The following is a 56,065-nucleotide window of genomic DNA, read 5'->3' as shown; positions in this document are numbered from 1 at the left end:
CGCCACCGGCGGCTCGGGCCGGATGTACAAGACCACCTCGAACGCGCACACGCTGACCGGCGACGGCATGGCGATCGTGTTCCGCAAGGGTCTGCCGCTGGAGGACATGGAGTTCCACCAGTTCCACCCGACAGGTCTTGCCGGGCTCGGCATCCTGATCTCCGAGGCGGTCCGCGGCGAGGGCGGCATCCTGCGCAACGCCGACGGTGAGCGCTTCATGGAGCGCTACGCCCCCACCATCAAGGACCTCGCGCCGCGCGACATCGTTGCCCGGTCGATGGTGCTCGAGGTGCTGGAAGGCCGCGGCGCGGGGCCGAACAAGGACTACGTCTACATCGACGTGACCCACCTCGGCGAAGACGTGCTCGAGGAGAAGCTGCCCGACATCACCGAGTTCTCCCGCACCTACCTCGGTGTCGACCCGGTGAAGGAATTGGTGCCGGTGTTCCCGACCTGTCACTACGTGATGGGCGGCATCCCGACCCGGATCCGCGGCGAGGTGCTGCGCAACAACTCCGACATCGTGCCCGGCCTGTACGCGGCGGGCGAGTGCGCCTGCGTCTCGGTGCACGGCGCCAACCGGCTCGGCACCAACTCGCTGCTGGACATCAATGTATTCGGTCGCCGGGCGGGCATCGCCGCCGCGGAGTACGCGCAGCGCAGCGACTTCGTGGATCTGCCGGAACAGCCGGCGCAGATGGTGCAGGACTGGCTGGCCATGCTGCTGAGCGAGCACGGGAACGAGCGGGTGGCCGACATCCGCACCGAGCTGCAGCGCTCGATGGACAACAACGCCTCGGTTTTCCGCACCGAGGACACGCTCAAGCAGGCCCTCACCGACATCCACGCGCTCAAGGAGCGCTACGCGCGGATCACAGTGCAGGACAAGGGGAAGCGGTACAACAGCGATTTGCTCGAGGCCGTCGAACTCGGCTTCTTGCTGGAGCTGGCCGAGGTCACCGTGGTCGGTGCGCTCAACCGCAAGGAATCGCGCGGCGGCCACGCCCGCGAGGACTACCCGGACCGCGACGACGTGAACTTCATGCGGCACACGATGGCCTACAAGGAAGTCGAGCCGGGATCTCCTCCGGAGCTTGTTTCCGAGATCCGTCTCGACTTCAAGCCGGTGGTGCAGACCCGTTACGAGCCGATGGAGCGTAAGTACTGATGACTGCTGTAGCCGAAGCACCCGCGACACAGGCTCCCGCACCGGTCCCCGAGGGCTCGGTGATGATCACCGTCAAGGTGGCCCGGTTCAACCCGGAGGACGACAAGGGCGCGCACTGGGAGTCCTTCCAAGTACCGGTCCTGACGACCGACCGCTTCCTGAACGTGCTGATCTACATCAAGTCCTACCTGGACGGCACGCTCACCTTCCGCCGCTCCTGTGCGCACGGTGTCTGCGGTTCCGATGCGATGCGTATCAACGGCGTCAACCGGCTGGCGTGCAAGGTGCTGATGAAGGACATGCTGCCCAAGGGCGGCAAGTCGATCACGGTCACCGTCGAGCCGATCCGCGGACTGCCCGTGGAAAAGGACCTCGTGGTGAACATGGAGCCGTTCTTCGACGCGTTCCGCGCCGTCAAGCCCTACCTGATCACCACGGGTAACGAGCCCACGCGCGAACGCATCCAGAGCCAGGCCGACCGCGCCCGGTTCGACGACACCACCAAGTGCATCCTCTGCGCCTGCTGCACCACCTCCTGCCCCGTGTACTGGAGCGACGGCAGCTACTTCGGCCCGGCCGCGATCGTGAACGCGCACCGCTTCATCTTCGACAGCCGGGACGAAGCCGCCCGCGAACGCCTCGACATCCTCAACGATGTCGAAGGCGTCTGGCGCTGCCGCACCACCTTCAACTGCACCGACGCCTGTCCCCGCGGTATCGAAGTCACCAAGGCCATCCAGGAAGTCAAGCGCGCACTGCTGTTCACCCGCTGACCTCCCTGATCTCGACAACGAAGGCCGCCTCCCTCTTTCGATGGTGGCGGCCTTCGCTCTCGCGCCAGGGTTGCTCAGTCCACGGTGAACCTACCCGTCAGCACCCTGCCAACCCGGACGCGCTGGCCCATTCCTCTCCCGCGATCACCACATGGTCGAGGAATCGCAGACCCACCGTGTGGGCGGCGTCGGCGAGAAAGGTCGTGGCGCGTCGGTCGTCCACGCTGGGGGTCGGGTCGCCCGAGGGGTGGTTGTGCACCACGGCGAAGGCGCGGCCGTCGTGCCGCAGGACGGTGTTCATGATCTCCCGCACCGGGACGGCGACCTGGTCGACGGCGCCTTCCGCGACGAACACCTTGCGCCGCAACCGGTTCTGCGCATCGCACACCAAGACGAGTAGCCGCTCCACCCGCGCGCCGGCGAACAGCGGCCGGGCGGCCGAGGCGACGTCGGCGGGAGTGGCCAGCCGGATCGGCGGATCCCCTCCGGCCCGCGCCCGCGCGCCCAGGTGAAACGCGGCGATGATTGCGGACGCCTTCGCCACGCCGACCCCGGCTCCGCGTGACAACTCTTCCGGACGCGCCGCCGCCAACCCCGCGAGCCCCCCGTGCTCGACCAGCAATTCCACTGCCAGATCCAATGCACTCGCGCCACGCCTGCCGTGCCGCAGCAACAGCGCCAGCAACTCCACATCGGTGAGCGCTTGCGGCCCGAGCGCCACCAACCGCTCCCGCGGCCGCTGCGCGGCAGGCACATCGACAAGAGAGACCGCCATAATTCCACCCCTCGACCGCATCAACAGTCCCTCGGATTCTGCCAGCCCCCACCGACACATCACGCGCACACGATCTGCGGTGCCGTGGGTTCCTCCCACCGCCCGGCAGTAGGCTGCGTGGCCCGCGGCGGCTATCGGTCGACTATTACCGCCTCCGGCTCGGGTAGGTCGAAGAAAGCGTTGGCAGCCAGCTTTTCGAGGTGGTGCAGCTGGCGCTCGTGCACGACGATTCGGCGCAGAGCCTCGTTGACGGTGGCGTGACTCGTCGACGTGCCCATGATGGCGGCCGCGTCGTCGAGTAACTTCTGGTCGAGATCGATCCGCACGGATTTCATGCGCCCTCCTTCATCCTTTCGTTATCTTGCGGCACGAGGCCCGCTCATGTCTGGCAAATCGCGAACTCCATCTTCCGCACTCATACCTTACAGGGGTATAGTACTTCGCATGGAGCACAGGTACGAGGGGTCCAGAGAAGACGTTTCCCACTCCGCGCAGGCAACGCACACTGCCGAAGACCATGCTGGACGGTACGCTCCGGCTACCTGGCGGATGGCGGCCGCGGCGACACTGCACTGCCTGACCGGCTGTGCCATCGGCGAGATTCTGGGCATGGTGATCGGCACCGCGCTGGGCTGGAACAACGCCTCGACGATGGCCCTGGCCATCGTGCTGGCGTTCCTGTTCGGCTACGCGTTCACCATGCGCGGCGTGCTGCGGGCGGGGCTGCCGTTAGCCGCCGCCGTCACCACCGCGCTCGCGGCCGACACCGTGTCGATCACGGTCATGGAGATCGTGGACAACGCCGTGATCCTCGCCGTCCCCGGTGCCATGGACGCCCATCTGGACAGCGCGCTGTTCTGGGCCACCCTCGTGTTCTCCCTCGCGGTGGCGTTCGTACTGACCACCCCGGTGAACAAGTGGATGATCGGGCGCGGCAAGGGACACGCGGTGGTGCACTCGCTGCACGCCCACCACTGATCAGAGCCCGTCGAGCTACGACGTCCGCCGGAATCTCATGGAAATGCCCGTTCAGCTAGGCAATGTGCCCAGTTGAACGGGCTTTTGTTGTCGGAAGCGCCGAGCGGTGCTTGCATCGAGGGATGTTCAGTGAGGCTCAGTTGTACTCGCCGGTGACCCGCACCGGCGAGGGTGATGTGAAGGTGCACCTGAGCGACGAACATCCCGGCGTGCACGACTCGGACTATCAGGCACGGCGCAACGCTATCGCTGCACTGGCGCTGAACTACACACCAGGCTCACCGCTTCCTCACATCACCTACACCGATGAGGAACAGCAGGTATGGCGCATCGTGTCCGCCGAACTCGCCCGCAAGCACCGCACATACGCCAGCGCGGAGGTGCTCGCGGCCGCCGAAGCGCTCGCTCTGCCGAACGATCACATTCCGCAGTTGGACGAGGTGTCCGCAGCGCTCGCGCCGCTCAGCGGGTTCCGCTATGTCCCGGCCGCGGGCCTGGTACCGCTGCGGGAGTTCTTCGGCTCATTCGCTGATCGGATCTTCCACTCCACGCAGTACATCCGGCACCACTCGGCACCGCTGTACACCCCGGAGCCAGATGCCATCCACGAGATCATCGGGCACGCCAACCAGATCGCCAGCCCCCGGTTCGCCGCCGTCTATGCCGAGGTCGGCGCCGCCGTGGGGCGACTGAGCAGCGAAAGCGCGCTGAAGTTCCTCGCCAACGTGTTCTGGTTCTCGATGGAATTCGGCGTTGTCCGCGAAGGCGACGAGATCCGTTGCTACGGGGCAGGTTTGCTGTCCTCCTACGGCGAGATCGAGGAGTTCCGGCACGCCGAGCTGCGCCCCCTCGACGTCGCCGAAATGGGCAGCGCGGTCTACGACATCACCCACTACCAGCCGACCCTCTACTGTGCGGAGTCGATCGCTGAGATCGAGGACGTGATCGGCGGCTTCTTCGCGACGGTGACCGACGAGACCCCCGAACGCCTGAGGCACGCGAGCACCGCCGAGGCGCAGTAGGCTCGCGGGCGGATTCCCCGCGTTCGGTCTGCGGGACCGGCGACGACTGCTCCCGGCGACGTACTCCGACCAGTCGAATCCTCAGTCCCGCCCCGCCTCGGGACCCGGGCCGAGCGGGAGCCCCGCGGCAAGGAAATCCAATGTGTGCGTGATGTTCTCGACATTCATCGGCGTCATCCGCGAGATGGCCAAGGCGGCGCCCGCCATCGCGCCCGCCGCCACCCGCACCTCGAAGTCATCGGGCGATCGGCCGACGTGTTCGGCCATCAGACCCGCAATGAGATCGATGCTGCGCACGATCTCCAAACCGATAGCCGACCGCAGCTCCGGCACGTGGTACAGCAGCGCCTGCCGCTCCTGCTCGAAGGCCAGCTCGGCGGCAGGCAGCGTCCCGAAGACCTCGACCACCGCGTTGCGGAAAGCGGCCATCGGCGAGATGTCGCGCGGCTGGCGCCGCAGCGCCTCGAACAACAGCGGATCGAGATCGTCGGCGAGTACCAACTGCTCTTTGGTCGGGAAGTAGCGGAAGAAGGTGCTCGGCGAGACATCGGCGACCGCGGCGATCTGCTCGATGGTCGTCTCGTTGTACCCCTGCTCGCGGAACAGCCGGAATGCCTCCATGCGAATCGTGCGGCGAGTCCGTTCCTTCTTCCGCTCGCGCAGACCCTGCGCCGTCCCGTTCGCGGGTATCTCAACCGACATGCATCGATTCTGCCGTACCAGGCTCCCGCGCCTCCGCAGGTCGCTTCGAGCGGATGAACACCACCGCGACCGCGGCCGAAAGCAGGCAGAGTGCGGCACAGGCCCACAGCATCGCGCCCATCCCGCCGACGAACGCGCTCTGCACCTGCTGCAGCATCGACGGATCCCCGAGCTTGTGCGCGGTCGCTACTCCCGCGTTGACGCCGTCGGCGATCGGATCGCGGTTCAGTTCACCCAATTCCGAGCGGTACCGGGTGGACAGGACGCTGCCGAGCACCGCGACGCCGATGGTGCCGCCGGCCTGGCGCAGCGCCTGCAGCAGCGCGGACCCGGACCCGGACCGCTCCGCGGTCAGCTCGCCCATCGCCAGGCCCATGGCCGCGGGCATCACCAGACCCATCCCCGCGCCGAGCAGCGTTATCCACAGCGCGGTGCGCCCGTATCCACTGTCCACAGTGGTCAGCGCGCCCAGTGTGAGCGAGCCCGCGAGCAGTGCGAATCCGATTGTGAGCACCACACGGATACCTAGTTTCGGCAGCGCCCGGTCCACGAGCCTGCTGCCGACCAGCAATCCGCCGATCAGCGGAAGCAGCCGCAGCCCGCTGCCGAGTGCGTCCACGCCGAGCACCGCCTGGAAGTATTGCGGAACGGTGAAGAACATACCGAACATGGCGAAGTTCACCATGATGGAAAAAGCAGTACCCCACCGGAATCCATCGGTAGCGAAGAGCGCGAGGTCGACCAGCGGCTGCGCGGTCCTGCGCTGCCACGCTGCGAACGCGCCGAGCAATAGCGCTCCGGCCAGGACAATGATCCAGGCAGGGCCGTCGCCCCATCCTTCCTCGCCGATCCGGATGAAGCCATACGTGAGTCCGAGCATGCCTGCTGCCGACAGCACGACGCCGGGCAGATCGATACGGAAGCGGTGGGCGCTGCGCGATTCCGGCACCAGCACGGCGACGGCGACCGCGCCGATCACCACCATGGGCACGTTGATCAAGAACACCGAGCCCCACCAGAAGTTGCGCAGCAGCCAACCGCCCACGATCGGGCCGAGCGGCAGTCCGATCGCGATCGAGGTGATCCAGATGGTGAGCGCGCGCTGCCGTTGGGCTGGCTCGGGGAACATCGCGGGCAGCACCGACATCGACAGCGGCATCATGGCCGCCGCCGCGATCCCGAGCACGACACGCGCTGCGATGAGCTGACCAGCCGAGGTGGACACGGTGCAGGCGATCGACGCGGCTCCGAACAGCAGTAGCGCGGCAAGCAGGAACTTCTTGCGACCGTAGCGGTCGCCGAGCGCGCCGGCGGGCAGCATCACGGCGGCCAGCGCCAGCGTGTACGCACTGCTGAACCACTGCAGCGCGGAGGTATTCGCGTTCAGGTCGACGGCGAGCGTGGGCAGCGCCACGGTCAGCACCGTGACATCGAGCCCAATCGTGAGCATCGCCACCGCCAGCGCGCCGAGGGCAAGCCAGCGACGGGTCGAGTCGGTCTTCATGAAGGCCTCCATAAATGAAAGTTACTAGTTTTTGATAGTAGCTGCCATTTAGTATTAACTGTCAATGTGTTGGCAGTAATCTGACTCGCGTTCGGCCGCCGGGCCGATCGCTCGCTAGGCTCACTGCCGATGAAGATCAGGGAGTTCCGTCGCCGCGCCACGCTCTGCGTCGGCGCCGTGCTGGCCGTCGCCGCGATCGGGGCGGCGGCCACGCCCTCGCTCGCCGCGCCGAGTACGACAACGCCGTTCGCCACCCCGAACACCGACGGCTGCCCGCAGAAGACGCAGCCGCCCGCGCCGATCGACGAATCCGAGGTACCCGCCCCCGGACAGCCGACACCGACACCGCTGCCGGTCCCCACACCCGCGGTCGGCGGCGCCCGACTCGGCGACTGCGGTGTGGTGCTGCCACCAGGCGCGGCGGCGGTGCCCCAGGACATTTCGGCGACGGCCTGGGTCGTGTCCGACCTGGACACCGGCGAGGTGCTGGCGGCGAAGGACCCGCACGGACGCTACCGGCCTGCCAGCACGATCAAGGTGCTGCTCGCCACGGTGGCACTGCGGACGCTGGATCTGAACAAGGTGGTGGTCGGCACGCAAGCGGACGCCGATGTCGACGGCACCAAGGTCGGTATCGGTTCCGGCGGGGTCTACACCAATCGACAGCTGCTGCAGGCGCTGATCATGGCCTCCGGCAACGACGCGGCGCACGCCATCGCCGCCCAGCTCGGCGGCGACGCTGCCACCGTCGCGAAGATGAACGAAGTGGCGAAGTCGCTGCGCGCCTGGGATACTCGCGCGGCCAGTCCCTCCGGCCTGGATGGCCCCGGCATGAGTACCTCAGCCTACGACCTGGCCCTGCTGTTCCGGGAGGCCATGACAATTCCGCTGTTCGCCGAGCTGATCCACACCGAGCAGGTCGACTTCCCCGGCTATCCGGCGGACCCGAGGATCCCCGGAGATACCGACCACCCCGGCTTCCTCATAGGCAACGACAACCACCTGCTCTACAACTATGAGGGCGCCCTCGGCGGCAAGACCGGGTTCACCGACGACGCCCGGCAGACGTTCGTCGCCGCCGCCCAGCGTGACGGCCGTAGGCTCGCCGTCACTTTGCTGAAGGCCGATGTGCTCCCGCTGCGCCCGTGGGAACAGGCGGCCCGTCTGCTCGACTACGGCTTCGCGCTCCCCCGCGGCACATCGATCGGCGACATGCACGAGACCACCGTCCAGTCCACGGAGACCGACGTGGCTCTCGCCGCACCACCCGCGAGTGGGAGTGGATATTCCGCCGCGCCCCCTGCGGAAGACCGGCGTGTCAGTACCAGAACCCTGCTGATCGTCGGCGGCATCGTCGTAATTCTTGCCCTGCTGGTCGGCGCGCGACAGGCCAAACGGCGGCGGTAGTCCGAGCATGCGGACGGTGTCCACCCGGCCCTGAAAGGGGCCGAAAGGCCGATATCGGAATCCCGCGCCGATCACGGGATGCGTTGGTCAGCGGCGACCAGGCGGTCGACGCAGTCCCGAAAGCGCCAGGGCCGCAAGTGCACCCGCGCCGAAGAAGGCGGCGCCTACTCCCACGGACACGTCGCGGGCGCTGACCCGCGGCGCGATGACGGCGGGACCGGGCGCGGGGACGTCGGCCTCGGGTTCGTTCTCGGCGGCGGTGGCGGCCCAGGCGGTGGCGAACAGGATGATGCGGTAGGTGATGTAACTGAACACCATCAGACCGATGATCGAGCCGAACGTGGCGCCCGCGGGACTGCTCAGCACGGAGTGCAGATAGATCGAGGCGACGATCTTGAACACCTCGAACACCGCCGCGGCCAGTGCCGCCGCCTTGGCCGCACTGGCCAGCGTGACCGGCTCGCGCGGCAGCCGTGCGATGATCCAGGCGAAAACCGCCCAAGAGGCCAGGAACCCGAGCAGGATCGACGCCAGCGCCAGCAGCAGCCGGGCGCCGGGCAGATTGCCGAGACCCAGGGTGCTGAGCAGCTGCGCCCCAAGGGTGCTCGACGCCAACGCCGACAGACCCAGCGAGACGACGAACGCGAGGCCGAGGCCGATCAGCGCGCCCAGATCCGAGAATTTGGTCATCAACCAGTTACCGTCCGGGCTCTTCTGCTCCCATTGCTCGGTGAGCGCGGCCCGCAGGTGGGTCATCCAGCCGAGACCGGTATAGAGGCCGGTGAGCAAGCCGAGGGTGCCGACTGTCCGCCGCGATTCGACCGCCCGATCGACCAGGTCGTTCAGCTGAGTGCCGAATGAGCCCGGGATGTTGTCGACGATCTTGGCCCGTAGCTCGCCGAGCAGTTCCGGATCGCTGTACAGCACGACGCCTGCGATCGAGAAAGCGACCATCAACAGCGGAAACAACGACAGGACAGTAAAATACGTGATTCCTGCCGCGTAGTAGTCACCGCGCTGTCGCTGATATCGTCCGCCAGCCCGCACCAAGTGATCCAGCCACGGCAGCACTTGCACCCGGCGTTCGATCCCGGCCTTGATGTTGTCGATCACCTGCACCATTCGCCCCTTCGAACAAGAGACCTCGCAGGCGCCGCCCTAGCGACCCAGTAGGCCGACCCGGTCGTAGACCTGTGCGAGGGTGTTGCCGGCGATCTCGCGCGCCCGCTCCGCCCCGGCGGCGAGGATGCGGTCGAGTTCGCCTTGATCCGACAAGTACTCTTGCACTTTCGCGCGCAACGGCGTGACGAATTCGGCCAACGCGTCGGCGACGTCGGCTTTCAAATCGCCGTAGCCCTTGCCCTCGAAATCCTTTTCCAGCGTGACAATCGGCGCGCCGGTCAGGGAACTCAGGATCACCAGCAGGTTACTGACGCCCGGCTTGCGCTCCAGGTCGTAGCGGATCTCGCGTCCGGTGTCGGTGACCGCCGATTTCACCTTCTTGGCGGTGACCTTCGGATCGTCGAGCAGGTTGATCAGGCCCGCGTCGGAGGCGGCCGACTTGCTCATCTTCGCGGTCGGGTCCTGCAAGTCGTAGATCTTCGCCGTGCCCTTGACGATGTGCGCCTCCGGCACCACGAACGTCTTCTTGAATCGAGTATTGAAACGTTGGGCCAGGTTTCGGGTCAGCTCCAGGTGCTGGCGCTGGTCTTCGCCGACCGGGACCTGGTGGGCGCGGTAGAGCAGGATGTCCGCGGCCATCAACACCGGGTAGGTGAACAGGCCTACGGTCGCGTTCTCCGCGCCCTGCTTCACCGACTTGTCCTTGAACTGGGTCATCCGACTGGCTTCGCCGAAACCGGTGACGCAGCTGAGCACCCAGGTCAGCTCGGCGTGCTCGGGTACCTGGCTTTGCACGAACAGGGTGGACTTCTTCGGGTCGATGCCGAGCGCGAGCAGCTGTGCGGCGGCGGCCCTGGTGCGCGCCTTCAGCTCCTTGGGATCCTGCGGCACCGTGATCGCGTGCAGGTTCGGGATGAAGTACAGCGCGTCGTAGTCGTCCTGCATGGTCACCCAGTACTGCAGCGCGCCAAGGTAGTTGCCGAGATGGAAGGAGGAGCTGGTCGGCTGGATCCCGGACAGGACCCGCTGCTTGCGTTCAGCGGCCGGGGTTTGCGCAGGACTGGACATACCCCGATCTTCGCATGGGGCTCAAGCCGAATTTCGCTGCACCCAGTTGCGCGGATCGATACCTGGCATGCTCGGCCGCCCGGTGCCGGCCAGTTCGTGTTCGCGCTTGGAGAGCAGTTTGTAGACCGGCGCGCTCGGCCCGGCGAGCGCGCCGCGCAGCACCGGGGGCACCAGCGGGAACGACACGTGCGCGGTGCGGACCGCCCGCGACAGCGCCCGGTAGGCGACCTCGTCGGCAACACCCCAGCGCATCCCGTACATCCGGCGAATCCGTGGCGGCAGGCTGCCCTGTACCAGCAGGTAGAACGCGGAGGTAACGTGTTGCAGCGGCACACCCTGCGCGTAGGGCACACGCTGTCCGGCCAGGTAGGAGCCGACCAGCCGCGCCTCGTCGGTGAGGAACAGCTCATCGGAGGCGAGGTAGCCGTCGAAGAACGCGCGGAACTCACGGTAGCTGCCCGGCGCGGCGTCCGCGGGCATGCCGAACAGCTCGCCCCAGCGCAGGTAATCCTGGTAGAGGCCCTCGCGTTCGCCATCGGTCATGGTGCGCACCAGCAGCTCGTAAGTCACCTCGGCGGAGTCGAAGGTGAAGGCCATCGTCATGAACATCAGATGTGGATCGAGCGCGGAGTAACCGGTGCCCGCCGGATGGCGTGGGCCCGCGTCCTCCGGCAGCGCACCGCGCACCCTGGCGTGCTTCTTCGTGGTGAAGGCCAGCGCGCGGTCGGCCTCGGCCTTGCTGCCGAGGAACACGGCCTCGAACAGATGCCCGGTCAGTGCGAGCCTGGTGTAAGGCGTCATCCGATGCTCGGTGTTCTCCGCGGTACCGACGTAGAGCAGTGGATGCACCGCCCCGACGACCAGGGCGCGCAGGCCGTACGTGACACCTACCGCGCGCTTGCTCATGACTCGCCGAATCATGGAGTGGTCACTGAAATAGCCGGGCTCGGACATCGTCGCCTCCTCATCGAGAGCATCTGGCAACAGCATCCACCAGATTTACATTTCTGGCAATACTCCCTACCAGAAATGAGACCGCAACCTGACCTGCCCACGCCACCGGCCATCGCGCCCGTTCGTAGCCGGCCGCCACCGCACAAAAATCACAGTGCGCAGATCAATGCTGCTGCGTTTGCCTCGCATACGACCACCCCGGCCCCACCCCGGCTTCCGAGCGAAGCAAGACCGAGCATTCCCCGTTCGCGGCCCGGCTCGCGTCCGAGCGGCCGCCGCGTCCGCGACGAAGTCGCCAGCGGCGGTCGCTCGGACGCGAGCCAGAAGGGGGCCGCGAACACGCCGCGCCCGCGCGGCCGAAAACACAGCCCGTGAAAACGCCGCGCCGCAGGCGCTGCAGAATGAACACCGTGACCGTGCAGCGGACCTACGGGGGCATCTCGGCGCAGCAGCGCCGGGCGCAGCGGCGCGCGGCGCTGCTGGAGGCCGCGCTGGAGATCGTCGGGACCGAGGGGCTGGCGAAGCTGACCGTCTCCGGGCTGTGTGCACAGGCCGGGCTCAACGAGCGGTACTACTACGAGAATTTCGCCGGCCGTGACGCCGTGCTGGCGGCGCTGATCGACGGGATCGCGGAGGAACTCGCGGCCGCGATTGTCTCGGCGGTGCGCACCGCACCGCCGGACACCCGCGCGACCGCGCACGCCGCCATCACCGCGGGCGTGCATCTGCTCACCGACGACCCACGCAAGGCGAAGGTCGCACTGATCGCGGGCATGGCGACGCCGGAGCTGCGCGTTCGCACCACCGAGACCGTGCGGGTATTCGCGCGGATGGTGGCCGCGGAGGGCATCGACTTCTACCGGATGAGCGACGCTGCCCCCGATCCCGCGATCGATTTCCGCGCCATGTACCTGGTCGGCGGATTGGTGCAGACGCTGACCGCCTGGCTCCATGGCGATCTGGACCTCACCCGCGACGAACTGATCGAACACACCGTCGACGTGTTCGTGCTGCTTGGCGAGGATCTGGCCGACAAGCTGACGTAAGCGCGCACGTCACAGGCGCAGCGTTACGTCCTGAATGTCGGGCGCGTCCCCCTGCAGCACTACACGGAAAGCCACCTCGCGCCGAGACCAGTAGGCCGCGCAGTCGCGCATGGCTTCGGCGAACCAGTCTCGCTCGACCAGCTCGTCGGCGAGCAGCTCGGCCGAGTCGCGGACCGCGGCAATATATCCGGGCGCGTCCCCGATGAAATCGTCCAGGTCACGGAGGCATTCGTCGAAGGCGTCCTTGTTCTCGCCGAAGTAGTACGGGAACTGGAACACGGCGGCGAACTCGTCGAAGACACCCCCGGTGGTGCGCATCTTCGCGCCGCGCAGCTCGCGCACCAGGTAGCCGGAGGGCACCTTGTCTCGCAGCCCACTGAACTCGGCGGCGTCGCCCGCGAAGGCACCGAGCGTGGGTGGCGCGGACCGAGCGGGAGCATGCTCGGCGCCATCGCCGACAGGACGGGCAAGGAACTGCGACAACGTGACCGATTTCGGCATCAGCGCATCCTCGTGAAGCTCTTGTAGTGGTCGCCCGTATACCAGGCCGAGCCGTCACTGCCGGTGACAATGCGTTCGGCGTCCCGGGATCGGCCGGGCTGTTTCGGATTGACGTCCCATTCCTGATAGGTGATGGGTTTACCGGATGCGTCCGAGGCGGGCAGGTCGCCACCGCGGTTCATCCAGCGTTCGCCCCCCTTGGTGCCAGGGGAGTTCGCCGAGTCGGGCCAGCGGCCCGCATCGATCTCACGCAGGGTGGTGTAGGCGCGGTCCGGGACGCCGGGCGCCTGGGTTACCGGCGACACGGACGATCCGCGTGGGCCGGTGGCCCCGGCTGCGGAGGTCTGCACCGTGGTGGCGCGAGCGGTCGCGACGATGATGGCTGCGGTGTTCTCATCGCCGCCGCCGCGCAGCGCGAGCACCACGACGACCACCAGTGCCAGCGCGACCGCGCCGAGCACGGCGAGGGCGCGAAGCACCTTCGGCGAGAGGCTCATCGGTACTGCACCGTGACGGGCGCGTGGTCGGACCAGCGCTGGTCGTAGGTGGCGGCGCGTTCCACCACCGCCTGCTTGGCGCGTGCGGCGAGATCGCCGCGGGCCAACTGGTAGTCGATGCGCCAGCCCGTGTCGTTGTCGAAAGCGCGCCCGCGGTAGGACCACCAGCTGTACGGTCCCTCGACCTCGGGATACAGCCTGCGCACGACGTCGACATAGCCCGCGGCGAGCATCTCGTCGATCCAGGCGCGCTCCTCGGGCAGAAACCCGGCCGACTTCAGGTTGCCTTTCCAGTTCTTCAGATCGAGCTCGGTGTGCGCGATGTTCCAATCCCCGCTTACCACGAAATCGCCGGTACGCGCAGTCATGGAAACACCTAGTTCGCCCAGGAAGCGGTACTTCTCGTCTTGGCGCGCGGTGCCCGCTTCCCCTGTGTGCACATACACGCTGGCTACGGTGACGTGGTCGAAGTCCGCCTCGAGGTAGCGGCCGGATGCTCCGAACTCGCTGCTGCCGAAGCCGATTCGTACCGCATGCGGCGCACGCCGGGACAGGATGCCGACACCGGCGCGCCCTTTGGACTCCGGCTCGGCGTGCGACAGCCACCACCCGGCATCGAGCGCGGGCGCCAGCGCGGCCCTGACCTGTTCGTCAGTGGCGCGTGTTTCCTGCACACAGACGATGTCGGCCTCGGTGGCCGCGAGCCAAGCGAGCATGCCTTTGCCGGTTGCCGCGCGGACACCGTTCACGTTCACTGTTGAGATGATGTACGGCACTACACGACCGTACAATGCTGGTCAGATGAACTCCCCCGGACACCGCCGTCCAGGAAGGGGTGATGACGATGTCGTCTGACACCTCCAAGTCCTCCTCTGCCGCCGATCGCTCCGGCACCGCCCCGCGAAAGACCGTCACGCACGGTTCCGCCGCTGAACCCCGGCCGATCAAAGCGCTGCACCTGGGTTCCGGCGACCCGCTGCTATTGCTACACGGCTTCATGCTGTCGCCGCATTGCTGGGAGCAGACCGCGGCGCGGCTTTCGTCGCAGTGCGAGGTCTTCGCGCCCACGCTCGCGGGTCACTGGGGCGGCGCGCCCGCGGACGACTGGTCGGTCGACGTGCACGCGCTCGCCGACCGGATCGAGGATCAGCTCGACGATCTCGGCTGGCGCACCTGCCATATCGCGGGAAACGCGCTCGGCGGCTGGGTCGGCGTCGAACTGGCCCGCCGCGGCCGGGCCCGCACGCTGACGCTGATCGCGCCCGCCGGTGGTTGGCACACGCCCTCGCTCACCCAGCTGCGGGTCAGCCTGAAGTTCCTCGCGCTGGTTCCGTTCGTCGAAATCGCCAAGCACCTGGGCGGATTCGCGGTGAACAACCCGATCGCCCAACGCATCGCCCTGCTCGCGCTGAGCAAGAACGCCGCAGCGGTATCGCGGCGCGACACCGCGGCCGCCATCGCCGCAGCATTGCACTGCCCTGCCATGATTCCGATGATTCTCGGCAGCATCCGTTCGCCGGAGCAGGAAGATCTATCCACCCTTCAGACGCCGGTCCGGCTGCTCCTGTCGGAATACGACCGGGTCATCCCCAATCGCGTCTACGCCCGCCGCTATCTGAAGGAACTCCCGGAATCCGCCGACCGCATCCTGGTCAACGGAGTCGGCCACGTGCCGATGCTGGAGGCACCGGACCGCATCGCCACCCTCATCGCCGAACACGTCTACGCCAGCCGGAATCGTCTGCGCGCTGTGTAGTCGGCCGCGCGGGCGCGGCGTGTTCGCGGCCCCCTGATGGCTCGCGTCCGGGCAATGCTCGGTCTCGCTTCTCTCGCACGAAAGTTACGGTGGCCAGGGCTGCTGGTGACCACTAGTAATGATGGGTCGCCCGGGCTTTGCCTGGTAGCCCACGGGTGGGACCTGGGTTGTCAGGCGGGTTGGTCGTTTCGGGACAACCAGCACGATACTTCCGGACGCGCCCGGTCCCGGGCACTACTGCGCGAGCAGGCCCTTGGCGATGTGCGTCACCTGGATTTCGTTGCTGCCCGCGTAGATCATCAGCGACTTGGCGTCGCGCGCGAGCTGTTCCACGCGGTAATCGGTCATATAGCCGTTGCCGCCGAACAGCTGGACCGCCTCCATGGCGACCTCGGTGGCAGCCTCGGACGCGTACAGCTTCATCGCGGAGGCCTCGGCGAGCGTCGGCGGCTTGCCTGCCCTCCCTCGTTCGAGGGTGTTGAACACCATGTTCTGCACGTTGATCCGCGCGATCTCCATTCTCGCCAGCTTCAGCTGGACCAGCTGGAATCGTCCGATCTCCTGGCCCCAGAGCTTGCGACTCGCGGCGTATGCCAGGCAGAGCCGGTGGCATTCGTTGATGATGCCCAGCGCCATGAAGGCGACGCCGATGCGCTCGGCGGTGAAGCTGGAACGGGCGCTGTCCCTGCCGTCGCCGCTCGTATGCTCCTCGGTCTCACCGAGTAGCCGGTCCCGACCGACCCGCACGTTGTCGAAGAACAGCTCACCGGTCGGCGAGGAGTGCAGTCCCATCTTCCGGAACGGCTTGCCCTGGCTGAGGCCTTCCATGCCCTTGTCGAGCACGAAGGTGAGCACCTTCCGTTCGCGCTTGTCGCCGCCCGCGCCGTCGTCGAGTTTGGCGTAGACGATCATCACGTCGGCGTAGGGCCCATTGGTGATGAAGGTCTTCCGCCCATTGAGGATGTAGTCCGCACCATCGCGCTTGACGTAGGTCTTCATGCCACCGAACGCGTCCGAACCGGAATCCGGTTCGGTGATCGCCCACGACACGACCTTCGTCATGGTGACGATATCCTTCAGCCAACGCTCTTTTTGCGCAAGCGTGCCACGCGACATGATGGTGGTGGCGGCGAGCCCGATGCTCACGCCCATTGCGGTGACCAAGCCCATGCACACCCCGGACAGTTCGCCGATCAGCACCGCCATCACCGACTCCTGCCCGGCGAATGGACTTGCGCCGAAAGCCTTCTCCTTCTTGTCCGGCTTCGTCTCGCCTGCGGCGGCGGCTGCCTCGCGTGCCCGCTGCTCAGCCAGCATCTTGTCCACGGCCTCGCCGCCCAAGGTGTCGATCCCGAACTGGCTGAACAGTTTTCGGATGATCAGGTACGGCGGCAGTTCGCCGCTGTCCAGCGCGTCCAGATTGGGGCGGATCTCCCTGTCGATGAACGCCCGGACGGCATCGCGGATCAGCACATCGGTCTCGGACCATTCGAACATCGTCGTTGTTCTCCTAACGTTCCCGCGCGCTCAGGGCAGCCGGGCGGCGATGTCGTCGATCATCCATGGCCCCTCGGTCTCGATGGTCTTCACGTCGTGCCAACCGACCAGCTCGGAAATGGCGCCGCCCTGCACCGCGAACACCTTGCCGGTGAGCGAGCACTTGTCGCCGGCCAGGTAGGCCACCAGTGGCGAGATATTGGCGGGGCTGAAGGCGTCGAAACCGCCGTCGTCGACGGCTTCGGCCTCGGCCGCCATGATCTCGCCCATACCCGGCGTGGCCAGGGTGAGGCGGGTGCGCGCGATCGGTGCGATCGCGTTGACGCGCACGCCGTAGCGCGCCAACTCGTCAGCGGCGACCAGGGTCAGCGCGGCGATCCCCGCCTTGGCCGCACCGTAGTTGGCCTGGCCCGCGTTCGGCACGGTGGTGCCGGAGGCCGAGGCCGTGTTGATCACCGCGGCGTTCGGCTGCCTGCCCGCCTTGGATTGTTCCTTCCAGTACGCGGCGGCATGGTGCAGCACTGCGGCATGGCCCTTGAGGTGCACGGCGATCACCGCGTCCCACTGCGCCTCGTTCATGCCCGCGAGGAAGGCGTCACGCAGGATGCCCGCGTTGTTGACCACGATGTCGAGCCGGTGGAACTTCGAAATAGCGTGTGCGACAAGGTTCTTCGCACCTTCCCAGGTGGCGACGTCGACGGTGTCGGCGACCGCCCTCCCGCCCGCGGCGACGATCTCGTTCACGACATCCTGTGCGGGTCCGCTGTCGGTCCCCTCACCCGCATTGCTGCCGCCGCGGTCGTTGACGACCACGGCGGCGCCTTCCTTCGCGAACAGCAGTGCGTGTTCGCGGCCGATGCCGCGGCCTGCACCGGTGATAACGGCGACCCGTCCGGCCAGTGCACCCATATGTTGTCTCCTTCATCCGGCGATGGGGTGTGTGAATACTGCGGCGCTCCGGCGGACACCGAAATGCCGCCGAAATCAGTCGGCGATCTCCGCCAGTCCGTCGCTGAGGACGACGTCCGCGCCGCGCACGGTCTCGAACGCGTAGGTGGTCACGCCGTCGGCCGATCCGACCTTCCAGATGCGGGTCTCCAGATCGTCTCCAGGAAAGACCAGCTTCGCGAATCGCACCGCGAATCGCTTCAGCCGACGCACCTCCGAGCCCCCCACCTCGCTGAGCACCGCCCAGGACGCGAAGGCCATGGTGCACAGCCCGTGCGCGATGATGCCGGGCAGCCCGGCGTCCTTGGCCACCTGCTCGTCCAGGTGCAGCGGCACCGGATCGCCGGACGCCGATGCGTAGCGGAAGGTCTGATTGTCGTCGACGTGCTGCGGCACGACCGCGATCGGCTCCTGCGCGCACAGCCGCTCGTCGAACTTGTGTGTGGGAGCAGCCTCCCCGACAGTCTTTCCCGCGTCGATATTGCGGAAGAAGGCGGTCAGATACTGCTCGTTGACTAATTCGCCTGTCTCGCCGCGGCATTCGATGAGAATGGTGATGGCCGTCCCGTTGGAGCGGCTGGTGTATCCGATCGCCTTGGCGCGTGACACCAGCCGATCGCCGGGCAGGATCGCCCGATGGCAGTGGAAGTCCTGTTCCCCATGCACGACCCGGCCGAAGATGTCCATCGGCGCGACGTCGATCACGGGCATCATCATGGCCTCGAAGACGGGGACGATGGCGAAGACCGGCGGGGCCACCGCCCCCGCCGAGTGCGCGACGATCGGATCGTTGGTCGCGGCGGCGTATTCCGCGATGCGCGCGCCGGTGACCTCGAAACGCTCTTCGTCACACCAGGTTTCCAGGCCCGCGTCGTCGAACTCGACAACGCGGGCAGCCGTGGTCTCGGTGCTCATACCGCGGCAAGCGCGTCGAGCTGCTCGAGCGACCGATCGAGCTGTTTGGTGCCATCCTTCTCGACCGCCTTACCCAGCGCGCCCTTGATCAGCGCCCCCTCGAAATCGCCGGACACCGAGATCGTGCTCCCGTTGCCCTTGGGCTGGATGTCGAAGGTGAATTCGGTCTTCACCCCGGCCATACCCGTGCCGCCGAGGGTGAGTTTGTTCGGCGCGGCGACCGAAACGATGGTCCACTCCAGTTTGTTCGCCATACCGAGCATCACGATCTTGGCGATCAGCTTGTCGCCCTCACTCAGCACGGCAGGCGGCTCCTCCATGAAGCGCTCGTGGATGGTAAACCACTTGTCCCAGGTCTGTGGGTCGGAGACGACCGCCCACAGCGCCTCGGGAGCGGCGTTGACATCCTTGGTGGCTTCGATGTGTCCCATATCTTCTACTCCTCGTCGGGTGCGGCGATAGCCGCATTCAGCGGTCGGCGCGCTGGTAGGCGGTGACGACCGCGGCGCCGCCGAGGCCGATGTTGTGCTGGAGCGCGGCGGTGATGTTGTCCACCTGCCGCTTGTCCGCGGTGCCGCGCAACTGCCAGGTCAGTTCGGAGCACTGCGCCAGACCGGTGGCGCCGAGTGGGTGACCCTTGGAAATCAGGCCGCCGGAGGGGTTCACGACCCACTTGCCGCCGTAGGTGGTCAGGTTGTCGTCTATCAGCTTCCCTGCCTCGCCCGCGCCGCACAGGCCCAGAGCTTCGTACAACAGCAGTTCGTTGGCCGAGAAGCAGTCGTGCAGCTCGATGACCTGGAAGTCCTCGGGGCCGAGCCCGGCCTGCTGATAGACCTTCCGCGCGGCCCGGACGTTCATGTCGTAGCCGATGAGGTTCTTGGCGGTGCCGTCGAAGGTGGAGGCGAAGTCGGTGGTCATCGCCTGGCCGACGATCTCCACCGCCTGCGCGGCGAGATCGTGCTTGTTCACGAAGTCCGCACTCGCCAGGATCACCGCGCCGGACCCGTCGGAGGTTGGCGAGCACTGCAGCTTGGTGAGTGGGTCGTAGATCATCCGCGACCCGAGGATGTCGTCGAGCGTGTACTCGTCCTGGAACTGGGAGTACGGGTTGTGCACCGAGTGCCTGTGGTTCTTGTAGCCGATCTTCGCGAAGTGCTCCGCGGTGGTGCCGTACTGCTTCATGTGCTCGCGGCCCGCGGCGCCGAACATCCACGGTGCCACTGGGAACAGCACTTCGGAGATCTCGGCGAGCGCCATGACGTGCTTGGCCATCGGCTGCTCGCGATCGTCCCAGGTGGAGCCGAGCGAGCCGGGCTGCATCTTCTCGAAGCCCAGCGCCAGCGTGCAGTCGGCCAGCCCACCCCGGATCGCCTGCGCCGCGAGGTAGAGCGCGGTCGAGCCGGTGGAGCAGTTGTTGTTCACGTTGATCACCGGGATGCCGGTGAGGCCGAGTTCGTAGACGGCGCGTTGTCCCGAGGTGGACTCGCCGTAGACGTAGCCGACGTAGGCCTGCTCCACCAGGTCGTAGGCGACGCCGGCGTCCGCGAGCGCCTTGGTCCCCGATTCCTTGGCCATGTGTGGGTAATCCCAGTTGCTGCCGTCGTCGTTCACGCGGCGGCCCGGCTTCTCGAATTTCGTCATGCCGACGCCGACGACGTAGACCCTTTTCGACATCGAACTCCTCAGATAGTGCGCGCTCCGCGGCCCGCACGGCGGATGGTCATAGGCCGATCCGGCCCGATCCAGCTGAAACAAACATACAAATATGTATGTAAGTGCGCAAGGGTGTCGCGCCGAGCGCGCCCAATAGCCAGGGGTTCACAGACTTTTGTGAGTAGCCATGCCGCGCGACAGTTCGGGAACAAGGTCCATATGGCGAGTCGGACATCCCGAAGTCTCGATCCGGGCGTACCGACTATTCGGCGGCGGCGATCTCGCGGAGGTGAGCGCAGGCACGATGCCAGCGGCGGTGGGCACGTTCGACATCCGGGTCGATGAAGTTCGAGATCAGGATGCCGCGCAGCGCGTCCATCGCGGTGTAGATGAAGTCGCGCGCCTCCTTGCGGCGTACATCGTCCGGCACGAAGCGGGCGACCGCCATCAGGACCGCGTTGTTGACGAACGGCTCGACCTTCTGCATCGCCGCGGCGAGCACCGGATCGGTCCGCCCGGCCACCCACAGCTCGACGGTCGCGATGAACAGCGGGCCCTGGTGCAGCTCCCACAGGAAGTCCAGCGCCGCCGGGACCGGATCCGCGCCGTCCTCGACCCGGGACATCTCTCGCATCGCGGTCTCGGCGCGCAGTTGCGCCAAATGGCTGATCGCGGCGACCACCAGATCGGTCTTCGAGCCGAAGTGGTGCACCTGAGCCCCGCGGGTCACTCCCGCCCACTCGGCCACCCGGGGAGTGGTTGTGCCCGCGTATCCGTACTCGACCAGGCAATCCACCGTCGCGTCCAGCAGCCGAGTGCGCATCTCGGTGCTGCGCTGCTCCTGCGTACGCCGCTGCTGCTTCACCGGTACACCCTGACCATCCGCCAATCCTACACTTACATACAGCTCTGTATGTTCTGCCGAGCGGATGGCAAGGGGACCTCTCCTCCGATGCCCCAACCAGGTGCCGCACACGCTGGGATCAGAAGTGCGTGGTGTGGCGGCGGGCGATCCAGGTGGTGAGGCGGAAGAGGAGGATGCCGAGCACAGCGAGACCCGCGCCGACAATGGCGGGGGCGGAATAGCCGAGGCCCGCGGCGATGACGACACCACCTAGCCAGGCACCGACGGCGTTGGCGGTGTTCAGAGCGGCGTGGTTCAGGGCGGCGGCGAGTGTTTGGGCGTCGGCGGCGACGTCCATCAGGCGGGTCTGCAGGCCAGGCGACAACATGGCTCCCGAGGCGCCGACCAGGAATGCTCCGACAGCCGCGGCATACGGGTTGTGCGCGGCGGCGACGAAACCGGCGAGGATGACCGCCATGGCGATCATGGCCGCGTAGATCGTACGGTCGACGCCGCGGTCGGCCAGCACGCCACCGACGATGTTGCCGACCACCATGCCGACGCCGAACAGCATCAGCACCACGGGCACCAGCCCGGCCCGCATTCCCGCGACCTCGGTGAGCGTGGTCGCGATGTAGGTGTAGACGGCGAACATGCCGCCGAAGCCGACGGCACCGACCAGCAGGGTCAACAGCACCTGCGGGCGACGCAGCGCGCCGAGTTCGGTCATCGGGTTGGTCGCTGTGATGCCGGTGAGTTCCGGGACGAAACGGATCAGGGCCGCGACGGTGGCGACGCCGATCATCGCGACCACCACGAACGCGTCGCGCCAGCCGAGATGCTGGCCGAGCCAGGTGGCGGCGGGAACGCCGACGACATTGGCGGCGCTCAACCCCAGCATAACTGCGGCAATCGCCTTGGCGCGCTGCCCCACCGGGGCGAGCGTGGCGGCGGCGAGCGAGGCGACACCGAAGTAGGCGCCGTGCGGCAACCCGGAGACGAACCGCGCGAGCACCAGCGTCTGGAACGAGGGCGCCAGCACTGTAGCCACGTTACCGAGGGTGAACGCGACCATCAGCGCGACGAGCAATCGCTTGCGCGGAACTCGCGCGCACAGTGCGGCGATCACCGGAGCGCCGACAACCACACCGAGCGCGTAGGCCGACACCGCGTGGCCCGCGATCGGTTCGGAGATTCGCATGGCGGAAGCGATGTCTGGCAGCAAACCCATAGTGACGAATTCGGTTGTGCCGATCCCGAATCCGCCGAGCGCCAGCGCCAGCATGGCGGGAATGTGCCAAGTAGTCCGCTCGGCCTTGTCGGGAGGTACGAGCGTACGAATAGCTACTGGGGTCACACGGTCGTGCAACCGCTCGGCAGGCGAATCCGCTTCCTGGAGCAGACGTGAGTTCGACCACCGTGCCATCGAGAAATCATGTAGGCCCGCTCCGGAAGCCACAAAGGGACGAACCTCCCGCACGTGACAAGGACGGCGCCACAGCTGCTGCCCCGACAGCAGTAGACGGTGGCTCCCGCGAGCGCAGGCCCCACGACGGACCCGCGGGAGAATGCCGAGAACCGCGAGGGAGACGCCCACGGTGACGGGGTAGTGCAGCCGAAGCCCGCGGCGATCACAAGGCCGCCGACGCACGCGCCTGCGTGTTTCGCTGCCAGACAAGAGAATTCGCTAATAGGCGAGAGACTGATGCGTGGAGCGCTTCAGTCCGCCGCCGATCCGACCCGGGGCTTCCTACCCGCACCGGAACCGGCCGGCGAGCGCCGCTGGAAAGTGCGGCGGTATTCCGCCGGAGTAACCCCGATGACGCCGGAGAAGTGGCGGCGCAGGTTGGTGGCGGTGCCGAGGCCGGACATGCGGCTGATTCGTTCGATGCCGTAATCGGTCGATTCCAGCAGGGATTGGGCGTGCGCGAGGCGCTGGCCGAGCAGCCACTGCATCGGGGTAACGCCGGTGGACTGCTGCAGGCGGCGGTGGAAGGTGCGTTGGCTCATATTGGCCTTGGCGGCGAGGGTCTCGACGGTGAGCGGCTCGTCGAGGTGCGCGATGGCCCATTGCAGCACAGGGCCGAGATCGTCCTCCGTGCGCGCCGGAATGGTCAGGTCGACGAACTGCGCCTGCCCTCCGGAGCGGTGCGGCGGGATCACCATGCGCCGGGCCAGCCCATTGGCGACAACCGCACCGAGATCCCGCCGGACCAGGTGCAGACAGAGGTCGAGCGCGGCGGTCATGCCCGCGCTGGTGAGGATGTCGTCATCGTCGACATAGAGCACCGAGCCGTCGACCTCGATACTCGGGTAGCGCTTGGCCAGCAGGGGCGCGTGTTCCCAGTGCGCGGTGACCCGGCGCCCGTGCAAGATCCCGGCGGCGGCGAGGGCGAACGTGCCGTCACACAGGGCGACTATGCGCGCGCCGCGGCGATGCGCTTCGACAAGGGCGTCGAGCAGTTCCCGCGGCAATTCACGTTCGGCGGTGACGCAGTCCTGCGCGACCGAAGGGACGATGACCGTGTCGGCCTCCAGCAGTTCCGCCAGCCCGTACTCCGGCCGCAGGAACGCGCCGAAGCCCATCGGCTGCGCGTCCGTCGCCGACGTCACCGAGCAAACGCGAAAGTCGTACCACGGGTCGGCCAGATCGGGCTGCGGCGTGCCGAAGATCGAGGCCACCACGCCCAGCTCGTAGAGATCCCAGGGATGCAGGGCGCCGGGAGCGAGTGCCATCGCGACGGTTCGACCAGTCATACCACCAGCATGGCAGGAAGCGTTCGATTATGGGCAGTTCTGCCACTCACTCCACGCCGCCCGGAGCACCGAGACTGGTCTCCGGGCGCCCCGCACACTCGAACTCACGAACCGACGGAGGAACCAATGAACGACAACCGGACTCCGGTGACCGTCCTCGGCCTGGGGCGCATCGGCGCGACGATCGCCGAGATCTTCCTACGCAACGGCCACCCGACCACCGTGTGGAACCGGTCCGCCGACAAGGGAACCCGGCTCGCGGAGCTGGGCGCGCGAAGGGCGCCGACACCCGCCGAGGCGATCGCCGCGGGCAGGCTGGTCGTGGTCGCGGTGGCCGACACCGGCGGGGCCGCCGCCCTGCTCGGCTCGACACCGGGTGGACTGGACGGGCGCACCATCCTGAACGTTGCCACCGGACGCCCGGACGAGGCGCGCGCACTGGGCGTCGCGCTCAGCGGCCGCGGCGGCTACTTCCTGGACGGCGGCATCCTGGGGGTGCCGCAGACCCTCGGCACGCCCGACACCCTGCTGGTGTACAGCGGCTCCCCCATCGCGCAGGCCGAGCACGCCGACACCATCGTCGAACTCGGGAACGCGAAGTACCTCGGTGCGGACGCCGGCCTGGCAGGACTGCACGACATGGCGGTGCTCGCGGGCATGTACGGCATGTTCGGCGGCTTCTTCCAGGCCGTCGCGATGGTGGGCAGCGAGAATTTCACTGCGGGCGAATTCACCGACAGCTTCCTTGTCCCATGGTTCCGCGCACTGCTGGACATGCTGCCGGTACTCGCCGCGGAAGTCGACTCCGGGAAGTTCCCGGTCAACTACTCCGACCTGGCGGTCAACCAGGCGGGCCTGGCCAATATCCGAACAGTCAGCCGCACCCAGGGCGTGCCTACGGATCTGCTCGACCCGCTGCAGCGACTGTTCGACGCGGAAGTCGAACGCGGCAACGGTTCGGCGAGTTTCACCCGTGCCGTCGCCGGCCTGATCGGCAGCGGTGCGGCGAGCCGGAACTGACCCGGGAAACGGTCCGGGCACCCGTTCCACCACAGGGTCGGGTGCCCGATTCCGTTCAGCGCGGCGCTGGGTACCTACCCAGCGCCGGAGTCGGCCGTGCGTTATGTCTCGGCACGCAGCTCGCCGCCGAGACTCCAGGTCGGCTCAGCGCAGCGCGTGAGCCAGGTTGGCGTCCAGCGCGCCGAGGAACTCCTCGGTGCTCAGGTAGCCCTGGTCCCCGCCGACGAGCAGCGCGAGGTCCTTGGTCATCTGCCCGCCCTCGACGGTCTTGATGACGACGTCCTCCAGGGTCTGCGCGAAGCCGATGACCTCAGGAGTGTTGTCCAGCTTGCCGCGGTGCTCGAGGCCGCGGGTCCAGGCGAAGATCGACGCGATCGGGTTGGTCGAGGTCGGCTTGCCCTGCTGATGCTGGCGGTAGTGCCGGGTGACGGTGCCGTGCGCGGCCTCGGCCTCGCAGGTGCGGCCATCCGGGGTCAGCAGCACGGAGGTCATCAGGCCGAGCGAACCGAAGCCCTGCGCGACGGTGTCGGACTGCACGTCGCCGTCATAGTTCTTGCAGGCCCAGACGTAACCACCCTCCCATTTCATGGACGAGGCGACCATGTCGTCGATCAGGCGGTGTTCGTAGGTGAGGCCCGCCGCGTCGTACTGGGTCTTGAACTCGGCGTCGAAGACGTCCTGGAAGGTGTCCTTGAACATGCCGTCGTAGGCCTTCAGGATGGTGTTCTTCGTGGAGAGGTACACCGGATAGTTCTGCTGCAGGCCGTAGTTGAACGACGCCCGCGCGAAGTCCTCGATGGACTTCTTGAAGTTGTACATGCCGAGCACGACACCGCCGTCCTCGGGCATCTTCACGACCTCGTGCTGAATCGGCTCGCTGCCGTCGTCAGGAGTGAAGGTCACGGTGACCGTGCCCGCCTGATACACCTTGAAGTCGGTGGCGCGGTACTGGTCGCCGAAGGCGTGCCTGCCGATGATGATCGGCTTGGTCCAGCCCGGCACCAGCCGCGGAACGTTGGAAATGATGATCGGGGCACGGAAGATGGTCCCGCCAAGAATGTTGCGGATGGTGCCGTTCGGCGACCGCCACATCTTCTTCAGGCCGAATTCCTTGACGCGCGCCTCGTCCGGTGTGATGGTGGCGCACTTCACGCCGACGCCGTGCTTCTTGATGGCCTCAGCGGCGTCGATCGTGACCTGGTCATCCGTCTTGTCCCGGTACTCGATGCCCAGGTCGTAATACTCCAGGTTCACATCGAGATACGGGTGGATCAGCTTGTCCTTGATGAACTGCCAGATGATCCGGGTCATCTCGTCGCCGTCGAGTTCGACGACGGTGCCTTCAACCTTGATCTTGGACATGGATCTTCGTGTCCTCCTAGGATGGTGCCCTTATTGCACGGCCAGGCGAACACGCTTGTGAGCGGACCCCAGCTGTTCCAACAGACAACGTATATGTCCCGCGTTGTCCGCGAGACTTCTGGTGCAAACAAGACAAGCGTACTGCTTCCGAAGATCTCACCGCGCGGGTAGCCCCCGGGGTGAGCCGGGCCACGAGTTACCGGTTGGTAGGGCGGCATCTTCGCGGCGCGCAACGACCGTTGCCGTCGGCAACCCCTCGATACCGCGACGCACAGGAAAACGACGAGGTCCGCGCATCGCCGGTGCGATACGCGGACCTCGTGCGACCGAATCAGACGGCGACCGGAACCCGGGCGTCCGAGGCGCCTGCAGCGCCTTGTTCGGAGCCTTCGATCAGGCTCTCGGGCCGATCCCGGATCATGAGGGCGATGACCGGGATAGCCGCGAGGAAGAACCCGGCGCCGACATAGAAGGCCACGTCGTAGCTGTGGATCGCGGCACGCGCGGCCAAGTTGTCGATGGCTGGATTGTTCGCCGCGAAGGTCTTGGCGACCTGCACCGAGATGGTGGTCAGCAACGCTGTGCCGACCGCGCCGCCGACCTGCTGCGCCGCGTTCAGCAGCGCGGAGGCCACACCCGAGTCCTCTTCCTCCACTTGATGCAGGGCAACGGTCTGCATGCCGACGAACAGCGGACCCATGCCCAGCGCGATCAACACCTGCGCGGGCAGCACACCCGCGAGGTAACTGTCGCCGAAGCCCAGTTGCGCGAGCAGCACCAGGCCGATGACCCCGAGCACGGCGCCGCCCACCATCAGCGGACGCGGCCCGAGCTTGGGCAGCAACGCACTGGTGACGCCCGCGGAGATCGCGATGCCCGCCGGGAAGGGCAGGAACGCGAAGCCTGCCTTCAGCGCGGAGTAGCCGAGCGTGATCTGGAAGTAGTAGCTCAGGAACAGGAACATCGCGAACATGGCGATCGGGATGAGCAGCGCGGCAAGGAACGCGCCACCCCGGTTGATCTCCCCAGGAATGTGCAGCGGCAACAGCGGGTTCGACGAGCGCCGTTCGATCGCGACGAAGGCGATGAGCAAGCCCAGCCCCACGATGAGCAGCGCGAGGGTGCTGCCCGCCAGCCAGCCGTCGTCGGCGGCGCGGCTGAAGCCGTACACAATGGCGATCAGGCCCGTCGTCACGGTGAGGGCGCCCGGCACGTCGTAACCTCCGCTGCGCGGCGTCGGCACGTCCTTCACCACCCAGGCCAGCGCGCCGAGCAACGCGAGCAACGCGACCGGCGTGTTGACCAGCAGGCACCAGCGCCAGGAGGCGTACTCGGTGAGTGCGCCGCCCGCGATCAATCCGAGCGCCGCGCCGCCGGCGGAGACGCCGGCGAACAGGCCGAAGGCCTTGGCGCGCTCACCGGGTTCGGTGAAGGTCACCGACAGCAGCGAGAGCGCGGCCGGCGCGAGCAGTGCGGCGAACGCACCCTGGAGCGCACGCCCGGCAAACATCTCGGCGCCATTCTGCGCGAGACCGGCCAGAGCGGAGGCCCCTGCGAAGCCGACCAGCCCGATGAGGAAGATCCGGCGCCGCCCCAGGTAATCGGCCAGCCGACCGCCCAGCAGCAGCAGGCCGCCGAAGATCAGCGTGTAGGCCGTGAGCATCCATTGCCGGTTGCCGTCACTGATATCGAGATCGCGCTGGGCGAACGGCAGCGAGATGGTCACGATCGTGGCGTCCAGAACCACCATGAGCTGGGCTAATGCGATCACCCCCAGCGCAAGCCAGCGCGCCGAACTGCCCTGTCTTTCCGGAACGTCTACCGCTTTCGCAGTCTCGGTCACCGTCATCTCCTCGTTGGTCGAAGTAGTGGAGCCATCCTGTCATTTAGCGACATTTGTCGTCAAGAGAAAAATGTCGCAATCCGACATTTGGCCGTTCTAGACATGAAACTGTCAGATCGCGATACGATGTGCACATGCTCGAGTCATCAGCGCCGATCGGCGCGAGCGCAGCGGCGGACACCTCCGCGAGCCCACCAGCGAACCCGGGGCAGCCCGGCCTGCGCGAACGCAAGAAGCAGCAGACCAGGCTGCGCATCATCGAGGCCGGCCTCGACCTGTGTGACACCCAGGGCTTCGACGCGACAACGGTCGAGCAGATCGCCAACGCCGCCGATGTCTCGCCGCGAACGATCAACCGCTACTTCGACAGCAAAGAGGACATCGTCCTCGGCCCGGTGAAGGACTTCGGGCTCGCCGTCGCCGAGACTCTGCGCGACCTTCCGGTCGCAGGCAACGAACTCGAGTCGCTGCGCGAGGCGTTCTTGCACGTGGTGGGCCAGGCTGCCGACGAAGGCAACACGGGACCGATCTCGTTCCGGCAGTTCCAGCAGATGCAGCGGATTCTGCGCAGCAACCCGTCGGTCAGCGCGCGCAGCCTCGAACAGGCCGACGACAAGACCGCCGCGATCGCGGCCGTGGTGGCCGAGCGGCTCGGCACCGAACCCGACTCACCCGCGGTGCGCCTGATCGTCGGAACCTGGCAGCTGATCGGCCACGTCGGCATGGAGTGCTCAGGCGAGGCGTTCGTTCAGGACGACCTTGCGACCGCGGCCGCGGCCGCGGCAGGACGCGCCGCGTTCATCGCCACCTTCGACGAGTTCGTACGCACCTGCTGCGTCGCGCGAACCAGCGATGGCCAGTGAGTTCGCCGGAAGATTTCTAAGGCTGACCGCCTGCCAGCTATGATGCCGAAAAGGTCATGAGTGCCAGCGCCAAGCCCCGGCTCGCTGGCCGGCAACCCTCCAGCTGCGGCGGGGTGCTCCGGGTGATGACCTGGCTCCCGAAAGTCGGGAGCAAGCGCGCACAGGAGGTCGCCGAAATGTGTTGTTGTTCACACATACCGGGATAACCCTTCAGTACCGGCGAACACCTGCTTTGGAGCAAAACCATGAGTGATTTCACCGCGCCCGCGACCGGAAACTACCTGGCGCAGGTGCCGTTCGGCACTGAGCAGATCCAGCTCGGACAGGTTCGTTCCGGCATGACGAGCGCTCGCCCGCACACGCAGCGACTGGTCCCGAATGGCACGGTCGCCGCGTTCGCGCCGCGCGGCGGCGTCGGCGCGGGCAAGAAGTTCGTCGACGGATCGGCCCCGCAGAGCCTTGTGGCTAACATCGGGGATGTGCGTTCTCTCGTGATGGACCCCGCGTCGAGGACGCATTCTCACCTGGCACCCGACGAGAGATCGGCCTCCGGAGCTATCCACCGCCTGGTCCGCCCGACAGTTGGTATCCGAGATTCCGACACCGACCCTCGCGCCGGTTTCGCGGCGGCTGCGGCGTGACCGTGCGTATCGAACCGAATATCGCCTGTTCGTCCGGCGTGGTACAGCCGCCTCCAGACGGGCGGCTCGGCATCATCGCCATCGGGGATGCGCTCCTGGAGAGCGGCGCGGTCGTGCCGGACGTCCACTTGGCGGTGCAGCGCTGGGGTGAGCTCTCCCCCGCGCTGGACAATGTCGTGCTTGTCGAACACGCGCTGACCGGCGACTCGCACGTCGTCGGCAGGGCCGATGACATCCACCCGCTGCCGGGCTGGTGGGACGGGATGGTCGGTCCCGGCGCGCCGCTGGACACCGACGAATGGTGCGTGATCGCGACGAACGTGCTCGGCGGCTGCATGGGCAGCACTGGCCCGTCCACCCGCGATCCGGACGGAAAGCCTTGGGGCGCACGGTTTCCGGAGATCTCCATCCGAGACCAGGTAACCGCGGAGGCGGCATTGATGGACCTGCTCGGCATCCGGCGGCTCGCCGCCGTCGTCGGCGGGTCGATGGGCGGCATGCGGGTGCTGGAGTGGATGGTCGGCGCGCCGGAACGGGTCGCCTCCGCGCTGGTGCTCGCGGTCGGCGCGCGCGCCACCGCCGACCAGATCGGCACTCAGACCACGCAGATCGCGGCGATCAAAGCCGACCCCGACTGGCAGGGTGGCGACTATCACGACACCGGCCGCGCCCCGATGGCCGGCATGGGCATCGCCCGGCGCATCGCGCACCTGACCTACCGCACCGAGTCCGAGCTCGACCACCGGTTCCAGAACAAGCCCCAGGGCGACGAGGATCCGTTGCGCGGCGGCCGCTATGCGGTGCAGAGCTACCTGGACCACCAGGCCGAGAAGCTGTGCAAGCGCTTCGATCCCGCCACGTACGTGCTGCTGACCGAGGCGATGAACCGCCACGACGTCGGGCGCGAGCGCGGCGGTGTCGCGGCGGCGCTCGCGTCCACGCCGGTGCCCTGCGTGGTCGGTGGCGTCGATTCCGATCGGCTCTACCCGCTCTGGACCCAGCAGGAGCTGGCTGATCTGCTACCCGGCTGCGACGGGCTGGAGGTCGTGCACTCGCGCGACGGGCACGACGGTTTCCTCACCGAGGCGGCCGCGGTCTCGAAGCTGCTGACCGAGACCATGCGGTTGGCGCGGATCGGCCTGCGGTCCGGACGCTGAGCCGCGAACCTCCGGGCGGGGCTTGTACGCCTGAATGTCAGCCGCCACCGACACGAAACATCGTGCGCTAGCCGACACCCATCGTGTTGATCGTGACCGCGAGGAACACGATGCTCGAGCCGAGCAGGGTGAGCGCACCCACGTCGAACGGCTTGCTGCGCACCGCGAGCAGACCGACCCGCGCCGTCGGCAGGCACAGGCGGAACGCCGCGGCCAGCAGCGTCGCACCGCCGAAGAACAACGCCCCACGTCGCCACCGGTCGGAGGCGACGAACACCACGGCCACCACAATCACCACTGTGACGACGACCATCGGCAGATGGCAGCGCAGGAACTGCGCACCCAGGCTGCGGCTGCCGGACCGGTGTTCGGCGGTGGGCATGTCAGCGTCGGTCACGCCTCCGATTCTTGCAGACGCACCCACCCCGCTCCGCTGACAGGCATCAGGAACAACGCCACATCCTTCGCCATCCCGAACGGACAGATACACATGCGTTGTGCATGCGCCTAGGAATGCCCCACCGGGAATCACGACTATGCGTCGACGACGAACGTCATCACCGCCGACGTGACCGGCCAGCCCAGCACGGGCAGCTGCGGCTGAGCCGCACACACTATTCCGAGCGGTGCTCGGCAGCTACCACGGCCCGGCGGCAGCTCGAGCCTGCCGCCGGGGCCTCGACTCAGCTGCACCGGCACCTGATTAACTGGCCCTGTGTTCCATCTGATGTTCCATGAGCCGTGCATCCCGCCGAATACCGGGAACGCGATTCGATTGGTCGCGGGGACCGGGTGCCATCTTCATCTGATCGAGCCGCTGGGGTTCGATCTGTCCGAGCCGAAGTTGCGGCGGGCCGGGTTGGATTACCACGATCTGGCGTCGGTGACGGTGCACTCCGATTTGGCGGCGGCGTGGGAAGCGCTGCGCCCGAAGCGGGTTTATGCGTTCACCACGCAGGCCACCACCAGGTTCACCGACGTGACGTACCGCGAGAACGACGTGCTGCTGTTCGGGACCGAACCCACCGGCCTGCCCGAGGCGGTGCTCACCGATCCGCGCGTCACCGATCTGCTGCGCATCCCGATGCTGCCGGGACGCCGCTCGATGAACCTCTCGAACGCGGCGGCGGTGACGGTGTACGAGGCGTGGCGCCAGCTGGGGTTCCCCGGCGGAGTCTAGACGACGGATGGAAAGCATTGTCCGTCAACGACACCGCGGATCAGACGTTGATCTCGAACCGTTTGAAACGCGACGCGGCGCCCGCCGCCAGCCGGACCGCGGACTTGGGCACCCCGTAGTGCTCGGCGATCAGCTCGATCGCGGCCTTGTTGGCCTTGCCTTCGACAGCGGGAGCCCGCACGTACAGTTGCAGGCTCCCGTCGTCGAAGGTTTCCACCAGCGGACCCTTACGACTGTTCGGCTTGATCGTCGCCCTTACTACCGTCGTCACCCTTGTCTCCTGCGCTGGTATCCGCGCCTCGCGAGGGTTCGGCGCTGGTCGAAGGCTCCACGGGAGCCGGTGCCGATTCTCCCCCTCCACGCACGGCTTTCCTACGCCGCGGCACCAGCCGGGCGATGCCCCACACCAGGGCGGCGATCACCAACAGGAAGCCGAGCCACGGTATGGCCTTGCCGGTGAACACGACCGCGTCCTCGAGCCAGTTCACCAGCGAGTTCCAGCCGGAGACGATGCCGTCCCAGAAGTTGTCGGCGTCGTCGTCGGATTTCTTGTCTCCGGTGGTGATATCGATGGTCAGCGTGGACAGGGCGACCTGATCGTCGAGATGCCGCTTCTGCGCCGTGAGGCTGTCGAGCTCACCCTGTCGGCTGGTCATCGCCTGCTCCGCATTGAGCAGGTCGGCGGTGTTGGTGGCGCCCGCGATAAGCGCGCGCAGCCGGTCGACCGAAGCCTGTAGCGCCTTGATCCTGGCGTCCAGGTCCTCCCACTGCATGGTGACGTCGTCCCGATTGGTGCTGACCCGGGTAACGCGCCCGACGCCGCCGAGGGCATCGATGAACGTGTCGGTCTTGTCGGCGGGTACCCGGACGGTGAGCGTGGCGCTCGGCTCGTCGTCGGTGCCGGGCTGCTCGGTGCGGCTGTCGATCCGGCCGCCTACCTCGCGCACCCGATCGGCGATCGTGCCCGCCGCGGCGACGGGCGCGTCAGCAGTGATCTCGACACTGCCGGTGACGACCTCCTTGCGCACGGAAACCGTTTCTCCGCGGGAGTTGTCGTCCCGCTTCGGCGGCGCTTTTTCCCGTAGCCCGGGAGGAACCATCGCGGGAGCCGGCCCGGTGGCCAGCGTCGACGATCGGCCAGGCACAGACTTCTCGTCGTCATCACCGCACCCGGCGAGCACAGTCAAACCCAGCACAGCGACGCAGAGCACAGCAAGCTTCCTCATTTATCGCACAGTAGCCGCTTACCCGGCGCGAACAGCACGAATAAGCCTTCTCCAGAACACTTCCAGCACTTCTCTATTGACGTCCTCCCATGCCGACACCTATCCGACGTCGGATGGATGGCGCTGGTGACGTTGGCCTCGGACTGGCGCTTGCCCTACAGAAGATCCGGGGATCTGCGCGCCCATCTCTCGGATCAGCGGAAGTCGCGCGATCTCGACTCCATCCGCAGATCCAAACGCTGCAGGTGTTCGGCGACAACGCTGACCGCACCCTCGGCATTTTGCACCCGGCCGCGGATGAGCAGGGCGGGAGCGCCCTGGGCGAGACGGCGGTAGCGGCTCCACAGACCCACCGAGCAGACGATGTTCACCATCCCGGTTTCGTCCTCCAGGTTGAGGAAGGTAACCCCCTCGGCGGTGGCGGGGCGCTGCCGGTGCGTCACCGCGCCGCCCACCAGGACGCGCGAGCCGTCGGGGACGTCGAGCAGGCCGGAAGCCGGTGTGACGCCGAGGGCGTCGAGCCGAGGGCGCAGGAACTGGGTCGGATAGCTGTCCGGGGAGACACCCGTGGCCCAGACGTCGGCGGCGGCCATTTCCACATCGCTCATACCGGGCAGAGCGGGCGCGGTGGTGGCCGCACCGGTGCCGGGCAGCCGGTCCGGACGTTCACCGGCGGCGGCGCCCGCCGCCCACAGGGCTTCCCGGCGCGTACTGCCGAGGTTGCCGAGCGCACCGGCCGTAGCGAGGGATTCCGCTTGGGCGACCGTGAGTTCCACCCGTCCGGTCAGGTCGAGGAAGGAGGTGTAGGGCCGCTCGCCCCTGGCAACGACGATGCGTTCGGCGAGGTCGGCGCCGATATGGCGGACGGCAGCGAGGCCGAGGCGCACCTCGGTGCCCTTCGCTTCGAGGGTGGGTTCGGCGCGGCTGGCGTTGATGTCGGGGCCGTGCACCGCGACGCCGTGCCTGCGGGCGTCGGCGACCAGGGACTGTGGCGAGTAGAAGCCCATCGGCTGAGCACGCAGCAGACCCGCGCAGAAGGCGGCGGGGTGATGCAGCTTGAACCAGGCCGAGTAGAACACGATCGAGGCGAAGCTCTGCGAATGACTTTCCGGAAAACCGAAATTCGCGAAAGCGTAGAGCTTCTCGTAGATGCGGTCGGCGACTTCGCCGGTGATGCCGTGCCGCTCGCGCATGCCCTGGTAGAGCCGTTCCTTCAGGCGGTCCATGCGTTCCGGGGACCGCTTCGAGCCCATGGCGCGGCGCAGCTGATCGGCTTCGACGGCGGTGAACCCGGCGGCATCGACGGCCATCTGCATGAGTTGTTCCTGAAACAGCGGAACACCGAGAGTGCGTTCCAGCGAATTCCGCAGCGCGGGATGGTCGTAGACAATCTCCTCCGCCCCGTTGCGACGCCGGATGTAGGGGTGCACCGAACCGCCCTGGATGGGGCCGGGGCGGATCAGCGCCACCTCGACCACCAAGTCGTAGAAGCTCCGTGGTTTCAGCCGGGGCAACGTGGCCATCTGCGCCCGCGACTCGACTTGGAAGACGCCTACCGAGTCCGCGCGCGTCAGCATCTCGTAGACGGCGGGTTCGGCCAGATCCAACGTGTGCAGCTCGACGGTCTCGCCCTTGTGCTCGCGCACCATGTCGATCATGTAGTGCAGCGCGGAAAGCATGCCGAGTCCGAGCAGGTCGAACTTCACCAGATCGATGGCGGCGCAATCGTCCTTGTCCCATTGCAATACGCTGCGGCCGGGCATGCGCGCCCACTCCACCGGGCAGACGTCGGCGATCGGCCGGTCGCAGATCACCATGCCGCCGGAGTGGATGCCCAGATGCCGTGGCAGCCCCTCGATGTCGGCGGCCAGCTCCAGCACCTCGGCGGGAATGTCGGTGTTCGACTCGGCGCCGACGCCGGCGCGAGCGACGGGCTCGGAGGCGGTAGCTTGCGTAACCCCGGAGGGCCCCGGGAGCGCCGCCGATTCAACACTGCTCCAGCGGCTCACCTGCTTGCTCCACGCGTCCTGCTGACCCGGCGAAAAACCCAGTGCCCGTGCGGCATCGCGCACCGCGGACTTGCCGCGATAAGTGATCACGTTGGCCACCTGCGCGGCGTACTCGCGGCCGTACTTGGCGTAGACGTGCTGGATCGCCTCTTCGCGGCGGTCGGATTCGATGTCGACATCGATATCGGGCGGGCCGTCGCGTTCCGGGGAGAGAAACCGCTCGAACAGCAGCTGGTTGCGCACCGGGTCGACATTGGTGATGCCGATCGCGTAGCAGACCGCGGAGTTGGCCGCGGAACCGCGCCCCTGGCAGAGGATGTCGTTGTCCTTGCAGAAGCTGACGATGTCGTGCACCACCAGGAAGTAGCCGGGGAACTCCAGGGCATCGATCACCGCGAGTTCGTGCTCGATCTGCCGGTAGGCCTGCGGGTTCCGCTCCGGATGGCCGTAGCGCCGCGCGGCACCCGCTAAGGCGAGTTCGCGGAGCCAGGACTGCTCGTCGTGTCCGGGGGGCACGTCGAACGGCGGCAGTCTCGGGGCGATCAGCTTCAGGTCGAAAGCGCATTCGCGGGCCAGCTCCGCCGCGTTCGTCACCGCATGGGGACAGTCGGCGAACAGCCGCGCCATCTCCGCCCCGGAACGCAGGTGCGCGCCGCCCGCGGGCGCCAGCCAGCCCGCCACCTCGTCCAGACTCTGCCGCGCCCGGATCGCCGCGAGCGCCATGGCTCGCCTGCGCTGCCCCGGCGCGGCGAAATGCGCTCCGGTACTGGCGAGCACGGGCAGGCCGAGGCGATCAGCGAGGGCGAGGAGGTGGGCGTTGCGCTCGTCGTCCTCCGGGATGCCATGGTGGGTGAGTTCCACACTCACTCGTTCGGCGCCGAAGCGTTCGGCCAGGTCACGCAGCGCGGCCTCCGCGTGCACGAGACGTGTACTCCCGGTGCGCAAGTCGTGCTCCAGCGCCTGGCGGAGGTGCCCCTTTCGACAGCCGGTCAGGATGTGCCAGTGCCCCTCGGCCGCGGCGGTGAGCGCGTCCACGTCGTAGCGCAGGATGCCCTTCTCCCCCGCGGCCAGGTGCGCGGCCGCGATCGCACGGGACAGTCGGCGGTAGCCCTCCCTGCCACGGGCGAGCACCAGCAGGTGCGGCCCGGCCGGATCCGGCGAGCCGGTACGCGCTGCCGAGTCGGCGGCGGCGTGCCCACGTTCCGTCGCGGGACCGCGCGGCTCGGGCTGGACGCCGAGCGACAGCTCGGCGCCGAAGACCGTGGGCATTCTCCACTCCTTGGCCGCCTCGGCGAAGCGGACGGTGCCGTAGAAGCCGTCGTGGTCGGTGAGCGCGATCGCTTCCAGGCCGAGCCGCACCGCCTCCTCCACCAGTTCCTCCGGCTGGCTCGCACCGTCCAGAAAGCTGTAGGCCGAATGCGCGTGCAGCTCCGCGTAGGGCACCGACGGTTCGTCGGCACGCTCAACCGGCTCGGGCCGATACTCGACACGCTTGCGCGACCACGCCGGGCTGTCGCCACCATCGCCGGGGTGCCTGGCGTCCGGGTCGGCTCGTCCGGACCGCCCGGACAGCACCCGCTCCATTTCCGCCCAGCTCGGCGGCCCGTTGGCCCAGCCCATACCACACCTCCTCATGATCGAACGTACATTCGAACAACGCCGCTGTACAGCCCGGTCAGGAGCCCGGGAGTCGCTCCGCGGAACCGACGGCAAGGGCGGCTTCGACGCTACGGAGCCGACTCCGGATCAAAGCGCCGTAAGCGTCGGCGGCGAGGACGTCGAGATGTCCGCGAGCGATGGCCAGCTGCATCCGAGCCACCTCGAACTCCCCGACGCGACGATGACTGTCGGCCAGGTTCAGATACAGCGCGGGAAGAAAACCGCGCAGTCCTTCGTCGAGCGGAATACCGGGCCCGAACACCGCGGCAAGCGCCCGCTGATCCCAGCGGAGCGCATCGGCGGCCTCGTCCTGCAGGTCGGCCAAGTAGTGCGCGATGACGCAACGGTGCAACGCGTCCGCATGTTCACCGAGTTCGTTCCACAGCTTTTCCAGCGCCTGCCGCGCCGCCGTCGAGTCAACGCCACCGAGCCGCACCGCGGCAAAAACCTCCGCCATCCGATCGTCCGCCATGCGCCGAGTATCGCACATATGTTCGATTGATTCGAGAGTGTTCGACCCGACTCGCCGCGCCGGAACTCCCCATGCACGGGGAATCTCGAATGCGCGGATCGTGTCGGTGCGACACCCCATCACGGCGAGAGCGGCCCGATCCGGGACGCGACCAGGACCACTCGGCGAGTAAACTTACTTCAAAGTAAGTTAATGTCGACTCGACCCCGCACAGGAGGTAGCGATGTCCGACGCATCCGCTGAGACCGCCGGCTTACACGGGAAGATCCGGCGCCACCGCCGCGACCGCGACCTAGCCGAACGGCATGTCCTCATCACCGGAGCCTCCTCCGGGATCGGACGAGCCGCGGCACTGGCCGTCGCGGGCAAAGGCGCCACCGTGTTCCTGCTCGCGCGGCGCGGCGACGAACTCACCACCCTGGTCGAAGAGATCAGAGCCGCGGGCGGCTTCGCTTACGCATACCCGTGCGACATCACCGATTCCGACTCCGTCGAGCACACCGTCAAGACCATCCTGAACGAGCACGGCCGCGTCGACATGCTGGTGAACAATGCGGGCCGATCCATCCGCCGCGCCATCCACCGCTCCACCGACCGGCTGCACGACTTCGAACGCACCATGGCGGTCAACTACTTCGGCGCGCTGCGGCTGACGCTGGCCCTGCTGCCACAGATGCGGGAACGTAAGTTCGGGCACATCGTCAACATCAGCAGCGCGGGCGTGCAGGTGGCCACGCCCCGGTTCTCGGCATATCTGGCCAGCAAGGCAGCGCTGGACAAGTTCACCGAGGTGGCCGCGATCGAAACCATGGCCGACGGCGTCACTTTCACCACCATCCACATGCCGCTGGTGCGCACCCCGATGATCACCCCGAGCGGCGATCAGGGCCCACCCGCCGAGTCCCCTGAGTGGGCGGCCGCGACGATCGTGCGCGCACTGACCGAACGCCCGAAGCGCATCGACGTGCCGCTGGGCACCATCGCCGAATACAGCGCCCTGATCATCCCGAATATCCGCGACCGTATCCTGCACCGCTACTACCGTGCCCTGCCGGACTCCCCCGCCGCCAAGGGCGAGCACACCGAACATGCCGACGGCCATGCCGAACCGGCCGCCTCTCGACCGAAGCCACGAAGGCAGTCGATGGCCGGCCGCGTTACCGGCACCGCCCTGCGTCGGGCGGCCCGCTGGGTTCCCGGCACGCACTGGTAATCGCGGCAGCCGCCGCACCGTGCTGCCCGATCGGTTCGGTGTCCCGCACTCCAGAATCCGGACGCCGCACCCTGTGCTCAGCCCACCAGGAATGGGCGGACTACCGCGGCGAACTCCTGGTAACGGTCGCGGTGGATGCTGTGGCCGCAGGTAAACGCCACCACAGTGCAGTCAGGGATACCGGCCTGCAGGGCAGGCAGCTTCTCCGGATCGACCATGCCGCCGGGACCGCCGCGCAGCACCAACGTCGACGCGGTGATGTCGCAGAGCCGGTCCCACCACTCCGGGTTCGGCTTGCGGAACTGCTCCAGCGCGGTCCTCGTCATGGACCGGTCGAACGTGAGCACCGCGCGCGGGTGCCTGGCCAGGCTCGACGTGGCGTGCCACAGTTCGGGCACGGTCGGGAAGCGGCGGGTCAGCCGCATTTCCTCGGCGCCGGAGCGCAGTGGCAGTGGGCACTCCTCGATGACCAGCCTGCGCACCAGCTCCGGCCGCTCCTGCGCGACACAGGACGCCGCGTAGCCGCCGAGTGAATGCCCGACCAGATCGACCGAGGTCAGGTCCAGCCGATCGCAGAGTCGCAGCAGGTCGGTGCCGAAGTCGTCGAAGCGGTAGGAATCGGTGTGCGAGCTACGACCGTGTCCGCGCAGGTCGGGAATGACCACCCGGCGCCCGGACCGCACCAGGACACGGGCGAACCGGTCCCAGGTGTACCCGTCGCCACCCATGCCGTGCACCAGCATCACGGGAACGTCGCTGACCGCGCCCACCCCCGAATCCCGGTAGGCGATCCGCACGTCTCCGAATGCCACCCGGTCCACCGTCAGATCCACGACTTTCGAGAATACTTGCCGTTATTCGCCCGGCGCGAGTTGTAGCGCGGATCACTCGAATGTGCTGCGGTGCCGCCGAATCAGGCGCGCCGAATACCGAGGCGGCCGAAGCCCCAGGTGGGCACGCCGTTTCGGCGGATAGCACACCACGTGCGCAGTCGGTAAATTCCTGGCGTGGAATCGATCTCAGGAGACATACTCGCCCGCATGCCGTCCTTCGCCGATTTCGACCGTCGCCACTACCGCACCGTCGACGTGGCCAGCGGGTACGACGGATGGGCGCCGACCTACGAGCAGACGGTGCTGGACGAGATGGATCTCGCACTGCTGGGGCGACTGCGGCGACTGGACCTCGGCCGGGTGCGGCGGGCGGCCGACCTGGGCTGCGGCACCGGGCGAACCGGAGCCTGGCTGCGGAAACACGGAATCTCACACATCGACGGGGTCGACCTGAGCCCGGGCATGCTGGAGCAGGCCATCCAACGCGGCGCCCACACCACGCTGACCGAAGGTGACGTACGGGCGACAGGGCTGACCGAGGGCGCCTACGACCTGGTGATCGCCTCGCTGATCGACGAACACCTGCCGGAACTGGCGCCGTTCTACGCGGAGGCGTGGCGGCTGGCCGCGCCAGGAGCGCTGTGCGTGCTGGTCAGCTACCATCCGCAATTCATCATGGTGTCCGGCATGCCGACGCACTACACAGGCACCTCCGGTGAGCCGGTGGCGATCAGCACGCATCTGCATCTGTTCAGCGAGCACATGTCGGCCGGGTTGGCCGCCGGGTGGATGCTCACCGAGGTCGCCGAGGCGCTGGTGGACGACGCGTTCCTGACGAAGAAGCCGAAATGGGCTGAGCTGCGCGGACATCCGTTCACCATGGCGACGGTGTGGTCCCGCCCTGGGTTTCAGCCGTAAAGCCCTTCGACGCGCCAGGTTTCGTCATAGTAGACCAGCAGCAGCACCCGGACGTCGGCGGGCGCTCCGTCGAGTTGGACCTGTGCGCGGGCAGCGCATTCCGCAGAGGTGTCGTCCGGATCCGGCGCCCACCAGCGTTCGTCCACCGGCCACGGCCCCGCCCAGCCGGTCAGCCGCCACTGTCTGCTTCCCCAGCGCAGCAGCGCGGGGTCGGCGGCGAACATGGCGCGGTCGGTGACTTCGACGGGTGTGCCGTCGGCGGCTTCCAGACGCACCAGCGGACGGTTCAGCAGGATCACGGCGGGTGCGGGCTCGGGCAGGCGCCCGGGCCAGGGCTGCGTGGGGTCGGCCGCGGGGACGAGTTCGTCACCCAGTGCGACCATGGTGATGCGCTCGGCGGGGCCGCGTCCGCCGCTGAGCACGCCGACCCGCACCGCTTCCCCGCCGAGCAGGCCCTGCACCCGGATCAACGCGCGACGGGCTCGCTCGTCCTCCTCGCCGACCCCGCCCCACAACCCGAGTTGCAGCGCGCCCGCCGCGACCACTTCGACGGGTTCCAGCCGCAGGACGGTGATCGGTGCGGTGGGTCGTCCACCGTCCCGCCGGGTTAGCCAGCCGTCCAACTGCCAGCGCACCCGGTCCGCAGTACTCTCCGGCGTCAATGGCTCGGCACACCGCCAGATACGCGAAAGCTCCTCCCCCGCATCCGTTTCCGCGAACACTGACAGTCTGGTGCAGGCCAGCCCGGCAGCCGCGAGCGCGACGTGCAGGCGGGTGGCAAGCAGGCGACCGGCGAAGGCGGCGGCGTCGACCCGCTCGATCGGCGGATCGCAGCGGTACTCCACCACCAGATCCGGCGATGGCCGCCGCGCGGACGGTGGACGTTCCGGCTCGGCCCGCGCACAGCGATGCGCGCGCACAGCGTCGGCTCCGAACCGGGAGGCGACCTCGATCGTGGACAGCGCGGCGAAATCACCGACTCGGCGTAAACCCAAGCGGTGCAATAGATCGACCAGGTCGGCGCGCGCCGGCGCGGCCAGGCTCGGCTCGACCGCGAGTTCGCCCACCGGCAGCGGCGCGAGAAACCGCGCTCCCGCCCCTGCGGGCACGATCGCGGCACGACGGGCCGCGATCACCGCCGTGGACAGCTCGTCGGCGATCCCGATCTGAGTCTCCACCCCGACCGCGGCCGCCGCGTCGACGAGACGCTCGGCCGCCGCCTCCTCGGACCCGAAGAACCGCGCCGCACCGCGCGCACCGAGCAGGAGCAGCCCGGGGCGCAGCACCTCTACTCCGGGCACCGTCGCGGCCACGGCCGCGACCACTGGCTCGAACAGTCGCGCATCCCGATCCGGATCCGCTTGCGCGAGAAAAAGCTCGGGGCATCGTGCCTGCGCCTCCCTCCGCCGCTGCCCGCGGCGCACGCCCTCCGCCCGCGCTATCGCCGAACACGCCACCACCCGGTTGGCGAACAGCACCGCCACCGGCCGCGTCGTGGGTAGTTCCGCCATCGCCGCGGCGGCGACCGCGGGCCAGTCCGGACACCACAGGGCGAGCACCCGCTTCGAGTTCGGCCGAATCACGGCCCCGCACCACATTCGTCGATCGCCGTACCATTGCCCGCACCACCTGCGCCGCCCATATCTCCGACCGCGCTGGTGACACCATCCACCCCAACGAACACCGGCCGGCCGAGAAGCCGATTGCCACGTAGGGGTCGACTCAGGGAACTCATGACACCGCCTCGCGCGCCACGGCCGTTTCGACTGTTCGAGCGGACTTTTCGTGCAGCACCCATTCCACGCGCCCCGCGTTCGGGCATAACTCGAGCCGCCCGCGCCGCGGCGGCGCGGCCTTGCCGCGCACCTCGACCGCGAGGCCGAGCGACCGCAGCCGCCCGCGACCGCGGCCGAGACCGACGTAGCCCGCGATGCGGGCATCGAGCTGCAGGGACGCTCCGGGCCAGCGGCCATCGACGACTACGAGGGTGGCGCCCTTGTTGCGTGCGCGGGCCGCGATGACCCGGGTGCGGGCAGGCGGGATGGCGGTGCCGCCGAGCCCGAGCACGATCAGGTCGAGCCCGTCGAGCAGCACCGCGGCCACCTCCACCGGGTCCGGGCCGGGGTCGGCGACCACGGCCAGCCGCCGAAGCTGAGCCCCCATCTCCACCGCGGCGAGCAACCCGAGCCGGGGCATCCCGACCACCGCGGCATGACCACCGCCCTCGGTCACGGCGGCAAGCAGACCCGCCAGCAGCGAACTGGCCCCCGTGTATGCCACGACGGAGCCCTTGACCAAGCCACCACCGGGCAACAGCGGAGCGAGCGCAGGCGGCACCGGCAGCACCTCTCTGCGCGTTTCGGCGCCGAGCGGGACCCGCTCCGCCGCCAACTCGCCATGACCGGGTACGGCGGCGATGCTTCTGCGCAGTTCAGCCAGCGAAGGCGGGTCTTCACGCCGATTTCCGCGCGGCATCGCGACCCGGCTCATCCCCTTCTGCGATGTCGCATCCGAACCCATCTCTATCACCCACTTCCCACGAGGGACCCGAGGCGAAGCATGCGGAGTGGCCTGCCCAATCCGAGAGGCCAGCACCGATCCAGCTATCGATCTGTATCGAATATACGTTCGATATCGACCCAGTAGAAACCGACCCCCAGGTTTCGTCAAGCGCCCCGACCGCGACTCTCGATTTCGCGACGAGTCCGTTGTCGTCAGGCGCCGATCGAGGCAGAGGGACCCCCGGCACGCCGCCCCGTGGCCGCGCTGGGCCTCGGACACCAGGGCACATCTCCGCGAGCGTCGGGACCGGCGGGTCCGGCTCAGCCACCAGCTTCGGCGAATCCCGGATGCGTCACACCGCGTCGAACGCACGCACCTGCGCCGAGGTGAGATCGCGAATCGGCTTGTCATGTAGGGATATCCAGGGGCACCCGAGGTATCGCGCACGGTCTCTACCGGTGCCCTGCTCGTGATGGATCACCGGTATGCCGTACCCGGTCCGGCCGGCGAGAAGTGTGCATATCTCTTCGGCGCCGACGACCACGCGATTCGATCGCCGACCGCGTGGGCATTCGCCGCTACCCGATGCGGTGCGAATCCGGCGCGTGCCCGGCTACGACATCCGCCCACCGTTCATCGGTATGGTGAGTGGCACGCATCCGAACCGGTTGCCCCAAAGGCCGGCGTGGCGAGCCCGCAGTGCCCCATGTCTCGTCCCGACGTGGGCACGAATCAGGCCCGCTGGCCTCGTTTTCCGCTACCCTCGCACCCGTGACCGAACGCGCTCGTCCCACTGTCGGCCCCGATTACCTCGTCGCAGGCCGTTATCGTCTGCAGTCGAAGCTGGGCGGCGGCGGCATGGGCGCGGTCTGGCTGGCGCACGACCGCTTGCTCGACCGGGACGTCGCGATCAAGCAGGTCCTCACCACGGCCGGGCTCGACGAGGAAGAAGCCAACGCCGTCCGCAATCAGATCATGCACGAGGGCCGGGTCGCGGCCAAGCTCTCGCATGAGCACGCCATCGCCGTGTACGACGTGGTGCTCGAGGCCGGTGAGCCCTGGCTGGTGATGGAGCACCTGCCCTCGCGCAGCGTCGCGAAAGCGCTGGCACTGGTCGACACGCTGCCGCCGATCGAGGTCGCGCAGATCGGCGCGCAGGTCGCCGACGCATTGGCCGCCGCACACGCGGCAGGCATCGTGCATCGAGATATCAAGCCGGGCAATATCCTTGTGGCCGACCGTGGCCCCGTCGTCGGCATGGCCAAACTCAGCGACTTCGGCATCTCCCGCGGCGCGGGCGATCTGTCCGACGAACCGGACGGCGTGATCACCGGCACCCCCTCCTACCTTCCCCCAGAGGTGGCGCGTGGCGCGCAGCCGATCAAGGCCAGCGACGTGTTCTCGCTCGGCGCAACGCTCTACACCGCGATCGAGGGGCAGCCGCCGTTCGGTTTCGACGAGAACAGCGACGTCATCGTGCAGCGGGCCGCCATGGCGCAGATCATCCCGCCGAGCCGCAGCGGCGTGCTCACCCAGGCACTACTGCACATGATGGAGCCCGCGCCGCAGCGACGTCCCACCATGGCCGAGGCGAGGGATGAAATCCTCACTGCCGTTTTCGGTCCCGGCACCGGACCGTACATCCTCGGTGCTCCGGTACGGACCGAAGACGGGACCATCCCCGCCTGGGCAGCACGCAATTCCGCATCAGGCCTGCGCAGTCCCCACTCCACTCCGCTCCCCCGACCGCACCGCAACCCCGTCGGCGCCACCGCGGCCGCCCCACTCCAACGCGCCAAAACCTCCCAGCCGAGCAATGCTCCGCTCGCCATCGCCGTAGGCCTCCTCATCGGCCTGATCATCATCATCGCCATTATCGTCACCGTCATGTAGCCCGCGGCGGCAGCCACACTGCATGCTTCGAGATGGACTTTTCGCATACCGGGTATGCCCTCCCACACCCTGTGGCATATGCGGGGAGTCGCGCTGGCTTGTGCAGCGGTTCAGTCGATGCGGCGGCGGTGAGCCCATCGGGTCAGGGCGTTGCGATTGGACTGCTGGGTTTTGCGGAGCACGTTAGAGGCGTGGGTCTCCACGGTTTTGACCGATATGAAAAGAGATTCGGCGATTTCACGATAGGTGTAGCCGCGGGCAAGCAAGCGCAGGACTTCCAGTTCACGGGGTGTCAGGGAGTCCAGCTCGGGGTCGAGCGGAGGCTCCGGCACCGGGGACTTTCCGGTGAACGAGTCGAGCACGAAGCCGGCCAGCCGGGGACTGAAGACCGCGTCGCCGCCTGCCACCCGGCGAATACCGTCCGCCAGTTCTGATCCCGAAATCGTCTTGGTCACATACCCTCTGGCTCCGGCTCGGATCACCGCGATCACATCTTCGGCGGCGTCGGACACACTCAGCGCCAGGCACACCGGCCCCGGCTCGATGCCCGACAGCACCGCGACTCCTCCGCCGTCGGGCATGTGCACATCGAGCAGGACGACATCCGGTCGCGCACCGTTGATCCCCGCGATCGCGTCGGCCACCCCACCGGCCTCGCCGACCACCTCCATATCGGTTTCCCGGCTGAGCTCCGCCCGCACACCCGACCGGAACACGGCGTGATCATCAACGAGAAAGACCCGCACGCTCTCCCGCCTCTCCGCGTCTTTTGACCGTACTAGTTGGGTGACGCGAGATTTGCGTTCAGGTCCGGCGTTGGGTACCACCCGTGTTCTGGGTGTACCCGGTGAGTTACCCATGTTCGCGCGAGATCAATTGTCCGGTTTGCTCTGCCACCTTAGCCGGTTCAGTCATCGCCGGAGAATCCTGAGATGCGGCGGTGGGATTCGCTTCATCGCACTGACCGCCGGAATCGCTGCGCGGCATGATGATTCGAACCTCGGTGCCGCGGCCCGGTGTCGACAGGATTTCCACCTGGCCGCCGCGGCGCTCGATTCTGCCCCGGACGGATTTTGCCAGGCCCTGGCGGTCCTGTGGCACGGACGTGAGGTCGAAGCCCGCACCGCGGTCGCGGACGAAAATGCTCACCTGGTGTGGCTCGGTCTCGGCGAACAGGTCGATCTCGGGGACACCCGCGTGCTTCGCCGCGTTGACCAGCGCTTCCCTGCTTGCGCCGAGCAGCGCGGTGAAGTGTTCCCTCGGCAGACCTGCTTCGGAGCCGTCGGTGTCCATCGAGACGTCTCCCACGGTGACTGGCGTCACCTTCACCCCGTGCTGGTCCTCCACCTCGCCCGCGATGGTGCGCAGGGCGGCCGCCAGGCTGGACTGGGCCGGAGCGGAGTCCTCGAACAGCCACTTGCGCAGTTCCCGCTCCTGGCTGCGGGCCAGCCGCACAACCTCCTGCGAGTCGTCGGCCTGCCGCTGGATGAGAGCGAGGGTCTGCAAGACCGAATCATGCAGATGGGAAGCGATCTCCTCACGTTCCTCGTTGCGGATGCGGGCAGCGCGCTCAGCGTTCAGCGCACGCATCATGCGCAGCCACAGCGGCACGGTCAACAGTCCCGCGCCGACCAGCGTGACCGCCACCGCGATCAGCGCGGACCCGAGCGAACTCAGATCGATCCTGGCCAGCACCACCACACCGAGACCGACCACCACCAGTGTCGCGCCGGCGACGATGCGCGACCAGGTCACCACCGAAGGCCGCGCGGGCAGACCGAGCAATGAGCGCGGCCCGTCGACGTCGTACTCCCGCCACACCAGCGCCGCGCCGATCGCGACCACGATCACCGGCGCGATCACCGGCGCCGCCGTCCCGCTGAACACCCAGGACACGGCGACCGCGAGACCGAGCCCGAGCATGGCGAGCCCGATGGCCTGGCGCCGCTCCGTGCCGGAGGGCTTCACCAGGTCGGAGCCACCCGGCGTGAAAATCCACAGCAGCCCATATCCGACGATGCCCGCCCCCGCCAGCGCGGAAAGCAGCACGAACGTCATCCGCACCTTGAACACATCGACACCGAGATGATCAGCGATACCGCCTGCCACCCCACCGACGATCCGGCCACCGGACCGGCGCACCATCCGCACCGGCGGCTCCTGCCCCGGGGCCAGCGCGGGCGCGGGGCCGAGCCCGCGCGCAGCGTCGAACCCCCGAATGTCGAACGCTGGAGCAGACGGGTACATGCCTTCGATACTGGCACGAGCATCCGACCATCGGCATCGGGAATCACCCTGATCCCGCCATATCACCCGCTCCGACCGGGGTCGCGCGGTGTTCGATGCTCCGATCACTTAGTAGCCGAACAGTTGCGTATTCAGTTGATGGTCCAAAGGGATCCAGAGATTTTTCAGGGTTCCCCCCGATGTGCCGGTGCGTGAATCGGGCCCACCATGAGAAACATGACGAAAACGAGCTTCGGCGATCAGCTCCAGCAGATATGGCACACGCGGCCCGTGCGGTTGCCGCGGCAGGGCCCGATCGCGGGCGTCGCGGCGGGGTTCGGTCAGCGCTATGACGTGGACCCGGTGCTGGTCCGGGTGGCTTTCGTGGTGTCGACGATCTTCGGCGGAGCGGGCATCGTGCTCTACCTGCTGGCCTGGCTGCTGCTGAGCGAGTCGGGCTACCAAGCGTCGGCAGCCGAGTCGCTGCTCGGCAAGGGGCAGAGTTCGCAGTCCCAGACCAAGACCATCGTGCTGATCGTGGCGCTGGCCATCGCGGTCAGCACGATGGGCCCGGTCGGAGTGGGTCTCGGCGGATCCGGCCTGATCAGCCTCGCGTTGATGCTGGCAGGCTGGTGGATGCTGCATATGCGCACCCCTGAGCCGCCGCCGGGTACGACCACCATGTTCGGAGAGTTCTCCCCGGACGGCGGGATCACCGCCACCGGCTACCCCGGCGCCGTCTTCCCCCAGGGATCCCCCCGGACCGTCGGTGCCATGTACACACCGCCGACCAGCGTTTACACGCCCTACACGAAGCTGCCGGATTCATACATCCCCGAGGCACCGGTGCACGGAGCACAACCTGCGTACGGCGACGCCGAAACCTCGCTGCTGGACAAGCGCGATACCGAGGACGCGTCCGGCATGCATGAGGAAGCGCGCAGTGAGGCCGAACCCGCGCTGCTCGACAAGTCGGCAGTGCACACGACCTCGATAGATGCCGAAACCGAGCGCCTCAGCCCGACAACGGCATCGTCACCGACGACCGGCTCCCTTTCGCTCGGAAAAGAGTCCGGGGACTCCCCGGCAGCCAGCAACAAACCCACCCCCGTCCGGAGCGCGAACCGCTCCGCGGCGGTCGCAGGCTCCGCATTCACCGGCAGCCCCACCCCACCTTCTTGGGACCCCCTCGGCGTCGCCCCGCTCGCCTGGGACCTCCCGGAGCCCCCACCCGCCCACGCCCTCGTCGCCCCCGCACCGAAGCGTCCCCGCTCCCGGTTGACCCCGGTGGTGATCGGCCTGGCCATCCTCGCGGCTGCCGGCGCGGGCGCGGCGGCGGCCTCGGGCGTGGAATGGATGACACCCGGCCGGATCGCAGCGGCGGCGCTGGCGGTGATCGGTCTCGGCCTGGTGCTCGGCGCGTTCCTGCGTCGCGGCTACGGTCTGCTGGTGCTCACCGCCCCGCTCGCCGGGTTCGTACTGCTCGCCTCCGCGATCGGCCCGGTCGAGTTCGACCGCGGCGCGATGGGCGAGCACACCTGGGCACCGACCTCGGTCACCGACCTGTCATCGAACTACAAGGTGACCATGGGCTCCGGCACGCTCGACCTGCGTGCGCTGAACCTGACCGAGAACCGCACCGTGGACGTCGACGTCCGGATGGGCGACGTCCACGTGCTGGTGCCCTCAGCCATGACGGTGCGCACCAACTGCACGGCGACCATGGGTGAAGCGCGGTGCGTCAACGGCATCAGCGGCCCGAACACCCCTGGTGCGCCGGTGCTCGACCTGAACGTCGATGTCCGTGCCGGAAGCGCGGAGGTGCAGCGTGGTTGAGACCGAGAACACCGAAGCGACCACCGAGCGTCACCGCGGCCCGTCCGCCTCGCTGCTCATCGTCGGGCTGCTGGCCCTCGCGGTGAGCGTGTGGGCATTCGTCGGCCCCGCGTCCTGGCCCGCGGCCAGCATGATCCCGATCGGATGGATCGTGGTGCTCGCCGCGATCATCATCGGCATCGTGCTGGTCATCTCCCCACAAAAACAGCCCTGAGCACACGACGATGCGAACCCGATGGCCCGTCCACACGACGGGCCATCGTCATTGGACGATAGGAAAGCCCGATGGAACACGAAAGTGTCAGAGACCAAGCATCACCCGTTCCCGGACCGGCTCGCATCCGCGCAACCGATGCATCCGCCACGAAGCGCGCCAGCCGCAGTCGCTCCGCATAGAGCCACGCAGGCCGCGAACACCCCGCGCCACGAGCGGACTAATCGATACCGCGTTCACGACCCGACGCAACCACATCGGCCCAACCGCCGCTTCCGAGCGCAGCGAGATCGAGCATTGCCCGTTCGCAGCGCCGCAGGCGCTGCAAATTAGATACGGCTCACTCCCACTCGATGGTGCCCGGCGGCTTGCTGGTCACATCGAGGACCACGCGGTTGATTTCCGGGACCTCGTTGGTGATCCTGGTCGAGATCCGTTCCAGGACGTCGTACGGGAGGCGAGTCCAGTCGGCCGTCATCGCGTCTTCGCTGGAGACCGGGCGCAGCACGATGGGGTGGCCGTAGGTTCGGCCGTCGCCCTGCACGCCGACGCTGCGGACATCCGCGAGCAGCACCACAGGGCACTGCCAGATCTGACGGTCCAGACCGGCTGCGGTCAGTTCCTCTCGGGCGATCGCGTCGGCCTGGCGCAGCGTGTCCAGGCGCTCCGCGGTGACCTCGCCGACGATCCGGATGGCCAGACCGGGACCGGGGAACGGTTGGCGGGCAACGATTTCCTCCGGCAACCCGAGTTCGCGGCCCACCGCACGGACCTCATCCTTGAACAGCAGCCGCAGCGGCTCGACGAGTTCGAACTCCAGATCGTCCGGCAGACCGCCGACATTGTGATGGCTCTTGATATTCGCGGTGCCGCTGCCGCCGCCGGACTCCACGACGTCTGGATACAGCGTGCCCTGCACCAGGAACTCGACCTTCGGCGTCGCATGGTCGGTGCCCTGCTCGAGCACCACATCGCCCACGGCGTCCTCGAAGGAGCGGATGAACTCCCGCCCGATGATCTTGCGCTTCTCCTCGGGATCGGTGACGCCCTTCAGCTCACCGAGGAATTTGTCGACCGCGTCCACGGTCACCAGCTTGGCGCCGGTCGCGGCGACGAAGTCCTGCTGCACCTGCTCGCGCTCGCCCGCCCGCAGCAGGCCGTGGTCGACGAACACACAGGTCAGTCGATCGCCGATGGCACGCTGCACCAGCGCCGCGGCCACCGCGCTGTCCACACCGCCGGACAGGCCACAGATCGCATGCCCGGCACCGACCTGCGCACGCACCGAGGTGACCAGCGCGTCGGCGATATTGGCGGGGGTCCAGGTGGCCGGAATGCCCGCGAGCTCGTGCAGGAAGCGGCTGAGGACCTGCTGTCCGTGTGGCGAGTGCAACACCTCGGGGTGGTACTGCACACCGGCCAGGCGGCGGTCTCGGTTCTCGAACGCGGCGACCGGGGCACCCGCGGTGGTGCCGGTGACCTCGAAGCCCTCGGGCGCGTCGGTGACCGCGTCGCCGTGGCTCATCCACACCGGCTGGATCGTGGGCAGGCCGCCGTGCAGCAAACCGCCGTCGATATTGAGCTCGGTGCGGCCGTACTCCCTGGTGCCGGTGTGCGCGACCGTGCCGCCGAGGGCCTGCGCCATCGCCTGAAAGCCATAGCAGATGCCGAAGACCGGCAGACCGAGATCGAACAGCCGCGCATCCAGCTTCGGCGCGCCCTCGGCGTATACGCTGGCCGGGCCGCCGGACAGGATCACAGCGAGTGGCTGCTTCTCCGCGATCTCCTCCACCGTCGTGGTATGTGGAATCACCTCGGAGAACACGCTCGATTCGCGGACCCGCCGTGCGATCAGCTGGGCGTACTGTGCTCCGAAGTCGACGACGAGGACCGGTCTCTGGGTTTTTGCCACCAGCACAGTTTAGTGAGCGGGCCGTTCGAGCGAATCATCGGCACAGCGGCCGCGTGCACGGCGGATTCGACCGCCCGAATCCCCCCGCGCGCCGCGGCGCCGCTGGTTATCCTCTTGCACGTGCCATTCGCCCGCGCGATCGATGCCGATATCCATTACGAGGACAGCGGCGGCAGCGGTCCGGTGGTGCTGCTAGCGCACGAGTTCTTCATGGACCGCACCATGTTCGCCGCCCAGATGGCCGCGCTGGCACCGGAATTCCGGATCGTCTCCTGGGATGCGCGCGGCCACGGCCGCACCAGGGATGAAGGTTTGCCGTTCACTTACTGGACTGCCGCGCGCGACGCCATGACGGTGCTCGATCACCTCGGCGCCGAACGGGCTGTAGTCGGCGGAACCGCACAGGGTGGCTTCACGGCGTTGCGCACCGCGCTGATCGCGCCCGAACGCGTCTCCGCACTGATCTTGATCAGCACCGACGCACACGGCCCTACCCCCGAACAGTCCGCCGCCACCCAGAAGTTCCTGGCCGAATGGTACGACAACGGCTCCCGCGAACGGGCCGTGCACCAGCTGGCCTCCTGGCTGATCGGCGACGACGAGTGGTACCGCTCGATCTGGACCAAACGCTGGCTGGTGCGCGACCGGCGCGGGATCGAGGTCGCGGCGGGATGTCTGCTCAGCCGGGATTCGGTGCTGGAGCGGCTCGACGAAATCACCTGCCCGGCCTTGGTGATTCACGCCACCGACAGCGGCATTGCGCGCGAGCGCGCCCAGCAGTTGGCCCGCGGGCTCTCCGGCGCCACGTTCGTCGAAATCGCCAACGCGCGACTCGCAGTGACGATGACCCACCCGGAGCCGGTGAACCATGCGATCCGGCAGTTCCTGCGGGCCAGGACGGCACCGACCCGGGCGCGTTCAAGCCCGCCCACACGGGCACCGCGTCCGTAATCGGAAAGCCGTTTCGGGACAAAGCTGGAGGAAGCATGCTCGACGACGGTCGGCGGTGAGCGAACAATGCGGCGCGGCCTTTGCCACCTACCTGCGCTACCTGTCTGCCACTTGGCAGACGTTGAAGGTGCGAGTCGTACGAGCGCCGTTCGCGGCGCCGCAGGCGCTGCGAATCAGATACAGCTCAGGCGCGAACGCTGAGCCCGACCTTCTGGAACTCCTTCAGATCCGAGTACCCGGCCTTGGCCATCGAACGCCGCAGACCGCCCACGAGATTCAGCGACCCGAACGGTTCGTCCGACGGACCGTAGAGCACCCGCTCCAGGCTCGGGCGCACGGAAGCGCCGTCCTCGCCACCGAGATCCCACGGGTCGTCCACGTGCAGCAGCGAACCCCGCGGCACCGACGGGTGCGCGGCGGCCGACGGCCAGTACCAGCCGCGGCCCGGCGCCTCCGCGGCGACAGACAGCGGCACGCCGAGCACAGCGGCGTCGGCTCCGCACGCGATCGCCTTCGCCAGCTGGCCCGAGGTGGCGATGTCACCGTCCGCGATGACGTGCACGTAGCGGCCGCCGGTCTCGTCCAGGTAGTCGCGCCGCGCCGCGGCGGCGTCCGCGATCGCGGTGGCCATCGGCACCCCGATACCGAGCACCTCGCCGGTGGTGGTCGCACCGGGGTAGGAGCCGTAGCCGACGATCACGCCCGCCGCGCCGGTGCGCATCAGGTGCAGCGCGGTACGGTGATCGCTCACACCGCCGGCGACCACCGGCACATCCAGTTCGGCGATGAAGGTCTTGAGATTCAGCGGCTCACCATCGCTGACATGTTCGGCGGAGATGATCGTGCCGTGCACCACGAGCAGGTCGACGCCCGCCTGCAGTAGCGCGGGAGTGAGCGTGCGCGCGTTCTGCGGGCTCACCCGCACCGCGACGGTGACACCGGCCGTACGAACCTGCGCAACCGCGGAGGCGAGCAAATCCGGCTGCATGGGCGCGGCATGCAATTCCTGCAGCAGCGACACGGCCCGTTCATAGCCGCCCTTACCGACGAGCTCGACCAACTGGTCGATCTTCGCGGAGACGTCCGCATGCCGCGCCCACAAGCCCTCACCGTTGATCACGCCGAGACCGCCGAGGCGGCCGAGCTCGATGGCAAACTCCGGCGACACCAGCGCGTCGGTCGGATGCGCGAGGCATGGGATCTCGAAGCGGTAGGCGTCCAGCTGCCACGACAGCGACACCTGCTTCGACGAGCGGGTCCGGCGCGAGGGGACGATGTCGACATCGTCCAACTCGTAGGTACGCCGAGCGGTCCGGCCCATGCCGATCTCCACCATGTCGCGCACGCGAAATCTCCTTAATATTGGCCGCGGCTGTGTTTGTTTGGCAGCGCCTGCGGCGCTGCGTGTTCGCGGCCTCGCGCCTCCAGTAGTTACCGGTAGCGGGACGATCGGACAGTGCCGCCAGCCAACTCACCGCCACGGCCTCTGAGCAAGCTCGATCATGCACGGACCGATCGGTCCTGTATATGAACCTAGCGGGCTAGCCGCGGCCGGTGTAGTTAGGGGCCTCGACGGTCATCGTGATGTCGTGCGGGTGGCTCTCCTTGAGACCGGCCGCGGTGATCTGCACGAACTGCGCCTCCTGCAGGTGAGCGATCGACTGTGAACCGGTGTAGCCCATGGCCGCGCGCAGGCCGCCGACGAGCTGGTGGATGACCTGGTTGACCGGACCGCGGAACGGCACCCTGCCCTCGATACCCTCCGGCACCAGCTTGTCCTCCGCCAGCACGTCGTCCTGGAAGTAGCGGTCCTTGGAGAACGATTTGGCCTGCCCCCGGCCCTGCATAGCGCCGAGCGAGCCCATACCGCGGTAGCTCTTGAACTGCTTGCCGCCGACCAGGATCAGCTCGCCCGGCGATTCGGCGGTGCCCGCGAGCAGCGAGCCGAGCATCACGGTGGACGCGCCCGCGGCGATGGCCTTGGCGATATCGCCGGAGAATTGGATGCCGCCGTCGGCGATCACCGGGACCCCGGCGGGCTTGCACGCGGCGACCGCCTCCATGATCGCGGTGATCTGTGGCGCGCCGACGCCGGCGACCACACGGGTGGTGCAGATGGAGCCGGGACCGACACCCACCTTCACCGCGTCCGCGCCCGCCTCGACCAAGGCGGCCGCGCCCTCCCGGGTGGCCACGTTGCCGCCGATGACCTGGATCCGGTCACCGACCTCGGTCTTCACCTTGGCGACCATCTGCAGCACCTGCACCTGATGACCGTGCGCGGTATCCACCACGAGCACGTCGACGCCGGCGTCGGCCAGCGTCATGGCGCGCGACCACGCGTCCTCACCGACCCCGACCGCGGCGCCGACCAGCAGGCGGCCGTCGCGGTCCTTGGTGGCGTTCGGGTACTGATCGGTCTTGACGAAGTCCTTGACGGTGATGAGACCGCGCAGCCGTCCGTTCCCGTCGACGATCGGCAGCTTCTCCACCTTGTGGCGGCGCAGCAGGCCGAGCGCGGCCTCCGCGGTCACGCCCTCCTGCGCGGTGATCAGCGGAGCCTTGGTCATCACATCGGCGACCCGGCGATTCTGATCCACCTCGAAACGCATGTCGCGGTTGGTGATAATGCCCACAAGCGCACCGGTCTCGTCCACCACCGGAAGGCCGGAGATACGGAACCTGGCACACATCGCGTCGACCTCGGCGAGGGTGTCGGTCGGACGGCAGGTGACCGGGTCGGTGACCATGCCGGCCTCGGACCGCTTGACCGTCTCCACCTGAGCAGCCTGATCGGATGCCGAAAGGTTGCGATGCAATACGCCCATGCCGCCCGCGCGGGCCATGGAGATGGCCATCCTGGCCTCGGTCACCGTGTCCATGGCCGAGCTGACCAGCGGCGTGCGCAGGCGGATCTCCCTGGTCAACCGGCTGGATGTTTCCACAGAGCTGGGGATGAGATCCGAGGCGGCAGGCAGCAGCAGCACATCGTCGAACGTGAGGCCGAGCATGGCGATCTTGTTCGGATCGTCGCCACCCGTAGGAGGGCGGACTGCGATTCGTTCGCCCGATACGGGATTACTCATTCGGATCGACCCCTCCTGGACGTCGATTAGCGACCGATGCCGGACGAACCGGCGTCGTGGCGGCTGATGGAATGGACGGTGGCGGTCGGCGGAAATGGTGTTCGGGACCGCCGTCGCCTGCCACCCATGGTATCTGTCCCGCGAACTCGCCCCGACCGCGCCTCGCTGACGCTCTCCGCCGTCGCGCGCGACGGCGCCTGCGCCGATGGTTCACTCGCTACGCGCCCATGGTTCACTCACTACGCTCACTCACGGAAGTGAGCCCACCGCCGAAACTTGCACGCCGCATAGCTGGCGCAGACCACCCTGTTCTGCGTACCGTGGGGATGTGCGTGACCATCTACCACCTGGCTTGCCGCCGGATCCGTTCGCCGGAGACCCCTCCGACCCGTCCGCCGCGCTCGATGCCATCGAGCCCGGCGAGCCGCTGGATCCCCACGAGCGCCTTGCGGTCGAGGAGGATCTCGCCGACTTGGCGGTATACGAGGCACTGCTGGCCCACCGTGGCATTCGCGGACTCGTGGTCAGCTGCGAAGACTGCAGGCAGGACCACTACCACGACTGGGACATGCTGCGCGCCAACCTGCTTCAACTGCTGGTCGACGGGACGGTCCGCCCGCACGAGCCCGCCTATGATCCGACGCCGGAAGCGTACGTCACCTGGGATTACTGCCGGGGCTACGCGGACGCCTCGATGAATGAGGCATTCCACGGCGACGGGTTCGACGGATTCGATAGCTGAGCGAATCCTACTGATTCCTGCGCGAGCCTTTCGAGGCTCGCGCGATTCGACGCACGCCGCCGTGATCTTCGACGCACACGATCACGGTTGCCGCGCAGGAACGACAGAAAACCGACCGCCGGAGGGGCGATCGGTTGTGTCTTGTTCGAGGTTCTTGTCAGCGACCGGGCAAGGATGATCCCGGGACACCCGGCAGGCCTGGTATGACAATGGTCGGCGGTTGGTAGTCCTGGGTCGGTTGGATCTGAGTCGGCACCCGTGTGATCGGCTGCTGCGGCGGCGGCACGCTCGGCGGCCCGGTATCGCCCGTGGGCACGGCAACCGTCGGCTTGCTCCCGGTGTCGGGCGCAGTCGGAGGCGACTGCACCTGCGTGGTGGGTTCGACAGGGGGCTGCTGCGGCGTGGTCACCACCGGCGGCG

The 56,065-nt window shown here is 67.6% G+C and carries 54 protein-coding genes and 1 riboswitch (2 of these 55 running past the window's edge); of the genes, 19 read left to right on the top strand and 35 right to left on the bottom strand.

The annotated features are described in order from the left end of the window. A protein-coding gene (sdhA, locus tag OH799_RS29505; protein WP_406270747.1) for a succinate dehydrogenase flavoprotein subunit crosses the window boundary here: on the top strand, positions 1 to 1,168 show its 3' portion. 614 nt of this gene lie to the left of the window's left edge; 1,168 of the gene's 1,782 nt are visible here — the last part of the coding sequence; its start codon lies off the left edge, out of view; the stop codon is at positions 1,166 to 1,168. Then, positions 1,168 to 1,941: a succinate dehydrogenase iron-sulfur subunit gene (locus OH799_RS29500; protein WP_357265987.1), complete on the top strand. Its 774-nt coding sequence runs from the start codon at positions 1,168 to 1,170 to the stop codon at positions 1,939 to 1,941. Before sdhA ends, OH799_RS29500 begins: the two co-directional genes overlap by 1 nt. Before the next feature lie 97 nt (positions 1,942 to 2,038). Here the strand turns inward: OH799_RS29500 and radC are convergent, their stop codons facing one another. Both radC and OH799_RS29490 read right to left on the bottom strand, forming a co-directional pair. Further along, on the bottom strand, positions 2,039 to 2,716 hold the full coding sequence (gene radC / locus OH799_RS29495) for a RadC family protein (protein ID WP_406270744.1): 678 nt from the start codon (positions 2,714 to 2,716) through the stop codon (positions 2,039 to 2,041). A 131-nt stretch (positions 2,717 to 2,847) separates the two neighbouring features. Continuing rightward, complete coding sequence (locus OH799_RS29490; protein ID WP_406270742.1) at positions 2,848 to 3,051, bottom strand: type II toxin-antitoxin system VapB family antitoxin; 204 nt, start codon at positions 3,049 to 3,051, stop codon at positions 2,848 to 2,850. Between the two features lie 109 nt (positions 3,052 to 3,160). On the opposite strand from OH799_RS29490, the gene OH799_RS29485 reads away from it, so the two are divergent. Together OH799_RS29485 and OH799_RS29480 are read left to right on the top strand one after the other, a co-directional pair. Beyond that, the gene (locus OH799_RS29485) at positions 3,161 to 3,694 is read left to right on the top strand and encodes a DUF4396 domain-containing protein (protein ID WP_406270739.1); all 534 of its coding nucleotides are present in this window, start codon (positions 3,161 to 3,163) and stop codon (positions 3,692 to 3,694) included. A gap of 122 nt (positions 3,695 to 3,816) precedes the next feature. Next, the gene (locus OH799_RS29480; RefSeq protein ID WP_406270736.1) at positions 3,817 to 4,716 is read left to right on the top strand and encodes a phenylalanine 4-monooxygenase; all 900 of its coding nucleotides are present in this window, start codon (positions 3,817 to 3,819) and stop codon (positions 4,714 to 4,716) included. Between the two features lie 81 nt (positions 4,717 to 4,797). On the opposite strand, the gene OH799_RS29475 is transcribed toward OH799_RS29480, so the two are convergent. Next, complete coding sequence (locus OH799_RS29475) at positions 4,798 to 5,418, bottom strand: TetR family transcriptional regulator (protein WP_406270733.1); 621 nt, start codon at positions 5,416 to 5,418, stop codon at positions 4,798 to 4,800. After that, positions 5,408 to 6,922, bottom strand: a complete 1,515-nt coding sequence (locus tag OH799_RS29470; protein WP_406270730.1) for an MFS transporter — start codon at positions 6,920 to 6,922, stop codon at positions 5,408 to 5,410. Before OH799_RS29470 ends, OH799_RS29475 begins: the two co-directional genes overlap by 11 nt. A 129-nt stretch (positions 6,923 to 7,051) precedes the next feature. Between OH799_RS29470 and OH799_RS29465 the strand changes: the two genes are divergently transcribed. Next, positions 7,052 to 8,329 carry a D-alanyl-D-alanine carboxypeptidase family protein gene (locus OH799_RS29465; protein WP_406270727.1) on the top strand — a complete coding sequence of 426 codons (1,278 nt, stop codon included), beginning with the start codon at positions 7,052 to 7,054 and terminating at the stop codon, positions 8,327 to 8,329. Positions 8,330 to 8,416: 87 nt separating this feature from the next. On the opposite strand, the gene yhjD is transcribed toward OH799_RS29465, so the two are convergent. Genes yhjD through OH799_RS29450 form a run of 3 tightly spaced genes read right to left on the bottom strand, consistent with a single transcriptional unit; the run spans position 8,417 to position 11,473 of the window. Further along, on the bottom strand, positions 8,417 to 9,448 hold the full coding sequence (yhjD, locus tag OH799_RS29460) for an inner membrane protein YhjD (RefSeq protein WP_406282713.1): 1,032 nt from the start codon (positions 9,446 to 9,448) through the stop codon (positions 8,417 to 8,419). A 39-nt stretch (positions 9,449 to 9,487) separates the two neighbouring features. Next, a complete protein-coding gene (trpS, locus tag OH799_RS29455; protein WP_406270724.1) occupies positions 9,488 to 10,519 on the bottom strand; it encodes a tryptophan--tRNA ligase in 1,032 nt (343 codons plus the stop codon). A 21-nt stretch (positions 10,520 to 10,540) separates the two neighbouring features. Further along, on the bottom strand, positions 10,541 to 11,473 hold the full coding sequence (locus OH799_RS29450; RefSeq protein WP_406270721.1) for an oxygenase MpaB family protein: 933 nt from the start codon (positions 11,471 to 11,473) through the stop codon (positions 10,541 to 10,543). A gap of 401 nt (positions 11,474 to 11,874) precedes the next feature. On the opposite strand from OH799_RS29450, the gene OH799_RS29445 reads away from it, so the two are divergent. Next, entirely contained in the window at positions 11,875 to 12,519 is a 645-nt protein-coding gene (locus OH799_RS29445) for a TetR/AcrR family transcriptional regulator (protein WP_406270718.1), read from the top strand. A gap of 9 nt (positions 12,520 to 12,528) precedes the next feature. Here OH799_RS29445 and OH799_RS29440 read toward each other — a convergent pair whose 3' ends face one another. The 3 genes from OH799_RS29440 to OH799_RS29430 are packed head-to-tail and all read right to left on the bottom strand — an operon-like array spanning position 12,529 to position 14,293. After that, positions 12,529 to 13,020 carry a barstar family protein gene (locus tag OH799_RS29440; RefSeq protein WP_406270715.1) on the bottom strand — a complete coding sequence of 164 codons (492 nt, stop codon included), beginning with the start codon at positions 13,018 to 13,020 and terminating at the stop codon, positions 12,529 to 12,531. Beyond that, entirely contained in the window at positions 13,020 to 13,517 is a 498-nt protein-coding gene (locus tag OH799_RS29435; protein ID WP_406270712.1) for a ribonuclease domain-containing protein, read from the bottom strand. The genes OH799_RS29440 and OH799_RS29435 overlap by 1 nt, the downstream gene beginning before the upstream one ends. Further along, entirely contained in the window at positions 13,514 to 14,293 is a 780-nt protein-coding gene (locus tag OH799_RS29430; RefSeq protein WP_406270709.1) for an exodeoxyribonuclease III, read from the bottom strand. Before OH799_RS29430 ends, OH799_RS29435 begins: the two co-directional genes overlap by 4 nt. 62 nt (positions 14,294 to 14,355) lie before the next feature. Here OH799_RS29430 and OH799_RS29425 point away from each other — a divergent pair, with 62 nt between their 5' ends. Further along, positions 14,356 to 15,273 (top strand): alpha/beta fold hydrolase, encoded by a 918-nt coding sequence (locus OH799_RS29425; RefSeq protein ID WP_406270706.1) that lies wholly within the window; start codon positions 14,356 to 14,358, stop codon positions 15,271 to 15,273. A gap of 234 nt (positions 15,274 to 15,507) precedes the next feature. Here the strand turns inward: OH799_RS29425 and OH799_RS29420 are convergent, their stop codons facing one another. From OH799_RS29420 to OH799_RS29385, 8 genes are all read right to left on the bottom strand, one after another. Beyond that, positions 15,508 to 16,770: an acyl-CoA dehydrogenase family protein gene (locus OH799_RS29420; RefSeq protein ID WP_406270703.1), complete on the bottom strand. Its 1,263-nt coding sequence runs from the start codon at positions 16,768 to 16,770 to the stop codon at positions 15,508 to 15,510. A 30-nt stretch (positions 16,771 to 16,800) separates the two neighbouring features. Beyond that, positions 16,801 to 17,679 (bottom strand): SDR family oxidoreductase, encoded by an 879-nt coding sequence (locus OH799_RS29415; protein WP_406270700.1) that lies wholly within the window; start codon positions 17,677 to 17,679, stop codon positions 16,801 to 16,803. Positions 17,680 to 17,754: 75 nt separating this feature from the next. Next, complete coding sequence (locus tag OH799_RS29410) at positions 17,755 to 18,633, bottom strand: MaoC/PaaZ C-terminal domain-containing protein (protein ID WP_406270697.1); 879 nt, start codon at positions 18,631 to 18,633, stop codon at positions 17,755 to 17,757. After that, on the bottom strand, positions 18,630 to 19,064 hold the full coding sequence (locus OH799_RS29405; RefSeq protein ID WP_406270695.1) for an SRPBCC family protein: 435 nt from the start codon (positions 19,062 to 19,064) through the stop codon (positions 18,630 to 18,632). Before OH799_RS29405 ends, OH799_RS29410 begins: the two co-directional genes overlap by 4 nt. A gap of 37 nt (positions 19,065 to 19,101) precedes the next feature. Continuing rightward, positions 19,102 to 20,307 (bottom strand): lipid-transfer protein, encoded by a 1,206-nt coding sequence (locus tag OH799_RS29400; protein WP_406270692.1) that lies wholly within the window; start codon positions 20,305 to 20,307, stop codon positions 19,102 to 19,104. A 241-nt stretch (positions 20,308 to 20,548) separates the two neighbouring features. Next, positions 20,549 to 21,109 (bottom strand): TetR/AcrR family transcriptional regulator, encoded by a 561-nt coding sequence (locus OH799_RS29395; RefSeq protein WP_406282710.1) that lies wholly within the window; start codon positions 21,107 to 21,109, stop codon positions 20,549 to 20,551. 160 nt (positions 21,110 to 21,269) lie between these two features. Then, positions 21,270 to 22,415 carry an MFS transporter gene (locus OH799_RS29390; protein WP_406282707.1) on the bottom strand — a complete coding sequence of 382 codons (1,146 nt, stop codon included), beginning with the start codon at positions 22,413 to 22,415 and terminating at the stop codon, positions 21,270 to 21,272. A gap of 434 nt (positions 22,416 to 22,849) precedes the next feature. Continuing rightward, complete coding sequence (locus OH799_RS29385; protein ID WP_406270690.1) at positions 22,850 to 23,887, bottom strand: GlxA family transcriptional regulator; 1,038 nt, start codon at positions 23,885 to 23,887, stop codon at positions 22,850 to 22,852. A 126-nt stretch (positions 23,888 to 24,013) separates the two neighbouring features. On the opposite strand from OH799_RS29385, the gene OH799_RS29380 reads away from it, so the two are divergent. Continuing rightward, positions 24,014 to 24,907 carry an NAD(P)-dependent oxidoreductase gene (locus OH799_RS29380; RefSeq protein ID WP_406270687.1) on the top strand — a complete coding sequence of 298 codons (894 nt, stop codon included), beginning with the start codon at positions 24,014 to 24,016 and terminating at the stop codon, positions 24,905 to 24,907. Between the two features lie 144 nt (positions 24,908 to 25,051). Here OH799_RS29380 and OH799_RS29375 read toward each other — a convergent pair whose 3' ends face one another. Together OH799_RS29375 and OH799_RS29370 are read right to left on the bottom strand one after the other, a co-directional pair. Then, positions 25,052 to 26,269: an NADP-dependent isocitrate dehydrogenase gene (locus OH799_RS29375; protein ID WP_357266020.1), complete on the bottom strand. Its 1,218-nt coding sequence runs from the start codon at positions 26,267 to 26,269 to the stop codon at positions 25,052 to 25,054. Positions 26,270 to 26,600: 331 nt separating this feature from the next. Continuing rightward, positions 26,601 to 28,118, bottom strand: a complete 1,518-nt coding sequence (locus tag OH799_RS29370; RefSeq protein ID WP_406270683.1) for an MFS transporter — start codon at positions 28,116 to 28,118, stop codon at positions 26,601 to 26,603. A gap of 128 nt (positions 28,119 to 28,246) precedes the next feature. On the opposite strand from OH799_RS29370, the gene OH799_RS29365 reads away from it, so the two are divergent. The 3 genes from OH799_RS29365 to OH799_RS29355 all read left to right on the top strand — a co-directional run bounded on the left by OH799_RS29365 (position 28,247) and on the right by OH799_RS29355 (position 30,773). Continuing rightward, entirely contained in the window at positions 28,247 to 28,975 is a 729-nt protein-coding gene (locus OH799_RS29365) for a TetR/AcrR family transcriptional regulator (RefSeq protein WP_406270680.1), read from the top strand. A gap of 52 nt (positions 28,976 to 29,027) precedes the next feature. Beyond that, positions 29,028 to 29,138, top strand: a riboswitch (SAM riboswitch). 82 nt (positions 29,139 to 29,220) lie between these two features. Further along, positions 29,221 to 29,616: a PLP-dependent transferase gene (locus OH799_RS29360; protein ID WP_406270678.1), complete on the top strand. Its 396-nt coding sequence runs from the start codon at positions 29,221 to 29,223 to the stop codon at positions 29,614 to 29,616. Further along, a complete protein-coding gene (locus tag OH799_RS29355) occupies positions 29,613 to 30,773 on the top strand; it encodes a homoserine O-acetyltransferase (protein WP_406270675.1) in 1,161 nt (386 codons plus the stop codon). Before OH799_RS29360 ends, OH799_RS29355 begins: the two co-directional genes overlap by 4 nt. A gap of 67 nt (positions 30,774 to 30,840) precedes the next feature. Here the strand turns inward: OH799_RS29355 and OH799_RS29350 are convergent, their stop codons facing one another. Next, on the bottom strand, positions 30,841 to 31,155 hold the full coding sequence (locus OH799_RS29350; RefSeq protein WP_357266131.1) for a DUF3017 domain-containing protein: 315 nt from the start codon (positions 31,153 to 31,155) through the stop codon (positions 30,841 to 30,843). A gap of 333 nt (positions 31,156 to 31,488) precedes the next feature. On the opposite strand from OH799_RS29350, the gene OH799_RS29345 reads away from it, so the two are divergent. Further along, positions 31,489 to 31,953 carry a tRNA (cytidine(34)-2'-O)-methyltransferase gene (locus OH799_RS29345; protein WP_406270672.1) on the top strand — a complete coding sequence of 155 codons (465 nt, stop codon included), beginning with the start codon at positions 31,489 to 31,491 and terminating at the stop codon, positions 31,951 to 31,953. A gap of 40 nt (positions 31,954 to 31,993) precedes the next feature. Here the strand turns inward: OH799_RS29345 and OH799_RS29340 are convergent, their stop codons facing one another. From OH799_RS29340 to OH799_RS29325, 4 genes are all read right to left on the bottom strand, one after another. Continuing rightward, the gene (locus OH799_RS29340; RefSeq protein WP_357266032.1) at positions 31,994 to 32,224 is read right to left on the bottom strand and encodes a DUF167 domain-containing protein; all 231 of its coding nucleotides are present in this window, start codon (positions 32,222 to 32,224) and stop codon (positions 31,994 to 31,996) included. Continuing rightward, positions 32,181 to 33,179: a DUF4349 domain-containing protein gene (locus OH799_RS29335; protein ID WP_406270669.1), complete on the bottom strand. Its 999-nt coding sequence runs from the start codon at positions 33,177 to 33,179 to the stop codon at positions 32,181 to 32,183. The genes OH799_RS29340 and OH799_RS29335 overlap by 44 nt, the downstream gene beginning before the upstream one ends. A 194-nt stretch (positions 33,180 to 33,373) precedes the next feature. Then, positions 33,374 to 36,808, bottom strand: a complete 3,435-nt coding sequence (locus OH799_RS29330) for an error-prone DNA polymerase (RefSeq protein WP_406270666.1) — start codon at positions 36,806 to 36,808, stop codon at positions 33,374 to 33,376. Positions 36,809 to 36,863: 55 nt separating this feature from the next. Then, entirely contained in the window at positions 36,864 to 37,319 is a 456-nt protein-coding gene (locus tag OH799_RS29325; protein ID WP_406270664.1) for a hypothetical protein, read from the bottom strand. A 223-nt stretch (positions 37,320 to 37,542) separates the two neighbouring features. On the opposite strand from OH799_RS29325, the gene OH799_RS29320 reads away from it, so the two are divergent. Beyond that, the gene (locus OH799_RS29320; protein ID WP_406270661.1) at positions 37,543 to 38,532 is read left to right on the top strand and encodes an SDR family NAD(P)-dependent oxidoreductase; all 990 of its coding nucleotides are present in this window, start codon (positions 37,543 to 37,545) and stop codon (positions 38,530 to 38,532) included. A gap of 77 nt (positions 38,533 to 38,609) precedes the next feature. Here OH799_RS29320 and OH799_RS29315 read toward each other — a convergent pair whose 3' ends face one another. Further along, positions 38,610 to 39,365, bottom strand: a complete 756-nt coding sequence (locus OH799_RS29315; RefSeq protein ID WP_406270658.1) for an alpha/beta fold hydrolase — start codon at positions 39,363 to 39,365, stop codon at positions 38,610 to 38,612. A gap of 207 nt (positions 39,366 to 39,572) precedes the next feature. Between OH799_RS29315 and OH799_RS29310 the strand changes: the two genes are divergently transcribed. After that, on the top strand, positions 39,573 to 40,283 hold the full coding sequence (locus OH799_RS29310) for a class I SAM-dependent DNA methyltransferase (protein ID WP_406270656.1): 711 nt from the start codon (positions 39,573 to 39,575) through the stop codon (positions 40,281 to 40,283). On the opposite strand, the gene OH799_RS29305 is transcribed toward OH799_RS29310, so the two are convergent. From OH799_RS29305 to OH799_RS29295, 3 genes are read right to left on the bottom strand one after another with little or no spacing between them, the layout of a single operon-like run. Continuing rightward, positions 40,274 to 41,881: a DNA polymerase Y family protein gene (locus tag OH799_RS29305; RefSeq protein ID WP_406270654.1), complete on the bottom strand. Its 1,608-nt coding sequence runs from the start codon at positions 41,879 to 41,881 to the stop codon at positions 40,274 to 40,276. The two genes, OH799_RS29310 and OH799_RS29305, sit on opposite strands and share 10 nt — an antisense overlap. Further along, on the bottom strand, positions 41,863 to 42,018 hold the full coding sequence (locus OH799_RS29300) for a hypothetical protein (RefSeq protein WP_406270651.1): 156 nt from the start codon (positions 42,016 to 42,018) through the stop codon (positions 41,863 to 41,865). The genes OH799_RS29305 and OH799_RS29300 overlap by 19 nt, the downstream gene beginning before the upstream one ends. Beyond that, a complete protein-coding gene (locus tag OH799_RS29295; RefSeq protein ID WP_406282703.1) occupies positions 42,015 to 42,773 on the bottom strand; it encodes a hypothetical protein in 759 nt (252 codons plus the stop codon). The genes OH799_RS29300 and OH799_RS29295 overlap by 4 nt, the downstream gene beginning before the upstream one ends. A gap of 783 nt (positions 42,774 to 43,556) precedes the next feature. Here OH799_RS29295 and OH799_RS29290 point away from each other — a divergent pair. Next, entirely contained in the window at positions 43,557 to 44,678 is a 1,122-nt protein-coding gene (locus tag OH799_RS29290; RefSeq protein ID WP_406270648.1) for a serine/threonine-protein kinase, read from the top strand. A 110-nt stretch (positions 44,679 to 44,788) separates the two neighbouring features. Here OH799_RS29290 and OH799_RS29285 read toward each other — a convergent pair whose 3' ends face one another. Then, a complete protein-coding gene (locus OH799_RS29285) occupies positions 44,789 to 45,424 on the bottom strand; it encodes a response regulator (protein ID WP_406270645.1) in 636 nt (211 codons plus the stop codon). 106 nt (positions 45,425 to 45,530) lie between these two features. Beyond that, positions 45,531 to 46,925 carry a PspC domain-containing protein gene (locus tag OH799_RS29280; RefSeq protein WP_406270642.1) on the bottom strand — a complete coding sequence of 465 codons (1,395 nt, stop codon included), beginning with the start codon at positions 46,923 to 46,925 and terminating at the stop codon, positions 45,531 to 45,533. Between the two features lie 207 nt (positions 46,926 to 47,132). Here OH799_RS29280 and OH799_RS29275 point away from each other — a divergent pair, with 207 nt between their 5' ends. Further along, positions 47,133 to 48,740: a PspC domain-containing protein gene (locus OH799_RS29275; protein ID WP_406270640.1), complete on the top strand. Its 1,608-nt coding sequence runs from the start codon at positions 47,133 to 47,135 to the stop codon at positions 48,738 to 48,740. Next, entirely contained in the window at positions 48,733 to 48,954 is a 222-nt protein-coding gene (locus OH799_RS29270) for a hypothetical protein (RefSeq protein ID WP_406270637.1), read from the top strand. The genes OH799_RS29275 and OH799_RS29270 overlap by 8 nt, the downstream gene beginning before the upstream one ends. Before the next feature lie 340 nt (positions 48,955 to 49,294). Here OH799_RS29270 and guaA read toward each other — a convergent pair whose 3' ends face one another. Then, positions 49,295 to 50,866, bottom strand: a complete 1,572-nt coding sequence (gene guaA / locus OH799_RS29265) for a glutamine-hydrolyzing GMP synthase (protein WP_406270634.1) — start codon at positions 50,864 to 50,866, stop codon at positions 49,295 to 49,297. Between the two features lie 120 nt (positions 50,867 to 50,986). Between guaA and OH799_RS29260 the strand changes: the two genes are divergently transcribed. Next, positions 50,987 to 51,817 carry an alpha/beta fold hydrolase gene (locus tag OH799_RS29260; protein WP_406270631.1) on the top strand — a complete coding sequence of 277 codons (831 nt, stop codon included), beginning with the start codon at positions 50,987 to 50,989 and terminating at the stop codon, positions 51,815 to 51,817. 184 nt (positions 51,818 to 52,001) lie between these two features. On the opposite strand, the gene OH799_RS29255 is transcribed toward OH799_RS29260, so the two are convergent. After that, positions 52,002 to 53,162 carry a GuaB3 family IMP dehydrogenase-related protein gene (locus tag OH799_RS29255; RefSeq protein ID WP_406270629.1) on the bottom strand — a complete coding sequence of 387 codons (1,161 nt, stop codon included), beginning with the start codon at positions 53,160 to 53,162 and terminating at the stop codon, positions 52,002 to 52,004. Positions 53,163 to 53,358: 196 nt separating this feature from the next. Then, positions 53,359 to 54,903 carry an IMP dehydrogenase gene (gene guaB / locus OH799_RS29250; protein ID WP_357266069.1) on the bottom strand — a complete coding sequence of 515 codons (1,545 nt, stop codon included), beginning with the start codon at positions 54,901 to 54,903 and terminating at the stop codon, positions 53,359 to 53,361. 328 nt (positions 54,904 to 55,231) lie between these two features. On the opposite strand from guaB, the gene OH799_RS29245 reads away from it, so the two are divergent. Then, positions 55,232 to 55,645 (top strand): DUF5319 domain-containing protein, encoded by a 414-nt coding sequence (locus OH799_RS29245; protein ID WP_011207424.1) that lies wholly within the window; start codon positions 55,232 to 55,234, stop codon positions 55,643 to 55,645. 157 nt (positions 55,646 to 55,802) lie between these two features. On the opposite strand, the gene OH799_RS29240 is transcribed toward OH799_RS29245, so the two are convergent. Further along, a protein-coding gene (locus OH799_RS29240) for an anti-sigma-D factor RsdA (RefSeq protein ID WP_406270626.1) crosses the window boundary here: on the bottom strand, positions 55,803 to 56,065 show its 3' portion. It continues 892 nt past the right edge of the window; the window shows 263 of its 1,155 coding nt (coding positions 893-1,155); its start codon lies beyond the right edge, outside the window; the stop codon is at positions 55,803 to 55,805.

Source organism: Nocardia sp. NBC_00881, from assembly GCF_045207455.1.
GTDB lineage: Bacteria > Actinomycetota > Actinomycetes > Mycobacteriales > Mycobacteriaceae > Nocardia.
This window is presented reverse-complemented; position numbering and strand designations above follow the sequence as displayed.

Excerpts from the sequence above, each read along its gene's own strand:
- OH799_RS29300 (WP_406270651.1), bottom strand. The coding sequence starts at position 42,018 with ATGAGTTCCCTGAGTCGACCCCTACGTGGCAATCGGCTTCTCGGCCGG.
- OH799_RS29490 (WP_406270742.1), bottom strand. The coding sequence starts at position 3,051 with ATGAAATCCGTGCGGATCGATCTCGACCAGAAGTTACTCGACGACGCG.
- OH799_RS29400 (WP_406270692.1), bottom strand. The coding sequence starts at position 20,307 with ATGTCGAAAAGGGTCTACGTCGTCGGCGTCGGCATGACGAAATTCGAG.
- OH799_RS29500 (WP_357265987.1), top strand. The coding sequence starts at position 1,168 with ATGACTGCTGTAGCCGAAGCACCCGCGACACAGGCTCCCGCACCGGTC.
- OH799_RS29405 (WP_406270695.1), bottom strand. The coding sequence starts at position 19,064 with ATGGGACACATCGAAGCCACCAAGGATGTCAACGCCGCTCCCGAGGCG.
- OH799_RS29310 (WP_406270656.1), top strand. The coding sequence starts at position 39,573 with ATGCCGTCCTTCGCCGATTTCGACCGTCGCCACTACCGCACCGTCGAC.
- OH799_RS29335 (WP_406270669.1), bottom strand. The coding sequence starts at position 33,179 with ATGAGGAAGCTTGCTGTGCTCTGCGTCGCTGTGCTGGGTTTGACTGTG.
- OH799_RS29415 (WP_406270700.1), bottom strand. The coding sequence starts at position 17,679 with ATGGGTGCACTGGCCGGACGGGTCGCCGTTATCACCGGTGCAGGCCGC.
- OH799_RS29360 (WP_406270678.1), top strand. The coding sequence starts at position 29,221 with ATGAGTGATTTCACCGCGCCCGCGACCGGAAACTACCTGGCGCAGGTG.
- OH799_RS29295 (WP_406282703.1), bottom strand. The coding sequence starts at position 42,773 with ATGAGCCGGGTCGCGATGCCGCGCGGAAATCGGCGTGAAGACCCGCCT.
- radC (WP_406270744.1), bottom strand. The coding sequence starts at position 2,716 with ATGGCGGTCTCTCTTGTCGATGTGCCTGCCGCGCAGCGGCCGCGGGAG.
- OH799_RS29325 (WP_406270664.1), bottom strand. The coding sequence starts at position 37,319 with ATGGCGGACGATCGGATGGCGGAGGTTTTTGCCGCGGTGCGGCTCGGT.
- trpS (WP_406270724.1), bottom strand. The coding sequence starts at position 10,519 with ATGTCCAGTCCTGCGCAAACCCCGGCCGCTGAACGCAAGCAGCGGGTC.
- OH799_RS29395 (WP_406282710.1), bottom strand. The coding sequence starts at position 21,109 with ATGCGCACTCGGCTGCTGGACGCGACGGTGGATTGCCTGGTCGAGTAC.
- OH799_RS29375 (WP_357266020.1), bottom strand. The coding sequence starts at position 26,269 with ATGTCCAAGATCAAGGTTGAAGGCACCGTCGTCGAACTCGACGGCGAC.
- OH799_RS29470 (WP_406270730.1), bottom strand. The coding sequence starts at position 6,922 with ATGAAGACCGACTCGACCCGTCGCTGGCTTGCCCTCGGCGCGCTGGCG.
- OH799_RS29280 (WP_406270642.1), bottom strand. The coding sequence starts at position 46,925 with ATGTACCCGTCTGCTCCAGCGTTCGACATTCGGGGGTTCGACGCTGCG.
- OH799_RS29370 (WP_406270683.1), bottom strand. The coding sequence starts at position 28,118 with ATGACGGTGACCGAGACTGCGAAAGCGGTAGACGTTCCGGAAAGACAG.
- OH799_RS29485 (WP_406270739.1), top strand. The coding sequence starts at position 3,161 with ATGGAGCACAGGTACGAGGGGTCCAGAGAAGACGTTTCCCACTCCGCG.
- OH799_RS29440 (WP_406270715.1), bottom strand. The coding sequence starts at position 13,020 with ATGCCGAAATCGGTCACGTTGTCGCAGTTCCTTGCCCGTCCTGTCGGC.
- OH799_RS29365 (WP_406270680.1), top strand. The coding sequence starts at position 28,247 with ATGCTCGAGTCATCAGCGCCGATCGGCGCGAGCGCAGCGGCGGACACC.
- OH799_RS29480 (WP_406270736.1), top strand. The coding sequence starts at position 3,817 with ATGTTCAGTGAGGCTCAGTTGTACTCGCCGGTGACCCGCACCGGCGAG.
- OH799_RS29275 (WP_406270640.1), top strand. The coding sequence starts at position 47,133 with ATGAGAAACATGACGAAAACGAGCTTCGGCGATCAGCTCCAGCAGATA.
- OH799_RS29425 (WP_406270706.1), top strand. The coding sequence starts at position 14,356 with ATGACGATGTCGTCTGACACCTCCAAGTCCTCCTCTGCCGCCGATCGC.
- OH799_RS29380 (WP_406270687.1), top strand. The coding sequence starts at position 24,014 with ATGAACGACAACCGGACTCCGGTGACCGTCCTCGGCCTGGGGCGCATC.
- OH799_RS29445 (WP_406270718.1), top strand. The coding sequence starts at position 11,875 with ATGAACACCGTGACCGTGCAGCGGACCTACGGGGGCATCTCGGCGCAG.
- OH799_RS29475 (WP_406270733.1), bottom strand. The coding sequence starts at position 5,418 with ATGTCGGTTGAGATACCCGCGAACGGGACGGCGCAGGGTCTGCGCGAG.
- OH799_RS29305 (WP_406270654.1), bottom strand. The coding sequence starts at position 41,881 with ATGTGGTGCGGGGCCGTGATTCGGCCGAACTCGAAGCGGGTGCTCGCC.
- OH799_RS29385 (WP_406270690.1), bottom strand. The coding sequence starts at position 23,887 with ATGACTGGTCGAACCGTCGCGATGGCACTCGCTCCCGGCGCCCTGCAT.
- OH799_RS29420 (WP_406270703.1), bottom strand. The coding sequence starts at position 16,770 with ATGTTCGAATGGTCCGAGACCGATGTGCTGATCCGCGATGCCGTCCGG.
- OH799_RS29390 (WP_406282707.1), bottom strand. The coding sequence starts at position 22,415 with ATGCTGGCGCTGGCGCTCGGCGGATTCGGGATCGGCACAACCGAATTC.
- OH799_RS29465 (WP_406270727.1), top strand. The coding sequence starts at position 7,052 with ATGAAGATCAGGGAGTTCCGTCGCCGCGCCACGCTCTGCGTCGGCGCC.
- OH799_RS29350 (WP_357266131.1), bottom strand. The coding sequence starts at position 31,155 with ATGCCCACCGCCGAACACCGGTCCGGCAGCCGCAGCCTGGGTGCGCAG.
- OH799_RS29410 (WP_406270697.1), bottom strand. The coding sequence starts at position 18,633 with ATGAGCACCGAGACCACGGCTGCCCGCGTTGTCGAGTTCGACGACGCG.
- OH799_RS29320 (WP_406270661.1), top strand. The coding sequence starts at position 37,543 with ATGTCCGACGCATCCGCTGAGACCGCCGGCTTACACGGGAAGATCCGG.
- OH799_RS29435 (WP_406270712.1), bottom strand. The coding sequence starts at position 13,517 with ATGAGCCTCTCGCCGAAGGTGCTTCGCGCCCTCGCCGTGCTCGGCGCG.
- OH799_RS29450 (WP_406270721.1), bottom strand. The coding sequence starts at position 11,473 with ATGTCCGAGCCCGGCTATTTCAGTGACCACTCCATGATTCGGCGAGTC.
- guaB (WP_357266069.1), bottom strand. The coding sequence starts at position 54,903 with ATGAGTAATCCCGTATCGGGCGAACGAATCGCAGTCCGCCCTCCTACG.
- OH799_RS29330 (WP_406270666.1), bottom strand. The coding sequence starts at position 36,808 with ATGGGCTGGGCCAACGGGCCGCCGAGCTGGGCGGAAATGGAGCGGGTG.